The organism is Flavobacterium araucananum (assembly GCF_002222055.1).
GTDB lineage: Bacteria > Bacteroidota > Bacteroidia > Flavobacteriales > Flavobacteriaceae > Flavobacterium > Flavobacterium araucananum.
This window is the reverse complement of sequence record NZ_MUGS01000022.1, coordinates 1-56,532: the sequence shown is the minus strand read 5'-3', so window position 1 is coordinate 56,532 and position 56,532 is coordinate 1. Positions and strand designations below refer to the sequence as shown.

Here is a 56,532-nt window from a genome sequence, read left to right as displayed (position 1 = left end):
CGTGTCTTCTTATTTTGTATATCGCTTGTGTTGCAAAGCGGGTGCAAAAGTACACTCTTTATTTACATTCGCAAGCTTTTTTAGCGAGTTTTTTAAATATTTTTTCAAACTTTTTCTTAACAGCTTGATAACTATAATTTTAAAATTTATCCTTTTTTACTTTTAAAAGAATTTTCTTATAACAAATATTCTTTCTGCGATATTAAGATTTCAATGATTACTATATTTATTCGTGTCATCGTTGCAATTAGTCCTTAATACCCACTTTATATAAAAACTGTCTTTATTATAAGATCAGGACATTTAGAATTTATAACGAAATCATGTAATCATATATATAGTACAGCTATCAAAGATTACAGAAAGGGAGTTGAAAATCGCTCGAAATGACACGTATATCCATTTGGATGTTTGATCAGATAGTCCTGATGCTCTACTTCTGCTGGCCAGAATGTCGTAAACGGCTCAAATGAAGTTACAACCTTACCATGCCATTTGCCAGATTCATCAACAACTCTTACAACCTCCTCTGCGGCTTTTCTTTCTTCTTCGGTCTGAATAAATAGTGCAGATCTGTAACTTGATCCTTTATCGTTACCCTGCCTGTCTATAGTTGTTGGATCGTGCATTCTAAAAAAGTAATCTAAGAGTTCTTTATAAGAGGTTTCATTACTATCGTAAGTAATCTCGATTCCTTCGGCATGTCCGGGATGGTTTTGGTAAGTAGGGTTGTCATTATCACCTCCTATGTATCCAACTTCAGTATCTTTTACGCCTGGACGTGTACGAAAAAGATCTTCCATGCCCCAAAAACAACCTCCAGCTATATACGCTTTTTTTATATTTTCCATTTTATTTTATTATTACAATCAAAGGTAGGGTTCAATCACTATATAATCAATTGACCTAATCTGATTTTTAATTAAGCAGTTAATTTAATAATTAATTTCAATAATACCACTTGTATTTCTTCAGAAAATAAAAACTTAATAGAAAAAAGCATCGTTCAATTGAGAATTTATATTTCTTTGTTTGTTGTTATGTTGTGTTATTTTACTCAAATTTGCAATTCAAAAATTGCAAACCCTGCAAACACTATAATATTAATTTTTGTATCGAAAATAAATGATTGTACAAGATTTAGTTGGTAACTACTCCATTTCCGGAAGTAATCAAGAGGAGAGTTCTGAAATAACGTATCAGGGAATTTTGAGTTTATCGTTGGATAAAAACTATAGAATTATTGCCCATTGGCTTATTAATGATACTCAGGAACAAAAGGGCTACGGCTTTTTTAAAGATAATATTTTGGTTATTAACTTTAGCTACAAAGGAGAAGGTAATAAAAATTTTAAAGGAGTTGCGGTTTATCGCTGCATTACCAAAGATGTTCTGGAAGGTTTCTGGTCAGAAAAACACGGAAATCCTCTCTATTTGGGAATCGAACATTGCCTGAAGATCCAAAGTACGGAAAGGCTTAATTAGATAGATTCGCGAAAGATTACCACCATTTTTAGCCTAAAAGACAAATACGGCACCTTTTCAGAATACCGTATTTTGTCAGACTAATTCAAATTCAATTTTTATAAACTTGCTTTTACAGCACCGCAAGTCAACATATTTTTTGGATAGTATGGGTTTTTGATTTCCTTACTATCACTTACCCATTCTGCACTGGTCATTGGGCAAACCTGTAGATATAATATGGTATCATCGACCTTGAATTTTGGTGCCAGATCCCAAAATTTTACGGATAGCGATTGAAATAGGTTACGCTGTTTGTTGATGTTTTTAGTCATTGCAACCTGAGCTGCAAGCTCTATAACTTCTTTTCTCGTTGTTGTAGCGTGGTTCATTTGTTCAAGGCTTAATTTTTTAAACCTAAGGTTTTTTAATGAGCGCTGTAATGAAACTGCATTTGTAACAACTGTAAGGCTATCAGAAATTAGTAAATTATTTTTTAAAGCCAGGTAATCTTTCGTGATTTCTCTTTTTTGTGCTTCCCGTTTTTCTACTAATTCAGGTGCTACTTCTTGTTTTGATGTTAGCTGGGCTTGTGCAAAACTGCTTAGGCAAATGAATGCTATGACTAATAAATTTTTCATATTGTGGTTTTATTTATTTTTGAAATTATCTTATCTATTTCGATCAAAATGCTTTCGAAATGTTCTTTGTTAAGGCCTGTTGACGAACTCATAAGCTTTTCTACATCTGTTCTTAATTTTAAAATATGTTGTTTAGCATACAACGCAACATCGCTGCGTTGTGCCGAAGTTAAGGCTTTACTCGGGTCTGTTTCTTTAGGCAATAAAAGCAGGTTTAGTTTATCGACATAACTACGTTGCAAAACGCGTCTGTAATAATCTAGTTTTTCGTTACCGCTAAAGTTTACCCATACGGTTTGCTGTAAATCATTTAAAAAATCCGGAACGGTATAAGCTCCTTCAAATTGCATTGCCTTAAGGCTGATATTGTAAAGCATACCGGAACTTAGCAACATATTTAATACCTGATTTTGCTGATCTGATATTTCATCGGCAGTTTTTAATGCAATTAGCTGACTAATATCCTGAGGGTACATCCAGAGTGGCGCTACAAACAATTGCCTGCCTATATAATCTACGGCTGCTTTTACTTTTGTTTTAGGAACAGGCTGGTATACTAAGCCTTTTTCATCGACGGTTCTTTTGGTTACGTAGTTGTTCCCAATATTTTTCAGGACATGATACAGGTACAAACTATATTGTTTTACGACTGCTTTATGCATATCTGATAAATTATCGTAAGCATCATTTGGCTCGTAAGTCCATTCGATAAGGTGTGGCACGACACGTTTTAAATTTTTAATTCCGTAATCACTTGCAAGTACGGCGTCATCGCCAAGGTCTTCTGTCTGGCTGCGGGGATCTTCTTCTTTTCCTTCGCCACCAAACCATAATTTAGGATTTGCGGTCAGGCTATCTGTGGTTAGTTTGCTGAGTATTGTTTCTTCTTCAAACTCATCTTTGGCTTTTGGCAAGTAGCTATATCCCCATTTTATCGCCCATTTGTCATACATCCCTATACGCGGATAAATACCTTCTGGACTTATATTGTCTTCTGGCTGTGCTACATAATTAAAACGGGCATAATCCATTATAGAAACGGTATGACCATTTGCTTCTACCCATTTTTTATCTCTTAGTTTTTCTACCGGAGTAGCACTACTGGCTCCCATATTGTGGCGCAACCCAATGGTATGACCTATTTCATGTGAGGATACAAAACGAATTAATTGCCCCATAAGTTCGTCATCCAAATTCATTTTTCTGGCTCTGGGATCCAAAGGCCCTGCCTGAATCATGTACCACCTTTGCACTAATTTCATCACATTATGATACCACCCTACATGGCTCTCTATAATTTCTCCGCTTCTGGGATCGCTCACACGTGGTCCGTAAGCATTAGGGGTTTCAGAAGCATAATATCGTACTACAGAGTATCTGGCATCTTCCAGACTCATGGTTTTATCGTCTTCGGGCCATTCTTTACCAATAATTGCATTTTTAAAACCTGCTGCTTCAAAAGCTTTTTGCCAATCGTTGATACCGGCTATTAAATAAGGTCTCCATTTTTTGGGCGTTGCCGGATCGATGTAATATACAATCTGTTTTTTGGGCTCTACCAATTCGCCATTAAGATATTTCTTAAGGTCTTTGTCTTTTGGTTCCAGGCGATAACGCTGTACAATGTATTTTGCCTGAGCACGTTGCTCATCATCATCAAACAATACATATTTATTGGCAAAGTAACCAACTCTTTCATCTGCAAAACGTTTTCGCATTGGCGTTTTTGGCAGTAATACAATTGAGGTATTTAACCGCAATGTTATGCTCCCACTGCTTGCCGAAGTACTTGTGTACGTTTTTGTTGTTTTTACTTCTATATTTATAGGATAAACATCTATGGTCTCGATAAATGATTTATCATCAGCGAGAGAGGTTAGTTTTTTATCTGTTTTTTCCTGATTTGCCAGGGAGAACATTGGATTTTCTTTTTTGAAAGCATCTGTTACTTCAATAACGACATTTCCTGTTGCAGGATTGATTGTTTTTATGGGAAACGCGGCAACAATTGGATTTTCGTTACTGCCTGCTAGTGCTTTTGCCAGCATTGCATCTGCGTTACGAACATCTTGTTTGTACTGCAATGATCTTAAAAAAACGGTATTGTTTGCTCCTTTTTCAAAGTAAATAGTTTGCTCATTGGCTTTTTCTCCGCCAAAACGCCCCATACCTTCGGGGGTAGCAAGATATCTGGTTACTACGATCATGTACCTGTTAAACAAACTATCGGGAATTTGAAAGTAAAATTTAGTATCGACCTGACTAATCATAAAGAGTCCTGCTTTGCTTTTTGCGTTTTCTTTGATGATCTTATCATAGGGTTGCAAACCTTTTGGCTGGGTACTGGTACTGTCTGCTTTTTTTTCGACCGGAGTTTGTGCAAAACCATGCTGTTGTCCGGCAACAAGCATGGTTAATAGTATTAATAATTTTTTCATTAGGCTTAAAATGGTACTGTTTCGTTGGTATTTAATGTAAGTTTTGGATTTTTTGTTAAAGCCGATAAAGGAAACGGTACAATATACAATCTCGAGTTAGGCTGTAACGTATATGTTTTTTGTGGCACGGTCTTATTAACTATAGGAAATACTCTTGTAATAGTCTTGGCATAATCTGTTTCGTTGTTTAATCTTTTAAGGTCAAAAAAACGATTAAAACCCAGAAGCAATTCTTTTCTGCGCTCGTTTATAACAAGATTCATCGTTTCTTTTCTGGTTGTTGGAACGGCCAAGTTTACGGTACCGGACAAAATACGTTTTGCTCTTAATTTATTCAAAACTGCAACAGCATCATTAAACTTGTCTTCTCTGGCATAACATTCAGCAAGCATCAAATAGACTTCAGTTGTTTTCATGCCAACTGTGGTGTAAAAAAATCTTGTATAAACTGTTGACCAATATGCTGTATTTGAGCCTATATCCAGGTTTGTTGCGCTGGTAGTATTAAAAAACAGATTAAATCGTGCATCGTTTGTACCAAATAGAGTTCTTAATTCCGGGCTTATGATATACTGATAGGCAAAATTCATCTCATTGTAACCTGTCATGTACATATAACTCAAAACTTCGACATTGTTTGCTGCCGGTACTGCAACCGCGGTTGGTCCGCCTTGTGCATTATAGGCCACCATATCAAATATTTGATCGTTATAACTTAGTGACTTTTCTGCGGCAGCCTGAGCACTTGCAATTTCACGCTTAAACAAATGAACTTTGGCTTTAAACGCATACGCAAATGCCAGTGAAGGATGGTAAACATCTAGCGGTTTTTCTTGCAGGTAGGGCAATGCATCATCTATATCTTTCTGGATAAATTCGTAAACTTGTGCTACGGTATATTTTGATGGCTGTGCTTCTAAATCAAATTTATCCATGATACAAATGCCTCCATCTGTTGCGGCAGTTTGCGGATCGTATCCTTTTGCATAGGTATTGACTAACAAAAAGTGATCATAAGCTCTGTAAATTTTAGCTTCGGCTTTTGCTAATTGTTTGGTACTTTCGTCTCCTTTACTATTATCAACTAACGAAATAATGGTGTTCCATCTGTTAATATAGGTATAAGCCTGGTTATAAAAGCTCGAGCCTGTCATTAGAGAAACCCGATCGGTAGTTTCGTCAAAAGTAAAATTAATAATATCGATGTTTGGTGTTTTTCCTATTACGTTTCCTTCTTTCATCCATTGATCGTCGACCAAATACTGAAAGTTATTGATTGGATATCCTCTGTTTGGCAACGAAACCATTTCATGAAATTGTGCGGCTGTTTCGATTACCAAAGCTCCTTTGGGTGTAACATCTGTGTAATCTTCGCAAGATGCTACAGTAAACATTATTAGCGATAGCAGTATAATAGGTATATGTTTCATTTTTTTTAAATTGTAAGATTAAAGCCGAATAAGAAAGTTTTGGGCATTGGCAAATTACGTGTACCGGAATTGGCCGAATAAACTTCGGGATCGATATGGTTTCCTGCCGCACTCCAATACCAAAGATTGTTTACCTGAAAAGTAAATTTAGCCGATGCCATTTTTACTTTATTCGCAATAGATTTTGGTAAATTATAGCCTAGCGAAATGTTTCTAAGTTTGATATAATCGCCATCTACAACATTAACATCTGAGTTGCGCCATTGTGTACTTATGGTTCCTGCATAATTTCTAACACTTTCGTCAAGATCTACAAATAAACGAGTATTGCCGTTTGGGTTTGCATCTGTGTAACGTTCAGAAATACCGGAAAGATTTACTGCATCTGAACTCATATCGATAGTCTCTTTGCGCATTACGTTGCCTCCTGAGAAAACAAATAAAAAGTTCAAATCGAATTGTTTGTATGAAAATCGTTGTGATATTGAACCTGTATACGTTGGCATTAAACTTCCTTTATTTACCAAGGCATCAGGACTCGTGACTGTTTTTATGCTAGTCGCTATTGGGTTACCATTTGCATCAAAAGTAATCGACGGATTTCCTTTTTCATCTAAAATATAAGGATATCCATTTGTTGTTCCTCCATACTTGTAAGCATAAACGCTATTGTATGCTTCATTTTCTAAAAAGTAATCTCCCGGTGAACTTATATAGACTGCAGCATTCGATTGTGCCCTGGTCACTTTTTTAACAGTGGTTTTGTTATAACCAAAAACTACGTTTGAACTTATACGAAAATTACCATTGTTGTACCAATCTGAACCAATCGTAAATTCTACTCCTTTGTTTAACAAAGCTCCGGCATTAATTCTTCTGGTCAATGCCCCAACAGTAGGGTCTAAATCTGTCGTTGCCAATAAATCTGTGCTATATTTATTATAGACATCAATACTACCTCTTAGCAAAGTTCTAAACAAGCTGTAATCTAAACCAAAATTGGTACTTTGTGTTTTTTCCCATCTTAACATTGGGTTTGGTTGTGCCGTAATATTGATGTATTGCAACGCCTGGTATAAGTTATCGTTTTTTCTTGTAGCGGTTACGTATGGCGTTGTAGTTTGATCTATATTTCCGTTAATCCCGTAAGTTGCTCTAAATTTAAGGGCACTTACCCATTTTACCTCTTTCATGAAATCTTCGTTACTAACATTCCATCCTAAACCGGCAGACCATAATGGGCGATTTTTATATTTGGGATCTACTCCAAACAAATCTGCTCTGTCGACCCTGTAACTTCCCGTTACGTTATATTTGGATAAAAAGGTGTATCCTAAAGTGCTGAAAACCGAAAAATAACGGTGCAAAATTTCTGTCTGTGTTCTGGATCCGGCAGCCAGAGTTCTGTTATTTCCATAGATATAACTTGCTACTCCGGTTTGGCTAAGTGCCAGGCTATTGATTACGGCAGATGTAAGTGTTACAGGGTCATAACCGTATCTTATTTGTTCGATAGTTCTGGGAACATAAGTTTCTCGCATTTCTGTTCCCGCTATAGCAGTAACAGCATGTCTGCCCCCATCAAAATCCTGACTAAAATCTAATTGGTTTCTAAAAGAATAGTTGTTTACCTGACTGCTTAATTGTTTGTAACGACCTCCTGTCGAGAAACCATCTACATAGGTATAGGCATTTGTAGTTGGGTTATAACCTGTTAGAGAATTAATGGCATAACGCATTTTATAAGAGTTAATGTCGTTATATTGTTCGTTATCGTTTCTTTTTGTTTCGTATTGAAATTGTGTGCTAAAACTTAACCCTCTCCAGATCTTGGCACGTATGTTTGCAAAAGTTCTTAAACTAAGGGAGTTTTGTTTTGTAATACCTTCCTGAAGTTCGTCTAAGACATTAAACGTAACCGGTTTAAAACCGCTAAGGCTATTTATCTTTGCAGCTACTGCCGGATTGATAATGCCACCAGAGGTAAAACCATCGCTAATGCCTACAAATGATGATAAAACACGATTTCCGTTGTCATCTGTTATGCGTTCGTATCTTTTTTGGATATCATACGTATCATAACTAGAATCCGTAACATCTTCATTACTATACGTTCCGTTTAACCCAATCGTGGCATTTAACCAGCTATTTACCTGAAAACTGGTTTTTGCATACAGATTAAATGCACGGCTATCGTTGTTTATAATACGGCCTTTTGCCTCATCATAATTAAATGATACATAGGTATTTTGCTTGCTCGTACTACCGGAAAAAGCAACATTGTAACGTTGTCTTAGTTCATTTTGCCAGACATTATCTCTATAATCTTTGTTGTAATCGTTCTTTCTCCATTGGGCAATCCTAGTATTATAATCGGCATTGTTTATTTTTCCATCTTCCAGATCTCTGTTCAGTTGGTATAGCGGGCTATAATATTTCATGCTGCTGTTTCCTATATCTCCATAACCACTAAACATGGTAGATGTGTTGGCAAATCTTGCTCGTTCTCTATTGTATACAGCCTGTTCAAAATCAATTAATTCGCTTGTCGAGGCATAATTCATATCTCTTAAATTGGGTTTTGTAGAAATAAAGAAATCAGAGTTGATGCTTACTTTTAAACTTCCGCTTCCTTTTTTGGTAGTCAGGACAATAATACCGTTTGCGGCTCTTGAACCATAAATAGAGGCTGCGGCAGCATCTTTAAGAACGTTTACACTTTCGATATCATAGGGATTAACGTCTTCCAGGGCCATTTCGGTTGGCAAACCATCAATTACCAAAAGCGGAGTGTATCCAACTGAAGAAGAAAATGTACCTATACCTCTTAATATGGGTTTGTCTGCAGCGGTGCCACTTACATTTTTTTGAAACATCAAACCTGCTACACGACCTTCTAGTGCCGTTAGTAAATTTGTATTGATATTTTCGTTTAAGGTTTTTTCGTCAATTTTGGCAATTGCACCTGTTGAGTGACTTCTCGCAATTGTCTGGTAACCTGTTACTACAACTTCTTCCATAGCCGAAACTTTTTCTTCGACTACAAGTGTCAATCGGTTACGTCCGCTTATCGAAAAAGATTTTTTTTGAATGGTTAGTCCGGAGCATTCAATTATACCATCTGCGGGTACATCATTAAAAGTAAAACTACCATCAAAATCGGTTACAGCATGCGTATTTATTCCGGACACGTAAACATTTATTCCCGGAAAAGGTTCATTTTTACTGTTTACTACTTTTCCGCTTATGTCCGTTAATCCGTTTCCCGGATTTTCTGTTTTTTCGGCAGTTACCACTATGGTTTGATTGGTAATGGTATACTTTAAATTTTGAGAATTAAAGATCTGATTCAGCGTTTCTTTCAAGGCCGAATTTTTTAAGCTAATGGTTACCGGCTTGGAATCTTTAAGCAATTTCTGGGTGTAAAAAACTTCGTAATTGGCTTGTTTTGCTACTTCTTTCAAGACGGTTTCAAGTGGTGCATCTTTAAAATTAATGGTAACATTTTGGGCTTGACCTGTATAACTGCAAAGCAACAGGAGCAATACACTAAATACCCATAAATAAGGAGAAAAATGAAGCACGGGAATCTTTTTCCCCACTTTTTTGTAAGGTTTTTTTGGTTGTAAATTAAATTTCATACATTTACATTTGGTTATAGTTAAACAATGGTGAACAACATATATTGGCTATAAACTTTTTAACAACCAGAGGCATTGCAACTGCTTCTGGTTTTTTAGTTTAGAGTCTCAATATAATCGGCTAAATTTAAAATCAGGGATAGACAATAACTGTTTTACCTTCGACTTTAAATTTTATATTATTAAGCTCAAGTACTTTTAATACTTCAGACAAATTTTTATTCATAAACGTACCTCCGTTAAACGTGACGTCAGAAACATCGCCACGATACTCTGCTTTTATGCCGTACCAACGCTCCAATTGTTTCATTACGGATTTCAGATCGGCATTATCAAATTTAAAACGACCATTTTTCCAGGCAATAGCAGCTTCTGTATCGACTTCGCGAACTATAATTTTATTCAAATTATCAGATACATTAGATTGCTGTCCCGGTTTTAAAATTGTTTTTTGATTTTTATAACGCACCGCTACGCTTCCTTCTAATAAAGTTGTTTTTACAATTGGTTCATTATCATAAGCATGTACATTAAAATGAGTTCCCAAAACTTCAATTTCCTGATTGCCTGATTTTACTATAAATGGTTTGTTTTTGTTTTTGGCTACTTCAAAATAAGCTTCTCCTTCTAACTCTACCATTCTTTGGTCTCCGTTAAACCGGGTTGGATATTTAAGAGACGAAACGGTATTTAGATATACTTTGGTTCCATCTGCCAGAACAATATTATATTGCCCGCCTGTTGGTGTCGAAAGTGTGTTGAATGAATTTGCCTCTTCTTTTGAAGTATTTGCATTTGGATTAACAACATAGGTAATAACTCCGTTTGCATTCATCCTGATGGTAACTTCTTCTCCTTCTTTGGCAATGGTATCTTTTGCCGAAATATTGGCCAGAATAATTTGTTTGCCGTTCGAGAGTGTCAGGATTCCTCTATTTCCTCCGGGAGCAATTTCCTGTGGTTTTTCGACTACCTGAACAACGGGAGCTTTTGGTTTTGTAAAATAAAATATTCCTGTACCCAATACCAAAGCTATTGATGCGGCAACAGCCACGCGTGCCCAGATACTAATAATTTTTGGTTCTTGCTGCAATGGCAATCTCGATTTTAGATCGTGATAACTATCTTCAAGTTCATATTCGCTAAGCTGCAAGTTGCTATTGGATGCTTTGTGCCAATACCACGCATCCAGTTTATCCTGATCTTCAGGAGATAAAACTCCTTCCTGATATTTTTGTAGCAATGCTAAGATTTCAGTTTGATTCATAATTACAACACGAAATTTTGTCCTGTTTTAAGTAAGACAGTTAGAAATAACTTTTGTCATAGGCAAATGACAAAAAAAATTAAAAAAATATTATTATATCATTAACAAATCCCAAACAACGTTGTTTTTTGTTTACCTATAATGGGGTTATGAGTAGATTTTGGCACAGAAATTAACACAAAGCACAACTATACTTTACCAAACGAAAATACCTAATAAAGACTGGAGTTTTTTGCGTAGTATTTTGAGCGAATTATAGACTTGCTGCTTGGCTGTTTTATCTGTAATATTGAGTTGTAGTGCAATCTGGTCGTATGAAAGTTCGTCGACTTTTCTTAACAGAAAAACTTCACGCATTTTTTCCGGCAATTGGGCAATTTCCTTTGCAATAATAGCTTCCAATTCTTCTTGGCGAAGGCTGGAATCTGCCAGAACGTAATCATTTTCGATAAAGTCTGCAATAGAGTCTGCATATCGCGAAACCACTTTTTCGTGTGCGATATGATTGAGTATTCTGTTTTTTGTTGCTTTGTATAAATAAGAAGAAAGTGATCCGGTAAGGGTTAAGTCATAACGTTTGTTCCAGATTGCTAATAATACTTCCTGAACCACATCGTTTGCTTCATCGCGATTGGCAAGCATTTTATAAGCATGGTTAACGAGGATTTTAGAATACCTTTCGAAAATTTCTGTATACGCCAGCTGATCATCTTCCTGTAGAAGATTTAATAAAGTATAATCATCATATTTGCTGTAAACAGACATTTAATAAAGGCTTGAAAATCGAAAAAGACAATATTAAACATTTTTTATGTTAAAAACTAAAAGATGATTCCGTTAGAAAAAATAGTCCTTTAATTCTGTTTTATTTTCCTACATCGTTGAATTTATTGTGTATTAAGCAGTATTTATAAATAAAAAAAATCTTCAGAATCAAATGATCCTGAAGATTTTTTTTTAGTATTTTATGATATAATTTAATGCCATCCATTTTGGGCGATTTTGCCCTGAAGAATTTCCGCTTTTAAAAGGAGTGAGAGCAATATCTACAGTAGCCGAAAAATCAATAATTTGATTCTCTATTTCTTTATTTTTTTGATCGTTTACAACGATTCCTGTCGAAACAGATTCAGATAATTTATCTGATTTACCAATTGTACTCCGGGGAAAACGACTTTGGACTAAAAATCTCTGTCTGGGAACATTTATATCATGGTTATGTTGTTCCGGTTCTCCTGTTGTAGCTAATTTATCATTAGCCGAATTTTCATTTGCGCCCATAACAAATGTTTGTCTTAAATCAGGAACTCTAAATTGCCCGTTTTCTTGTCCGTAAAGATAATCTATTATCTTAAAAAGTTCGTTCTTGTCACCCTCTTTAGGATAAGCTGATCCGTCGCATAATAGCCAGCCATCCGGTGCTTTGTTTCCTGCAAATGCCACAATTGACCCAACAGGCATAAGACTTCCCCACTTGTCTTCGATTTTTCCTGTAGCTTTAATATTACCCTCTACCTGAAGTTTTTCTTTTGGCTCAGAAACCCCTATACCCACATTGCCGTTAGGAAGGATTTTTAAAGCTTCATCTTGTGCCCATAAAGATTGAAAACTAACCAATAAGCAATAGAAAAGAATGATAGTTTTTAGTGCTTTTTTCATTTTGAAATTCATTTAATAAATCCATACAAATATCCTGTTGCGTTTTTAATTTTTAGCACGTATAAGTACCTGTTTTAAGCAATATGTGTTATAAAAAGTGAATTGGAATGATGCGAAATAATTATCTGATTTTATTTTACCCCACTACAAGCAGCTGGTTTGACAAGAGAAATACAAGAATTTTTTTTGCTTTTTCTATCGCCATAAATTTGTTGAGATGCTCGACAATACCTGAAACTGTATTGCCATTCATGTTTTTTAGAAACGAAAATAATTCTACCTGATCCAGATAAACGAGAGGTCGCTCCAGATTAGGGTGAATCAGGGCTTGTTTTAGTACGATACAATCTGTATCGATTGCATAAACCGTTTGAAAGCTAACGGTCGAAGAAACCACAATTTGCTCGTTCCAAAATTTGTATAATATATAATCAACAGGCATTGGTGCCGCTTGTTTATTCTCGAAGATGGATCGTTGTGCTGTAAATTCTTTTTCTAACTTAAGTGTAAAATTGGTTTTATTATTAGAAATATCAATTTGAAAATCAGTTCTCTTTTTCCAGAATTCGGTTTTTTCAGAACAAGCCCAAGAATTGCGATAATAATCAGCTGTCCAGTGAGCGTGATTAACAACTGATTCGATCATTTTTTCTTCGTAGAAATCTTGAGGATGCGGCGAATCCGGATCTTTCAAATAGGTGTTTATTGCAATAGCTACCTGCAAGGAAAAACGCATTGCCTTTTCGACACCGGTAGACGAAAGCGGGTCTAAGGTAAAAGCAGCTTCGCCAATTTTTATAAACTGATTGTTCCAGGGTTCCTGATTTACAAATGAAGTAACAGAACAGGTTTCTATAAAACTGCTGCTAATCTTATTTCTAAACGGAGCAAATAATTTTGTTTTGCTTACCAGATCTGCAAGGAGTAATTCGCTATTGTTTTTTATTGTAATTGGGTCCGTAAATGTCATAATGCGATAGCGGTTTCCAGAAACCGGAGATCCCCATAACCAACCCTTATCAACGGCTTCGATAAAGGCTTCGTTATAAACTGCGTTATTATCGATATGTGTCCATACAGCAATAGCCGAAGGAGCAATAGGAACTCTTTCCTTCAAAAGTGTTCCTTTGCGACCTCTTGCATCTACTATTATTTTTGATTTAATTTTTATTTCGACAGAATGATTTGTTATTTCTAATATCCATCCTTCCTCGAAACGTATCGAATGCTTTAATTTTGCGGGCTGTATCAGATATAACCCTTGTGATATGGCAAACTCAAGCAAATCCTGATCGAGTTTACCCCTATCGACAATTATTCCGCCTTTGTTTTGGCCCGGACGATTGTAGATATGGTCTTTATTTTCCCAAATTACTCTGGCCGGAATATTTTTGAGATACGTTGCATCTTCCAATAAATGATCTGCTTTTAGATATTCGAATATATTGTAAATCCCGGGAGAAAGAGATTCTCCTATTTGAGATCTCGGAAATTGTTCCTGTTCCAGCATTCCAACTGAATATCCCATATTCAATAAACGTATGGCAGCACATAATCCGGCAGGACCTGCGCCAAGAACAAATACATCAAAAATATCAGGCAAAGTTTTCATCTGTAATTAATTATTCCAATTGGGTTTTAAGCGCGATAGTCTTTCATTGGCTTGTATGGTATAGAACAACCATGACCGTATATAATCGCAGGCAGGCCTTCCTTTTTCGATTACTTCATGATGACAACCTCCTCCGCAAAGGTATCGTGCCCAACATTTTGAGCAGGGATCTTGTATGTTTACATGTCGGGAGGCAAGCCAATTGTTCTGAAGGTCTGCTTGTATGCCTTGGTTTAAATCGCCCATTTTGCCTACATCTTCGTTTACAAAACGATGACAGGCAAAGAGTTCTTCATCTGCAGATACGCCCATATAACCTGCACCGGCACCACAGGGATAGGGTCTGTGAGTTCCTTTCGAAATTTCTTTTAAGGCATTTACCATATTCAAAAATGGATATCGCTTTCCTGCCAACACATTTTTTTCAAAATTAAGTCCGCAAGCAATCATGTTTTCTAACATGACAGATAACTGCTCTTTGTTCATTTCGTTTTGTCCGTTGCTGGATCTTAACAAAGGCGAAAAACCTACACCATGAAAACCCATACTAATAAATTCGTCCAAAACAGCCGGAAGATTAGTATTTTCGGGTGTTACAGTTACCCTTGCCGATACCTGCATTTTTTTTTGCAAAGACAATAAGGGTTGAATATTTTTTATGATGGTCTCATAACTTCCTTTACCTCCTTTCATAGGGCGATTAAGATCATGATCCTTGCCTATTCCGTCTAAACTTATGGTTACCGAAAAACCGTATTCTTCAAAAAAAACAGCATCACTTTCTGTAACCAGAGTTCCGTTTGTGGTAATCGAATAACTGACTTGTATGTGTTTTCTTTTTGCAATTGTTTCGGCATAAAGAGTCGCTTCTCTAATCGCTTGCCTGTTAATGAGGGGTTCACCTCCTAAAAAAGTAAGTTGTGCTTTTCCTCCTTCGGGACAATCTTTTAATAATAAATCGATGGCTTTAAAAGCAGTTTCTAAGGACATGTTTTTTGTGGGACCTCCAAAATCACCCTGATCTGCATAACAATAGGTGCAACCCATATTACACTTTTGGGCTATTGCCAGTGACAAAGCATGTAATGGCGGACTTTGCAATGGCTCATCTGTAATATATTCCGGAGCGTCCAGTCCTAAAAAATTCAGCTCATTTTGCAGTCCTTTTTCATCTTTTTTATCCATTAAAAAAGCTATTTTTTGTTCTACTTCCTTAGAAATAGTATAAAGCCTGCTTCCGTTTGGAATAAAAATCTGAGTTGATATTCCCCCACTTACCAGATGTGCTTTTGGAGAGCGTGGTCTGGATTGGGGAACAATCATTTGTGCCAGCTTGGTTGCAAGCGATGCATTTTTATCCTCTTGGGCAAACTTTTCTATAGCGCCTGTCATTTCTTTTTTGTCGTTTTAGGTTTTACCTTACTACTTTCTATGGCATCTCTTCCTTTTACAATAAAATTGAGTTCTCCTTGCCAGTTCTCAAAGAGATCCTGATAAGAAATCAATCTTGAGTTTTGCCAATCGTCCGGAATATAAGATCCTGTTCGTTTTTTTGACATCCATAAATCTCCTGTACTCAAACCATTTTCGTCCGGCACAATATTTACAAAATCAGGTCTGCTCGCTGCCCAATAGTAACAAGAGCATTCGCGATAATCGTTTTGCCACGGAGCACAAAGTCCCTGAGTCAATTCTCCGGGTTGCAAAATCGTATCTGAAAATGCAGCACTATTGCCATCGAATATTTTATTGACTACTAATGTTACGGCGGTATATTTTTTTGGATTATCCAACTCTTTTAAATCAACAACTACTTCTTCGACCGATTGTTCTGCTGTAAAGTGGCAAATTACTTTCTGTCCTTGTTTTTGCAAAACATGAACCATCGAATTGGACCATTCCATAAACGAAACTCCGTTTGGATTCGCATCTGTTTTTAAGGGCACGCTGTCTCCATCGGGAAACACAGGGCCAAAAGTCTTAACCATTGTAGGTTTGCCTTCTATAGCAACCAATCTGTGCCCTACCAAATTTTTAAACTTTTCGTCAGGAGCTTCCAGTACATAGTTATTATTTTCGATCAGGATAATTCCGTTAAAGGCTCTTCTCCAAAGGTTTCTAAAATCAAATTCCAGTCCCGGAAAGCAGTTTGAGATCGCCGTTCTTGGCAAAACTGCAATAGGATTTCCTGTTCCTCTGTAATGCAATTGTGCTGTAAGATTTGCTGCTTTGAGTGGTGAACCATAGGTTACCGGCAAGGTATCCGGATTATTATCTTTGAATATAGAAGTACTTGCGGCTTTTATAATCATATTTATTTGTCGATACGTAAAAGTAAGCGACCTGCCATCTGCACCACGCATTAATGCCGGCATTTTGCGAAGTGCTTTGCTTGATAAATCCCCTATTTCTGTAGGTTTTCGCAATACATCTGCAAACCATGGCGTCGCTCCGGAACTAAGTCCGGTAAACACTCTTTCGTGCAGGATTTGCAAGGCAAGATTGTCTACAAGAGAAGTTGCCATAATGGGTTCGAAAAAACGTCCAAAGTCATTTGTATTTTGTCGTACCATTGTACTGGCAACATTTTGTTTGCCTTCGTAACTATTACCATTCATAATCGTTGTATTCATTAAACGAATGGTTTCAAAAGCCCTGCGAATAATTTCTTCGGCTTCTTCTATACTTACTTCACCTTCTATTTCTGTACTTAATATAATTTGCTCTAACTCGTCTGATACTACACGAATTGGCAAAGTATCCGGGGCAAAAGAAGGAGGTCCTGCACTAATGTGCGCTTTGGCTGTTAAGGTTTTTTCGTTGGAGAGTTTTAGCTTAACGGTTACAAAACCATCACACTCATCATCAATATATCCCCAGCTTACCTGCCAGCTTTCCTGTTTTTCATCTGTATACGAATAACCGGCAAAAATTTGTGCAGGAGCAGTATAGAATATGTTAGGATTACTGCCTTCTTTGTAACCAAGCCATGTTCCTTTTCCCGGGCTTGTGTCGTATAATATCTGATCTTCACTGCTAAAAGTAGGATCTACTTGAAAATCTTTTTCGCCCGGACCTGTCTTTCTGGTTAAACTGGCACCATAAACTTTACCTCCGGCAGGGGTATAACGCAATCTTAATCCGGGAAAATCTTTTGTTGGCTTTATGTACTGAATGTAACCGAGTGGTAATTTTTTGTTTGCCAAAAAGTTTTTACAATCGGCTAACAATGGTTTTTGTTCATGTGAGTTTATGTTGGTGATTGTTGCTAACATTTTGTCTTTTGCATCTCCGGTCCTTCTGAATATTTTAATGTTGGCAACATTTACATCCCAGCTAATATCTTTCAGACTTAATCCGGATTCAATAAGTAACTCTTCTGTAAGAGGCACCAATTCGTCTGTTTTTTGATCTGTTATGGCAAATACTTCAAGGAAAGGAGAAACAGGATGTATTTTTCCGTTTCTATCTGCCAGACTCGAAACTTCTTTAAATTTTATATTTACAGGATCATGTGCTTTAATTTCGCCTGTAACAGGATCTACAGATAAAGTAGTTTGTGGGGTAATTTCTCTATAGTCAAGCGGTTTTTCTTTTGATAATTCAAGATCATACGCTGCCATTGGTATATTCGATTCGCCTAATCTGCCTATTGCAATAGGAGGAAGAATTCGTAATTCTATAATTTTCATATCGTAGTATTTTAAATAATTTAACTGAATTAATTCGAAACTATACCAGATTATCTTCTGTAAGATGTACAATTGCTTTGAGCAGTTTTTGATCTGCCTCCTGCAATCCATTCAAATATTGGATATGTGGTTGGTTTTTAAAGTGTTTTAACTCTATTATGATATTATTTGATGCTTCGAGAAGATCTCTGTGTAATCTCCATCGATTGTGTTCTCCAAAAGGCAAATCGAATGTATAGGGAAGTGTAAATGGAGGTCCCGCCATTTTCTTGCTGTTTTTAGCAATTGGAGTCTGAACAAGGATTGTAGCCAGACTACGCAAATTATACATTTCTCCAAATGAAGAATTGATGATCATACCACGAGGAGAAAAACTGCCTGAATTATTATAACCTTCATCCAACAGGAAGCTATGATTTAGAAAATTAAGTAATAATCGATAACGGATATCACACAAATTTGCCCAAAGTTTTGCTTGCGGGTCTGTAATTTCATCCGTTTCTGACTCTGTTTCTGTTGCTGAATCTGTAGACTCGAATTCATCTGCCAGATCAGTTTCTGAACCTACATAAGGATTCGTAGCTACGTTACGGGAAGGTTCAAAACTACCTTTGGTTTCTTCTACTATTTCCTTGTATTCTCTGTAAATATGCAAAAAGCGTTCAAAATGAGACGGTGTTGTATCTTTTGTATCCAGACCTTCTCCCTGCTCTGCTATTTCAGACAATGCATTGTAAGCATCATCACGAGATAGTAATGGTGCTACTAATACATCCGGACTATGGGTATAAATATTTTTGCCATCAGTTCCTCTGTTTCCATCTGTATAACCGCGACCCCATTCGTCAAACTTAGCCTGATAACTATAGGTTGCAGCCTGAAAAGTTTCATCTGATATTACTTTAGGGTCATTAATTAATTGCAACAATACGATAAACAATGCGCCAACGGTATGCGGATCTGAGACGGTTGAATTTACAGAAGCCGAAATTTCGACTGCCAGAGGATCTTCGCTTTCCAACCAATCGGCAGGAGCTTCGGCATATACATATTTAGCAAGGGAACTAAGAGAAAATTTTTCTAATGTAAATGGAAAAGGATAAAAAGGACTATCCCAGGGATAACTTTCCCTACCAAAATTTAAAGGTGCTCCAATTACCTTCAAGACATTCTGAACTGAGATAAAATGTCCCATTTCTTCTTTTGCAATACCCAAAATTATATTTTGCCAGGTATGTACTTTTTCCCTATACTTTTCTGAAATTTGAGTTCCACCAATACTGTAGGCAGCATAAAGATACTGCAACATAAGTCCCTGTTCGATTTCGGCATCGATCTGAAGCAGCATCGTAATGTAGTCTTTCCCGTTAAACTGAGAAGGGACTTCAAAAGGTTTTGCAGTTTCTAAATTCTCATAAGTATTTACAGCATCATCAGCTGCCATAAACCTATTATTTGCTGTATTCTCTTTTGGATTATTCGCTTTTGCCCATTCTAATATTGGTGAAATAAAATGGTCTCGTTTCTGATTGTAATTCATGAGATATCTTGTTTAGTTTAATTTCTATTTGATCCTATACTGCACTTGCTGTCCAATTAATTGTAAGGACTCATAAGTACTGCTTTTTATCCTTTTAGTTCCAATTACTCTTTGTGATACGGACATCCTGCGGCTTGTGCAGCAGATTCTGTTTTTTTAGAATCGGGAAATTGTTCTTCTATTAAACGTCTCTGATCAGCTGGAACATCTTCGATTTTGCGAAGTGTATTGACTTGTATGTGCGGCCAGCTTGTTGTGCCTCCGTCATCTCCAAAATCAAATTCAAAAAATATTATTTGCTCGTATTGGAGCTGAAGTATTTCTTTTTTGTCCTCGACAACTGTTTCAAGCCACATGCGCATATTCATTTCGACTGTAGGAACAAAACGATTTACAAACGGAACATTTAAAATCCCTCCCTGTGCTCCTGTCTTGTTTTTGGATGACATTTGAATAAGGACATTATTGATTATATTATCTGCTTTGTTGGTATCACGAAGACGTAAATCAGGTCTAACGGAATAAGGATATAAGGGATCTGCAAGAATTCGTTGTGTATAGATTAGATTTTCATTGGGATCACTTATGTAATCGAGCTTTTGAGATACCCAGGCAGGTGCAGGTTCATCCAGATTGATAGGATTGCTCTCGCTTGCTCCGGCTCCTCCCATAGTTCTCGATAGCGAAAGATGATCGTATTTCCAGGCGGCATCTCCTTCCGGAAATGCTGGCGGACCTTGGAATATAAATACTTCGTTATTTCGAACCAGATCTCCTAATAAAGTTATCGTACTGCCGTGCGGTATTACACCACTGCGGGAAATAGAGTAATCCGGTATAAAGTATTGCCCCGTTTGTCCTGCTCCTGCTTTAAGTTCTTTGGCTGCAATAATTTCATAATATTTACGCCCCTTTAAATTTTCCAGCGTTACATACTCTTTTTTACCCTCATCATTTATAATTAGAAAAAGGGTTTCGTCCTGATATCCGCTTTTATATAAATCTTTGTTGGGATTTAGAGGTGATACGGGGTTTATGCCACGATCTTCTTTAATCGTTTTCTCGGTTGCTGCATAATTAAACACATCGCTAAGCCATAAATACATACCATTCTCCTCATGAATTGGAGTGTATTGCAAAGCTTCCTGACCTTCGACACGCGTTACGCTTTTAATGCTTTGGTCGTATTTTACAGCTCCGCAAAATTGTTCATTTGCCCCACCACGATTACGAACTCCTCCCGGAACCAGATCAAAGGTTAGTTTCTCGATATACTCCTGGCATTCAAAACTATATTTTCCGGGAATATTTCCCGCATTTGTTCCTGGCGAAGGCATAATGGTCGTGTGAATACCGGTACCGTTTAATTTTCTTTGGATCTGATCACTATTATTATAACTTACCCAAGTACCTTGCAATACTTGTAATATACCATAATCTACATTGTTTACTATTTTTTGCAGGTCATTCTCATAAAAGGGTCTGATAGGATCTTCTATTTGAACTTTTGAATATTTTTTCATCAAACTTGCCAGTATACCTTCGCTGCCATCCTGAAGGGCTCCTAAGAAGGTTTCATTTCTGTTTTCATCTAAATTTGAAGTTATTTGAGATAAATTTATCTCGTCTTCGGGGCTTGTGCGTTTTAACATGATATCGTTTTTTTAAAATTAATAATCTGTACATTCAAAAGTCAGCGCTGCATTGTAAGGAGAATTCAATGCTTTTTTTGTTACACCTACAGCTTGTTCTTTCAGGCTTTATATGTTTATAATAGTTTTGTCTTATTCGTTTTAATTTTCTTCTGCATCACTTTTAACGAAGCATAATAATCAAATTCACCTTATAACAATTTCAAAAGATTACATATTTAATCCACTCTTAACCAGATAACTGTCCTGTTTAAGATTGCTGTAGGCTATACTATTGTTTTTCTAGTTTTGAATTTTATTCCTACAATAGTAAGGCAAAATTTAAAGAAATTACTAGGTATTTTTACCTGTTTTTTCTTACACGATTGTAGGATTTTGGTACTGATTATAAAAAAACAGAATCATTAATTTTAAGACTTACCTGTTTCTGCTTTACGCTCAAGGGATGCGCTATTCATTTTTGTAGTGTTACTTGTTTTTTAGTTATCAAGAGCCAAAATAACTTTGACCAAAACAAAACAGGCTGCCTAAGATTTTAGACAGCCTGTTTGTATTAACATTTTTATTCGATCAATTATGACTAAAGAGAGGGAATTATCGATGCAAAATTATTTTCTCGCCCCGGATAACAACAAAAATCATTGATAATACATAAGAATTGATACATGAATTTAATTGAGCCATTTTTTTCGTTTAAACCATATCAAAGGCGCAGTAAAACAAATAATGATCAAAACTATGGCATAAAAATATCCATATTCCCATTCTAACTCCGGCATATTCTTAAAATTCATTCCATATATTCCCGCCACAAGCATTGGCAGTGAAATACACATTGTGATTATGGTTAATGTTTTAAATATTCTGTTTTGTTCCAGGTCTATTTTTGTAGAGATATAGTCTTTAAGATCATCCAAACGTTCAAAATTGTTTTGGACATATTCGTTTATTACCGTTAAATCACTTAATTCGAGTAAAATAGTTTCTTTCGTTTCTAAACTTAATTTTGTGCTTTTTCTAAGCAAATGCAAAATTCGTCTGAATTCATTCAGTGATTCCTTGACCAGAAGATTATTAAATTTTAGCGCTGTAATTTCGTTTAAACCATGCTCAGAAAAATCATTCTCTTTTTGTAAGCTTGAATAAATTGTTTTTATATTCTTAGAAATGATTTCTGTGAGGTCTGCAAAATAATCCGGAACTACGCCTATCATCATTAACAGAAAGATATCTAAGGTAAAAGGCAGGTTTTTTATTTTATCAAAGTGTTCCTGCTTTTTATTCTCTGGAATAAATTTCTCAAAATTAATATCCATAAACGAGAACATGATCGTTTCTGTAAGTATAAACGAAACAATTACTTCTTCGATTTTGCTGTGAGACGTTAAGTACGGAAACGAAAAATTAAATGCCAACTGACTTTCTTTTTCAAGATAATGCGAACTTATCTCTATATCGCCACTATTGTGCAATATGGCTGTATCAATACCAAAAAGCTTTTCGAAAGCAGCAATGTCTTCTATATTGTAATTAATAATCTGAACACTATTGATTGTACTCAAGTCTTCCGGTATTTCGGATATACTTTTTAACTTAATAATGTTTTTATTTTTATCTAACAATTCAATTGTCATTGCTTATGTTTTTTATGATTATTGCTATCCAGTTGAGTTCTTTTCTTTTGAACGCGCAGCTCAAATATCTTAATTAAAATAAATTTTAATACAAATTATATCCAGCAAACGAATTCGAATCTAAAACATCTGCCACCGGATTATCTGCTTTTTAATTGTTAACGATCCGTAACCATTTATGCAATTACTTGCATTAGAATACATATAAGCTGAGGCTTTTGCAACAAGTCCGGATCTAACAGGATTTAAATGTATGTAATCTAATTTTGACCACATAAATTTATTAGTATAAATTTCTTTAGTATGATTTCTGTATTGCCAAAACTGTAACAGTTTTATGAAATAAAAATTCTATTTTTGAAAACAAAAAGCATTAACGCTCGTCAAATATACCGACCTAATTTAGGGTAAATATACCGGCTGTCGTTAGACATATATCCTGGTTAACAATAATTTTATGAAAAAAACATTCTATTTTGCATTGATAGTAATTATAACTCTTTCCTGTTCAGAAAAGAAAACAAAAAAAGAAAATATTATAATTAAAAATATTAAATCTGATACGGTTCTTAAAATAGATAATGAAAAGTTAGATAACAATTCAGATTGTGTATTTGATGACAATTATAAAAAAATAACAGAAGAATGGCTTAATGAACTTGAAATCAAAAAATATGTTTGGGATTCAAAAAGTAACACAGCTACATTAATATACAATGGTGATACTCTAACTGTATACAAAGGCGGCTGTGATCATTTTATAAGTTCAGTAGAAATTAAAACAGATATTTACCCAAATAAGGAATTAGACAGTACTTTAATAAGAAAGATTAATGATATAGCCTGTAAATTTAAATTTGACAACTATTGTAAAAAGCTTATTGAAGGTCGGTTTAAAAAAAATATCAATAGCAATTCATCCCTTTTTTTGGAGTTTGAAGATGATGATCCAGAAGATAATTTAATCTCTGAAGGAATACAAATTTTAGAAAAAGAAAAAAGAACAATTATTACAATATCCGAGTATTATAATTAAATTACACTGACAGTGGTCTAACACAATAGCCAAAACAAACAACATGCTCAACTGTAAACCTTAAAAAAGCTACATACACATCATCATTAAAATTGATATTCCCTGTTTTTGGCAGAATCGTGGTGCTTGAGTTTTTTAAAGCCAAAAGGCGAGTTAAAAAAGTAGATGTAGCTTTTTATAAGAAGACTTCGGGGAGCTGAGTTTTTCAAGACCGATAGTAGTAAAACCACACCAAAGTTATGTTACATAACAAGACATTATAGTAATGGCCTTACTATGCAGGAAAAACAAGCCGATAATTATAAACCATAAAAAACCACGCCGATTGGCGTGGTTTCTTGTTTATCTTTTTTTTTAAAATCTATTATTTACATCTTGACAAAGCTAATTCTAATGCTTTTTCTAATTCTTTTTTAGGTGAATCAAACGGTAAACTGACCTTTAAATCCTCTTTGAAACCAACAAAACCTTCTTTTGAACCTTTATTCTGAGATGGAGAAAAAGTAATAATACCATCCTTTATATATATCCCCAAATTAATTGTTCCATCATGTAAAGCTTTCATTGTTTTTACTCCCATCCCTTTTAAAAACTCCTTTTGAAACTCTTTCCAATTCTCAGGTTTTTCCAAAATTTCTTTACTAAATTCAAGAGTATATAAAATTTTCTCTAACAGTTCAGTATTTGATAAATTATATTCTGTAAGATAAGGCGCAGAAGCTATAGATATAAAACCTTTAATCTGTAAAAGAGGGTGCAAAATAAACTTGTTGCCATTTGTGAATTTGTAAATGTTTATTGATTTAATCATTTTTTACTTTATAAATCTTATTGTTACATTAATATTTTTGTCTTGAGCATATTTAATAGCATCAGCAATTTGACCCCATTGTGACTCTGAACCCTTACCTGTCTGAACAGCTAAGTGCAAAGTCACAGACGTTTGCACAGCAGCTACACTTTGCGCAGCTGGGTTAATATAAAACTAAAGCCGTTTTGAACTATTATTTTCACGATGATAATTTGGAAATAATTTTGCGACCGTAAATCGAGCAAAAAAAGTTTCATCTTTTAAAAGTCTGCTAGTAATTTCTTTAATCTTTATTGGCTTATTACTAATTGAATCACAAAGTATGTAATTATCAGTATTAAAATTATAGTAACAAATAAAACCTACATTTTCTAAAAAATAACTATCAAAACCTTTATGATTACTTTGTTCCTCTGAAAAATGGTAAATTTTGAAACTCTCTAATCCTATCTTATATGTTTTATGGTTTATTAGTGTCGTTTCTTTATTAATGAAAGGAGCGAAAGATTTATTATTGTAATTAGTAGCTAGAGTTATTGAATCATTAAAATTATGTGTCAATGTTTTTTTATTCAAAATATATCTATAAATACCGTTCTCATTATCATAAGCCTGTCTAAAACTCAAAACTTTTTCATGATTTTTAAATACATTAATTGAATCAAATAAATTTAACTCTTTGGATTCTACAGCAAAAACATTCTTTTCAATCAAGATGTTTTTATTATTGTAAAGGTTGAAATAAAATATACTTCTTTTTTCTAATTTCGGCTCATTGCAACTTATTAGCAAAATAACTGATAACGTAAATATTATTTTCTTTTTCATTTTTTTGTTTTAATATTTTCCTCCATTGTATTTCCAAACCATTTTATCAAGTTGTCCAGATGTATAGAATCTTCCAAAAGTTGAATTGACCTCTTTAATTCCGCTTACTCCATCAGTAGGCCAACTTGTATTGTTACCATTGTTATACAAAACTTGTGAATGTTGCCAATGACTTTCATAACCTTTAGGTTTATATAAAATGTTACTACTATCAAACTTTTTATTATCCATATAATCTTTTGCAAATAAATCTGCATGAATAAAAGACTCATGAAAAGCAGTGATGGTTCTACTCATAATCCAACGGGACATATTTTTTGCTGATGTGACCGCATTGGGGTTATCATAATTATATGATTTATCGTCCTGTGATGCTACTCCTTCAAAAGAATTAATTCCAACTGTAATTGTGTTTTCTGCATCATTACCTGTTTCTCCTCTATCATTCTCATCCTCCTCTCTGTAAGATGTAAATTCAAGATTCAAACCTGCTTTATCATATTTTCCATCTTTATCAAAGGTTTGTCCAAAAACAGTCTGTCCTTTACTTGCAAATTGAGATAAAAATTTTCTACCTGCTTTTGTTCCTGCAAAAAGAGTCATTACCTTATTGAGAGCCCAATTTTGCGTAATCGATTTATCAACACTAATTGAATCTCCTCTTACATCTACAAAACGAACTGGATTATTAACGCAATATTGATATGGATTAACATCATAGTATTTCTCACTAAATCTATCCATATTAAAAAATTTACCTAACGTCGCATCGTAATTTCTCATTCCGTAGTCATAAACGTTAAGTCCTAGTTCGTCTTGAAGCTCTTTATTGTTGTACTTATACTTATAGGGTTCTGTAAACCTTTTTTATATAAAAAAGCCCCTTGCAAAAAATCTCTATATAAAGAACGTCCTATTACATTTTTCTATGACACGAAAGTAGATTTACTTTAATTATTTTCCTAATAATTTTTCACTTATAGCAATAAAAAAAGCTCTCATTTCTGAGAGCTTTGAGCTTATCTTGAATTAATAAATTCTTAAATTTTACATTCTATTGCTTACAGTTATTTTAAATATAACAGATTAACAGTATTAAATTTCTATAGTTCTGTCAGTTTTTAACACCAATCCCGTTTCATCATAAAACTGTTGGATATTAGTTGCATGCCCAAAATGAGATTGTGGTCTAAGACTGTTACAAACATTCCCATAAACATCGTCATATTGGTTTATATTATATTCTAATTTAAACTTTTCAATAGTAATAGTTAATTGTTCTCTACCGCTTTTCAGCCATTGTCCACCCTCTCTCGATTTTAATTCAACAAATATTAAACTCTTATCAAATGAAAGAACACCATCACATCTTCTCGAATCTTTACCATCAGCTCTTTTGATTTCGATACAAGCATCAATTGCTATAAAATCAACTTCTTTATTGTCTTTATTCTTTACAACACCTATCCATTTTGAATCGTCAGTTTCATCAATATATGCAGGTCTTGTTGGTGGAGGTGGATCATCACATAAACCAAATTCAGTTTTATTTGAACTAGATTTACACTTATTATCAAAAAAATCTATTGGCATTTCTTTTCAATTTCAAGTAGTTTAACAAAATCATCATTAAATGCTCCTAAAAATTCATTAAGGAAATTCTCATCTGATGGCAAACCTTTATAATTATCCAATTTTCCTATAGTACCTACTTCATTGAGTTGATAAATATTTACTGTTGATGGATCTATTGTAGAATCTAAAGGTACTATTTTACTTAAATCATTTAATAATGAATCATCAATTTTTGATCTTACCATAAAACCTTTTATAGCAAGTGTCAAATAATTTATTATATAAGGACTATGAGTCGTAATAATTAACTTATTTAAATCATTTTTATTTTTATTACTAAATAGTGAGAACAATATTCCTTTTTGTGAAGTCGGATATAAATTTTGTTCAGGCTCTTCAACGACATTTATAAAACTTGAATATTTAAATTGTAGAGATAGTTTTTCTAGAAGTAAAGTTTTTATATCTTCTGATAATTTATCATTAGAGATTATTTTATCAATTTGATTTCGAATTTTATTTTCATCAACTATATTTCTTTCTTTAAAAGAAGAATTACTCTCATTCGAAATAATCTTAGATAAACTATTAGTTACAAGAAACAAAGGAACTAATGATTGATATCCACTAGAAGCCTCTAATAAATCAACTCTATAATCCTTTCCAATTAACCAAGATTTTTTATTTTGTTTTCTATATTCAAACTTGAGATCCCCAACCGGTAAAGTCACAGTTTCTGATAAGTTTTGTTTTGCATATTCATATTCTTCCAAAAAAGTATATAATGGTAGCGGTAATCTCTTAACCAAGTCAGGTCTCTCAACTGTACTGACAAAATTTCTTTCCGCTGGAACATACATAATTTTCGGAAAAAGGTATTCATCATTTCCTAGAAAAATTTGAGTTATTTCAACTTTTCCTTTTTGATAAATTATTTGATATGCTTTACCAATATAATCAATATAAGACTCATCAGTTAAATAGTTACCTATATTCTGATAAGCCAAATGCTTTTTAAATCTATTGTACTGTGAAAGGTAGCTCACATTAAAATCGCCTCTAACTAACGCTTTTTCAATCCAAGTCAAAGTTGAAAAAATTTTTGATATTGTACTTTTTCCTGTACCTTGATTACCAATAAATACAGTCAATCCATCAAACTCAATGTATCCATCTGGTAGATCATTTGTGTTCTTTATTGGTCCAATATTTTTAATCTTAAGTCTAGCCATTTAATTTTTTAAAATTTGGGTCTAAATTACAAAAAATAAAAGTAATTTATAGTTTGTAATTTGTGAATTAATCATTCTACTAAATCCTCTATTAATAATAATGATTTTTGATATATTCTAAAATTTTTATTATTACACTTTTATTTCAGTCATTTAAAAAGGGAAGTACCGATTAATGATTTCTCTTTGATGGGAACTATTCACTTTAATATATTTTTCCGTAGTTCCTGGCCATTTATGTCCCGCCAGTTCCTGAGCCTTTTCCAAAGAAATATTTTTCTCATTGAGCCAGTTACATATCACACTCATTCTGATGGTCTGCGGATTGAGTTTCCTATCTGGAAATAATGCCCTGAGCGGATCAATCATCCCATGAATACCGCCTACCGTAATAGGCTTCCCAAGTTTGGTAATAATTAGTTTCTCTGTTTTAGATCGAAGCATTTGGGGTCGGGTTTCCTGCAGGTAATTGAAAAATAAGATCATCTGTCTGGGAACTAAATTCATTGTCCGCTTATTGAGATTGATGGAAGCTTTGATATAGACTGTTCCATTATCCAGATCAATATCTTTTACATTAAGTCTTATAAGCTCATCGCTTGTAAGTCCCTGATATATTAGCAATGATAATAATACATTATTTCTAACATCCAAATGCTTGTATCTATTTTCCCGTTCCAAGAGCAGTTGCAGTTCTGAACTGCTGAATAAATCCTGCACCTGTATTGCCTGATTACTGTTTACTTTAATATTAAGGCGCTTGCAGGGATGGTCATTCCTGTAACCGCTCATGACCAGATAGTCATAATATTTTTTGATCGCAGATAAGATGACAACACGATATTTGCCATTGGATTGTTTTAGGCTGATTTCATCCATATACTTAACGATATCTACGTATTTGTACCGCTTGGCTTTAGTATTTAATTTCAAAAAGTGATTGATCGCAAACAAATAGCTTGATACGGTCTGCGGGCTGTAGTTTTGGAGCAGGAACTGCTCTAAGGTTTGTTTTGTCATAGCAGATTACTTAAAAGGTTACGACTGGTTTTCGTTTCTTGTTTTTGATCGCATAGATATAGGTTGTATTGATATCGGAATGCCCTAGAAAACCTCTTATAAAATCAATTCCCGCATTATTCTCAGCCAGATGATTGGCTATGCTGTGTCTGAGGCAGTGGAGCGTGATATCCTTTTGGATAAGCTGGAAATCCTTGGTCTGCTCGATCATTTCCTTTAGGATGTCATTCAGATTTTCCCCTGTGCTACGCCTGCCTTTGGAATTGATAAAAAAGGCTTGTTCGATCTGGTTTTTCCCTGCAAACCTTTGACTGCGCTCTTCCTGAATGTACTTTTTCAGGTAGCCCATAACCGTATCACTCATGGGAACTTCACGCCTTTTGCTGTTTTTTCCGCTTCTGACAACAACCATTCCAGTAGCCAGTTTGACATCCTTTAAATCCAGTGCACTGATTTCAGAACGCCTGAGCCCGCATCCATAAGCAACAGAGAGTAAAGCCCGTTCCAATTCATTCTCGGCATGTTTGTATACCGTTTTTATTTCTTCAACACTGAGCGTGTTTCTTGAATTTTGAGTACCTCCCTCAAAACTCGGAATGTAATAACCATTTTCAATTTCCTTATTTTCCATGAGATTTATTAGAAATAGTCCCTGAACAAACAAATGAAATTTGATACTTTTCTGTGACAGCGTGCCTTCGCCTCTGAGCTTTGGTCTTGCAATTAAATACTCAAAATATTTAATAGATTCTTTAGTAGAAAGCTCCCGAATGTTATTGATTCCGGATTCTTCCAGCCACAGCAGGAATTCTATTAAGGTATTTTGGTACATTCTGCTGTTCCCTGTTTTATAATTCCTGACTTTTATAAAACTGTCAAAGGCATCCAAGAGCCTTCGAAATTCTTTATTTTCTATCCTGTTTTTCATTGTTTTTTGAGATTAATTTGCTGATTCTGCAGAGTTGTCGCTTGCGCACTCCGTGGAACACGGAACGCCAGTACCGTATGGTCAGTAAACATTGGTGCTCACGCGTTCCACTGGCGTTCCTTAGCGTTCCATTTTTTGGTTATTTGTTTTGCTTTTTTGCTTTTTGTATTTTAAAGCTGTTCCAATTGGCTGTTTAGTTCTTTCTTGATCTTGCTTTTTAGTTTTTCCATATTGTCCCAGTAACTTATTACATATTTAAAGCCTTTGTTTATTGAGCCTTCAATTGCCTGTATGTATTCGAGTTCCTGTAATAACTGCATGTACCTGAAAGCTGAAGTTTTACTGATGTTTAATTTCTGGCGCATTTCTCTATTGGTAAATCGGTGTGTTGTGCCATTGTTTTGGCTCTTTACATAGCCTTTTAGGTTTTCAAAAAACTGTCTTGTACTTTTATCAAGTTCATCCACTTTGATGATGATGGAGGTAAAGAAAATATCAACGGCAGATTTCACGTCTTCCTTGGTGGCGATCAGCCTGCCTTTATTGTCCGTTTTTCTCTGGTACTGGTGCAGGATGGTAATCTGCGAAACAAAATTTTGAAACTGGCTGTTTAATCTTCTGAGCATCTTGGCTTCAAGTGGAAGGGTAAGTTTGTCTGCAAATGGATTGATCACCTCATAGGATTTCAGCACCCGCATGGCATTTCTGAGAAGCTGTGTAGCCTGAACCTCATTTTCGTAATTGCCTTTTCCTGCAATCTTCTTGTTTTGGATGGCTATGATCCGCATGGTCTGTGCCTGGCTTTCATCCACGCCCAAGATTACCGAACGGCTCATATTGTCATAATATACCTCCGCTTTGGTTGTAGTTGTCATACTGGCAAAGTGTGCCTGTACCTGTTTGATCCTTCCCCTGTTGTTTCCAAAAATGTCTTTGACTACTGTGGAGCTTGTCAGGAATTTGGCTGACTGCATTTCACGAAAAGCATACTGCGCTTCTTCGTCCAGACCATCAAAATCCTGAATTACAATCAGTTTATTGATCAGTTCCTTATCCCTGTAATGATAAAGTGATTTGCTGGTAATACGGGTCATGTTCATCACATCCTCCTGAGGCATGCACTGCGCAATCCCGTTAATCAAATGACTTTTTCCTTCTCCGCTTGATCCCTGAACAATGGCATGCATCAGATAAGGCATTTTGTAGCTTGAAGCGAGCACAAAAAGAACCATCCTGTTTTGTTCCTCGCCAACAATTCCGTTCTGTTCCAAGAGCTTGTTTATGTTTTCCAGTAATTGGGGTTTTGAGAGAAATTCGACCGCTTTTTCATGAGCCTGCGGTGTAAGTTCTTTTTCGGAATAACGATCCGTTACTGGATTAATTTCCGCGTCAAAGAGTGCTTCACGATGCTCTTCAAGTAAGTCTGTTAGCTGTAAGAAGTCTGTTTCGAGTTCCTGAAAGTCAAACCCTTGTTTTTCGGAGAGTTCCCCGCAGTGGCTCTGCACACTTCCAAAATCAAAAAAATCAACTTTCAGCCTGTGCTTTTTCTGTGTAGTATGAGCCACAATTTGTAATGAGACCCTGAGGTTACCTAAATCCATAGGCAGATTGCCCACTACATAAAATACTCCTGTGATTCCTGTATAGCTTATTTTGTAGCCGTTTAGGATCTGCAGTCCTTCGCCTGCTTTTTCTGTTTTTGCACTTTTTAAAAGATTAGATATTCCATCCTCTCCATAATTGACCCACATGTCATTTAGACTATGCCCCTCTGGAAGTTCCACTATCGAGAGTGGCACATCGGGTCTGATCTCCTGCATTTGTAATCTGATCTTTTCCATTTTCTCACTGCTTAAAGATTATTATAACTTCTAATTCATATAATGATTTAATAACTTCTAAATGCTGTTCCAGCAGTTCTCCGTCATGAAGCGCCATGACCGCTTCCCTTTGATCCAGTACTTTACTCTGCATCAAACTGGCGCAGTCAATGACCGTAGGTGCTAAATATAATTTTTTGGTAAGGGGATGCGGATAGGCGGGATATATTCCTTCGCTGTTCAGGTACTGCTCTTTCTGCTCGTCCAGATCAAAACGCAGGGCATAATAATTTACAATGACATTATCTTTGTCCAGCAGAGGAAAAATAAGCCCATACCGTCCAAAGACGGTATAGGCTGTAAAGGAATCGTCCCTGACTCCGGCATCGCTTTTTGTAATCACACCCAGTTTTTCAAACTGGTCTTTTGATTTCAATGTTTTGCGGTGATGGAACTGACCTGAATTAAAACCGATTCGAAGATCTGAATATTCCAGTCCGATGGTTTTAAGGTATTCTTTCGGCTTTAAAGCCTTGGCACTTCGAATACCTGTTTCAAAAGACCGGAATAGTGTTTCTAAACTTTCCATAATTATTTTCTCAATTACTATTTTTTAAACTTTTATATAATTTTAAGAATGACTACAGCCCCTTGGAGTTTAGCCAATAAAGAAATAAAAACAAAAGCAGAATGCTGTTACAGTGACCCTTTTAGGCATTCAAAGGCATTGTTTGGCAATATCCTTTAACGTTTTTGAAAAACTGTTTTGCGGAATATTGTTTCTTGCTGGTATAAATAAACAAGCTGTAGATATCTCTGGTTTTATACTTATGTACCTGCATACATATTTTCCTGCTTGCTTACGTACATGTGTATCTCCGTTCCTGAGATCCTGCATGATTACATGCATACTTTCCTTTATTCTCACATACGTGCGTGCGTCCTTTTATTCCTGCATGTCCGCCCTCAGATAACCTTTATAATCCTGAAATAAAAAGAACTTAATATTGTAGTGGTTCGTTTTTAACGATAGTTTCAACATTACATGGAGCATCAATGCTCCTGTAATTCAGCTTTTACACTGTAAATGCATTTTTTTCAATGGTTTTACTGTAAACAGACTTTTGCAAAATCCAGTAAAAAATGAAACAGCCTAAAGCTGTTTTTTCCTGCCAAATTTAATCCGCCTGAAAGAGCGGATTCTAGTGTTCACCAGAACACGGCAAGTTGTGTTTTGAGATGCTTGAAATGAATTCAGCATCTCAAAACCACTTGCTCTGCCGGGGGCTGAAAATACCTTCCGAAGTCAGGTCTTTTTGCAGTAGTTAAAAATTGATTTTCTAACAAATTGCAAGATCTATTCATGCCTGTTTTACAAAGACAGAACCTAAAATACTGAATATCATAAGCAAAATTCACTACTGATAGAGGGTTTTGTTTCCAACTTTTACAAAGATAATATGCTTTTTTATCATTTTGATAGTCATAATATGTCCATGAAAACAGGAGCTAAAAGTGATTTATATACTATGTTTTTCAGAAGTATCTTTTCTTTTTTCATCCAAAAATAATTCCCTTGCTTTGTCCAGAAACTCTGCTTCATCAATAGGCAGTAACACAATTGCAATTTTAAGTATATCTGCGATATCTATTTTTGAGTTGTCATCAAAAGTAGCTTCGTTCTCAACAGCAATTGCGCAAAGTTTCATTAGACTGGATATAATACCCATTAAATGATAGTAATCATAAACAGGAAAAGATACCGTAAAATCCTTTTTTTGTTTATCCTGTTTTAACAGTGTAAAGCTCATATTGCCTAATTCTTGTAATTCTTGCAGGTGTTTTTCAGGCGTTTCCATAATCATCCTTTATCTTTAGCTGATTTTTCCTCTTGTAATTTCAAGAATAACTTATGGCATTCATGTAATGCTTCGGCTTCATTGCACGGTAGGAGTTGAACCGCAATTTCCAATACACTTACGACATGAAAACTAGGATCTTCTACAGAACCGGAATTTTCAAGATCATTATTGTAAAGGCTATGAAGTGAAATTTTCAGCAAATCCCTTACAGTAAAAAGCAACTCTACATAATTAGTAAAGCTTATCTGTGCATTATATCTATCTTTGCTATTCTTATTAGGAGTTAGCGTTGTAAAGAATCGGGCTTTTGCTATTTCTTCAATAAAGTTTTCTATTGGCGTGCTTTCATTAGTTTCCATAATTTCTAGTTATTAATTACTATCTTTTTCATTTTCTATTTGACCTTGTCGACTAAGTTCCTTTTCTATTACTATTTCTGCTTGATTTTTAAACTTACCGCATCTTTCTTCCAATAACTCATAATATAAATAACTAACATCATTAGCCTTACTAAAACGCAAAGTACTCGGCTGTTGTTTAAGAAGTTTAAACATAGATTTATCTTCCTGAGTTTTACGGGGAAAAAAATCCGCAGTTATAGTAGTAAAATATTCACATAGATTAAATAGATGCTCTAATCCAAAGTGATTGGGTGTGTAGCCCATAAAAACACGAATCAAAGACAAACAGATCTGTTCCACTATTTGATGAAGAGAAGACGTTTTGACTTCGTCAGAAGAGTAGCTGTCATCATTGTAAACCCAGTTCCAAATTGTAGAAATATTAGTCTTCCTACTTGCTATATAATTTGATGCAGATTTTAAATTTCGTTTTGGAATTTCGGAAATGGTTAAATAGGCAGGTTTTTCTACATCCTGAAATAAAAGCTCTGAATTCTGCATGATCTGCCAAAAGAAAAACTGCTGGTCGTCGCAAGATTTTCTAAGATTACGCACGTGGTGCATAAGAATTGTAGCGGTTATAGAACCATGCGTTTTTGTTTTTATTTTATCACATATATCACTTGTCGCATTTTCTTTGGTTTCTTTTACAAGAACTAAGAGATATAAATGAACGTATTCTTTTTGTTCTTCCTTATCCAGAGAAAGTGTTTTGTTTGAACTGTAAGTAGTTTTATTCCTGCCAAGACAATAAATAGCAGATGTCTTAATATGTGCTGTAATTACTTCCTTTAGTCCTTCTTGCTGTGTAAATTCAATTGCATTCATAATTTTAATTTTTTAATTGATACTTGTGTAAAAAATTGTATTTTTGTTTAATACACAAGCAAGTAAGTAATTACTTGTAGCGTACCGTATCAAATTAACCCGTACCGTACATTGTTTTTCATGTATGGTACATGAAGCATACTTTTTTATTCATAATTATTATCTTTGAGCTATGAGTACATTAACAAAACCAAATCACATAGGGCGAAAAATTAGCCGTATTCGTGAACTAAAAGACATGAAGCAAGAAGCTTTGGCGCAGGCTATGGGAACAAACCAGCAGGCTGTTTCTATTATAGAAAATAGTGAGACTTTAGATGAAGAAAAACTAGCAGAAGTAGCAAAAGCTTTAGGTGTAAGCGTAGAAGCTATTAAAAACTTTTCTGATGAAGGTGTGATTAATTATTTTAATAATATATACGATAACGATTTTAGTCATAGTAATGGAGCGATACATTCAAATAATTGCTCATTTAATCCGTTAGATAAAATGATGGAAGTCGTTGACGAAAACAGAAAACTTTACGAACGTTTAGTTCAAGCTGAAAAAGATAAAGTCGAATATTTGGAAAAATTACTAAAAGCTAAATAAGCTTCTATAAAAGATACATTAATTCCACAAAGAGACTTAACAGTCTCTTTTTTGTTTTTAGAACATTTTTTGATCTACTAAATTACCAAAAACTAATACTATGAATAAAACTATAAAGCTTAGAGTGAAAAAAGAAATCGACAGAGATAATGAGCTTAAAGTATTAAAATTAAAAGGTTCTTTAATTACTAAAGGCTACACTGAAATCATTCACATTGCAGATGAAAATGAAGACTTTTATCTCAACTCTTTTTCAACTTCAATTGACCACAAAAAAGAAGCTGAGAATTTTGTTTTAGATTATATCTCAGTAAATAATTTAACCGATACAATTACTTTACTTTAAGGAGATAATTTCAGATTATATTCATATCTTCAAAATATCAGCAAAAAGTCTATCTGAAAAACACTCCGGATTTTTCGTATTCTAAAAGAGTCCTTAAAAAAAACACTTATTTCCTTTTCATTTTTTTTTTTGATTTTAAGAAATGAATACTCTCAAAAGACGATTAAAAAACTATTCCAAAAGAATAAAAAGCAAGCCAAGTTATTGGAGAATAAAAAAACGAAGTGCGCATAATGGCACCCCTCGTTCCTCGTCCTGCCCCTTCGGGACTTATAGCACTTCCTTTCCTGATTCTCCATTTTTTAACTGCTTTCTTTTTTTCCTTTTTCTTTTCGAAAGCAATTTATTGAAACAAAAATAGCCCCTCTGCCGATTAATCAAATTGAGTTTCATGGTCAAAATATGTCCATGTTACTCTAATCTCAAATAATCTTTTTAATTTAGTGTTTGCCTTTTAAATGTCTCAAAGATTGCCACGTTCCTGCAATCTGCAAGATGAACGGTTGTTGGACAACCGACTATCTTGCCACCTATTACCTCGGAACTCGGTGGTGGGAGAGACTTAAAAGTTATGAGTTTGAAAACCTGCAAATGAAGCGTAGCAAATTCAACAATACATGTAAAAACAATTTGAATTAATGAGTAAAATGAAAGATGATGGAAAGAGAAAATTCAAACAGAACACGCAGAATTGCACTGCGACTGACACCAGAAGAGTACAAAAAAATTGAGCAGAAATACAAAGCCAGCACTTGCAGAAAGTTAAGTGACTATCTGCGCAAACATCTATTGGACAAGTCTATTACAACCACTTACAGAAATCAGTCACTGGATGATTTTATAGAAGAAACCGTGATACTGCGTAAGGAATTAAATGCCGTAGGAAACAATTTAAATCAGGCAGTAAAAAGACTTCATACCCTGCAACAAATTCCAGAATTCAAAGTCTGGATTATCAGTTTTGAAATAGATAGAAGAATCATAAATAATAAAATAGACCAGATTGAAAGCCACACCTCAAAAATTACCGACAAATGGTTGCAATCATAAAAACAAGCCATTCCATTCGCAGTGTTTTTTACTACAATGAAAACAAAGTCAAAGCTGGGGTTGCCGAGTGTATCACAGCAGGAAACTATCCTTCCGATGTTGAAAAATTGAGCGATACCATGAAACTCAATCGGTTTATAAAACGAGCGGAATTAAACGAAAATGTAAAGTGCAATACGGTGCATATTTCGCTCAATTTTGACCCATCGGAAAAACATTCCAAAGAAAAACTAATAGCCATTGCCGATATGTATATGGAGAAAATAGGTTTCGCAGAACAGCCTTATTTAGTATACCAGCATCATGATGCAGGACATGCACATTTGCACGTGGTTTCCATAAATATTCAAAAAGATGGCAAACGTATTGATCTGCATCACTTAGGAATCAGAAAATCAGAACCTGCAAGAAAGGAGATTGAACAGCGCTTTGGACTCGTAAAAGCAGAAGGACAAAAAAAGAAAGAAGCATTTACTTTAGAACCAATTTCTATGGGAAGGATTCAATATGGAAGGATTGAATCAAAGAAAGCTATATTTAATGTTCTAAACACTGTTCTGAACCATTATAAGTATTCAAGCATTGCAGAACTAAATGCAGTACTAAAACAATACAATGTTTTGGCTGACCGTGGTAATGAGAATTCCAGAATATTTTCAGCAAAAGGATTGGTATATCGTATATTAGATGGACAAGGCAAACCAATTGGTGTTCCCATAAAAGCGAGTAGTTTTTATAATAAACCGACTTTGAAATTTTTAGAAGAAAAATTTAAGGTTAATGAAACCAGAAACTTATCCGACAAATTGCGTGTAAAAAATGCTATTAATATGGTATTATTCCTAGAACAGGCAATGCCTGTAAGCAAACTTGCAAAACTATTGGAAAGAGAAGGAATCCATACAGTTTTTAGACGAAGTACGGAAGGTCAGCTTTATGGTATTACCTATATTGACCATACTACAAAAAACGTTTTTAATGGCAATAGCCTGGGAAAAGAGTACAGCGCCAAAGCTATAGAAGAGCGATGCGGAATGAAGATTGCTGGTGAACAAAAAGGAAATCAGATTTATGAAAAACTCCCAGCTAAAGAATTGTTGATTGATGACCTTCAATATCAAAAAAATACAATTACTATCCCAAATTTGGTCAAGCTGTTGGATCTAATTACACGTGCTGAATATTCTTCTGATTATGTAACAAAACAGTTTAAACAAAAGAAGAAAAGAAGAATCCAAAGAAGGATTTAAAAAAGTTAAGGGTATGAAAATAAACCCTTAACTTTTTTTCCATTTTTTGTTAGTACATCCAATTCACTTGTTAATCTAGACGAACACCACTAATATTGTTTGCTTCATTTAGAAGAGAATTCCCTAATACAGTGTTTTTCTTAAAATACTTTCCTTCTAAATAATACTTTCCTAATGTATACTTTGCATTTGGATCATTTTCATCAGATGCTTTTTGCAGAAATTTTAAAGCTAGCTTTTTTGTTTCATCATCCAAAAAATCTAGATCAGGAATACTTGTTGAAGCATTTTTATCATCTAATTGCGCTAAAGTCATAAATACATTGTATGAAGCCTCTGAAAAATTCCATTTATTTGAAACTACAATTGAATAAATAAAAGTATTTTCTGATTTTCCCGATTTCATTATACTATCATAAAACTTTTTATCAAGATTATTTATTAATTTTTTATTAATAATTGCATTGGAATTATCCTCTTTTTTAGACTCTTCTAAATGTTTGTCATTATATTCAATAATATATTTTTTTTCATAATCCTTGATTGCTGAATTATAAACATAATCCGTGTAGAATTTCATTAATGTTGCGAGAACTATTAAACTTAAAATAATACTCATGAACAATTTTTTTTTCATAATTTTCTATTTAAATATTTATCTTGGTTTAGTAATATCATTTAGTGTAGCAGGATCTATTTCTGTAGGTTGCCAATTCCATGGTCGAGTTGCAACTAATTCACCACCTCGATAAATATTCCATTGTCCTCCTTGACTCTTTGTACCGGCATAAAACCTACCAGTACTAGTATCACTATCGGGTGAAACATATCTCGTTGCACCTACAAAAATAACTTTAGACAAAGCATCATTTCCTGAAGCAGTCTCAAGAATTCCATTTCGCACACCATTATTACAAGCATAAGATATAAATGTTCCTCCATTCTTTTTCATATCAGCCCACTTTTTATTAATGGTTGTACAATCTAGGAAACCATCAAGATCACTTGCCATTATCCAACGACCATCTTTCTTACTTCCTCTATAAGTGAAATGATCAGTATTTCCATGCCCAAAAAACCTTATAGCATCATCCGTTAATTCACTAATTAATGAATTTGCAGTAGATGTTAGCTTCTGTTCTTCAGCCGTTCTTTTATCCCATCTTCTATGAAATCCATTTACAGTTGCAGGGGGATCATCACTACCTCCAGATGGCTCACTCGAATATATTTGTATTGTAGAATCACTGTATCCAGCAATAGCTGTATTAAAATCAACAACTTTCCCATTATCAGTGTATTGCCCTTTATTTTTACCTTCCCAATTATAAACTGCTTGCATTCCATCAGGATCAATAAAAAAGACTGGATTATTAAGTGCGTATGCATAAGGGCTAAATCGTCTGGATGTTTCAGACAAAGGATCAATATTCATCCAACGACCAAGTGCAGGATCATAATTCCTTGCGCCGTAGTCATATAAATTTAACGCAAAGCCCCCAATACTCTCGTCTTGAAGCTCTTTTCCATTATACTTATACTTATAGGATTCTGTAAACCTTTTTTATATAAAACAGCCCCTTGCAAAAAATCTCCATATAAAGAACGTCCGGTTACATTTTTCTACAATACGAAAGTAGATTTAGTTCAACTATTTTCCTAATAAATTTTCACTTATAGCTATAAAAAAAGCCCCCATTTAAAATGGGGGCTAACGTGTTTATGAAGCATAATTTAAACTGCATTTCCAAATTCAAGATGATTTTTCACGAATTTCTTCTGTTCCTGTTTAAATTTAATATCTTGTTCAAGCTCATATTCTCTTTGTTTTTCAACTACCCTGTACCAGCTTAACGCCGGAATTACATTATCTGAATGTATCTCTAAACGTACAATAGTTTTTTCATTGGGCAAGCGATGCTCATTTAAAATTAAACTTAATTCCGTTTGTTTTAAATTGATATCCTCAGCAAATTTTTTCTGTACCTTATAGCTAAATTTAATATAAGTTTTAAGAAAAGATGCAAATGATCTATTCTTATCATATTCTCCTGACTTAGCATAATCCTCCATCAAGAAGCGCAATTGCAGAACTTTAGCATATAATTTTTGATTTTCAGTCAGGCTCTCTCTATTTTTTCTTCTAACTTCCGCTAGTTCTGCAGAGGATTCTTTTTCTTCCTTTTCAGATAGAGGATTCTTAAATACAATCGAATCCGCTACTTCTTCAAGGCTGTACTTTTCGTATATGTTTTTAGTTTTCATATCTGATATTTATTCATTAAATTAAACATTGGGGTACTTTCAAGATAGATTTGTATTCCGGCATTTTGAAACCCATATTGTGCCATATAGTAACTTTTTAACTCCGTTTTCGGATGCAGAGAAACAAAAGCATTATCAGCGTACAACCTAACTGATTCACGACATGCAAAGGCTATTAAATTTCCTGCTATCCCATCATAAATCTTATTCTTTCCTGTATTTATAACAGACGATGCCAACAATATTATCTCAACCCTGCTTTCACTTGGAATATCCTTAAGGGACATTAATCCTAAAATTTCATCATCATCCGGAATCTTCAATTTGTAAACGACATTCTTTTTTTCTAATTCCCAATCAAAATGGTAATCATCCTCTGTTATAAAAAGATAGTCTTCTTCTGAGACTAACTCTATAACAACATCTTTCTTTTGCGAACTCTTCACATGGGTTATTTCCATAATGTAAAAATACAAACAAATAATTTACAAATTTGTAAATTATTTGTTTTTTATAAATTATTTAATACTTCTTTTTAGCTTAGTAAATCCTACGATATTAAAACTTTTTCATCCCAAAAATAACTATCATAAACTTGGAAAATAGCGGTTAATCAATTCCCTCTGATGGGAGCAATTCACTTTGATGTATTTTTCCGTTGTCCCCGGCCATTTATGCCCCGCCAGCTCCTGCGCCTTTTCCAGTGAAATATTTTTTTCATTGAGCCAGTTGCAGATCACGCTCATTCTAATGGTCTGCGGATTGAGTTTCCGATCCGGAAATAATCCTTTTAAAGGGGTAATCATCGCATGAATGCTGTCCACTCCTATAGGCTTGCCAAGCTTTGTAATAATTAGTTTTTCGGTTTTACAGCGAAGCATTTCCAATCGGGTTTCCTGCAGGTAATTGAAAAACAAAATCATCTGCCTTGGTACTAGGTTCATTGTCCGTTTATTGAGATTTTTCGAAGCTTTGATATAAACCGTCCCATTATCCAGATCAATATCTTTTACAGTAAGCCTTATAATTTCATCGCTTGTCAATCCCTGATAGATCAGAAGGGATAGCAATACCTTGTTTCTGATATCCAAATGCCTGTAACGGTTCTCACGTTCCAAGAGCAGTTGCAGTTCTGGACTGCTGAACAAATCCTGCACCTGTATCGCCTGATTGCTGTTTACTTTAATATTCAGGCGTTTGCATGGATGGTCATTTCTGTAACCGCTCATGACCAGATAATCATAATATTTTTTGATTGCCGATAAAATGACAACACGATATTTGCTGTTGGACTGCCTTGTGCTTATTTCGTCCATATACTTGACGATATTCCCGTATTTGTACCTCTTGGCTTTCGGATTCAATTTTAAAAAGTGATTGATCGCAAACAGATAGCTTGATACCGTCTGCGGGCTGTAATTTTGGAGCAGGAACTGCTCCAGTGTCTGTTTTGTCATCGCTGATTACTTAAAAGGTTACAATCGGTTTTCGTTTCTTGTTTTTAAGAGCGTAGATATAGGTTGTATTGATATCGGAATGCCCCAGAAACCTTCTTATAAAATCAATCCCTGCATTATTCTCCGCCAGATGATTGGCAATGCTGTGCCTGAGGCAGTGGAGCGTAATATCTTTTTTTATCAGTTCAAAATTTTTAGTCTGCTCGATCATTTTCTTTAGGATATCATTCAGATTTTCCCCTGTGCTTCGCCTGCCTTTGGAATTAATGAAAAAGGCTTCTTCTATCTGGCTTTTCCCCGCCAGCCTCTGACTGCGCTCTTCCTGTATGTATTTTTTCAAGTACCCCATAACCGTGTCGCTCATGGGAACTTCACGCCTTTTGCTGTTTTTCCCGCTCCTGACCACAACCATTCCGGTAGCCAGCTTTACATCCTTTAAATCCAGCGCACTGATTTCAGAACGCCTGAGTCCGCATCCATAAGCTACGGAGAGCAGGGCACGTTCGAGTTCATTCTCGGCATGCTTGTACACCGTTTTTATTTCTTCAACACTGAGCGTATTTCTTGACTCTTGTGTTCCTCCCTCATAAGAGGGAATGTAATAGCCGTTTTCAATTTCCTTGTTTTCCATGAGGTTCAAAAGGAACAGTCCCTGCACAAAAAGATGAAATTTGATGCTTTTCTGCGACAGCGTTCCTTCTCCCCTGAGCTTTGGCCGTGCAATTAAATACTCAAAGTATTTGATTGATTCTTTGGAAGTCAGCTCCTGAATCCTGCTGATTCCCGATTCTTCCAGCCAGACCAGAAATTCTATCAGGGTATTCTGGTACATCCTGCTTTTGCCGGTCTTATAATTCCTGACCTTTATAAAACTGTCAAAGGCATCCAAGAGCCTTCGAAATTCTTTATTTTCTATCCTGTTTTTCATCTTTTTAATGTTCTTAAATTAATCTATTTTAAACCCGTCGCTTGCGCACTCCGTGGAACACGGAACACCAGTATCGTATGCTCAGTAAACACTGGGGCTTGCGTGTTCCGCTGGCGTTCCGGGGTGTTCCATTTTTGCGTTTTTTTTGCGTTTTTTATGGTTTTTGCGTTTTAAAACTGCTCCAATTGGGCATTCAGTTCTTTCCTGATTTTGCTTTTTAGTTTTTCCATATTGTCCCAGTAGCTTATCACATATTTAAAACCCCTGTTTACAGAGCCTTCAATTGCCTGAATGTATTCCAGTTCCTGCAACAACTGCATGTACCGGAATGAAGAGGTCTTGCTGATGTTGAGTTTTTGGCGTATTTCCCTATTGGTAAAACGGTGCGTTGTGCCGTTCTGCTGGCTCTTTACATAGCCTTTGAGGTTCTCAAAGAACTGTCTTGTGCTTTTGTCAAGTTCATCCACCTTGATAATGATGGAAGTAAAGAAAATATCAACGGCAGATTTAACGTCTTCCTTGGTGGCGATCAGCCTGCCTTTATTGTCCGTTTTTCTCTGGTACTGGTGCAGGATCGTAATCTGTGAAACAAAATTTTGAAACTGGCTGTTTAATCTTCTGAGCATCTTGGCTTCAAGTGGAAGCGTAAGTTTGTCCGCAAAGGGATTAATTACTTCATAGGATTTCAGTACCCGCATGGCGTTTCTGAGAAGCTGTGTCGCCTGAACCTCGTTTTCATTGTTTGCTTTTCCTGCGATTTTTTTGTTTTGAATCGCTATGATTCGCATCGTCTGCGCCTGGCTTTCATCTACGCCCAAGATTACAGAACGGCTCATGTTATCATAATATACCTCGGCTTTGGTTGTGGTCGTCATACTGGCAAAGTGTGCCTGTACCTGTTTGATTCTTCCCCTGTTGTTTCCGAAAATATCTTTGACCACCGTGGAGCTGGTCAGGAACTTGGCTGACTGCATTTCACGAAAGGCATACTGCGCCTCTTCGTCGAGTCCGTCAAAATCCTGAATCACAATTAGTTTATTGATCAGTTCCTTATCTCTGTAATGGTATAAGGATTTACTGGTAATACGGGTCATGTTCATCACATCTTCCTGAGGCATGCACTGCGCAATCCCGTTGATCAGATGGCTTTTTCCTTCCCCGCTTGATCCCTGCACGATGGCATGCATCAGATACGGCATTTTGTAGCTTGAAGCGAGCACGAAAAGTACCATCCTGTTTTGTTCTTCCCCGACAATCCCGTTCTGTTCCAAGAGCTTGTTTATGTTTTCCAGCAGGTTTGGTTTTGAAAGAAACTCGACCGCTTTCTCATGTGCCTGTGGTGTAAGTTCTTTTTCAGAGTAGCGATCCGTAACGGGATTTATTTCCGCATCAAAAAGTGCTTCACGGTGCTGTTCCAATAAATCGGTGAGCTGTAAAAAATCTGTTTCGAGCTCCTGAAAGTCAAAGCCCTGTTTTTCTGAGAGTTCCCCGCACTGGCTCTGCACGCTTCCAAAATCGAAGAGGTCAACTTTGAGCCTGTGTTTCTTCTGGGTAGTATGTGCCACAATCTGTAATGATACCCTGAGGTTTCCCAAATCCATTGGCAGGTTGCCCACGACATAAAATACTCCTGCGATGCCTGTATAGCTGATCTTGTAGCCGTTTACGATCTGCAGGGCACTTCCTGTCTTTTCTGTTTTTGCACTTTTTAAAAGATTCGATATTCCTTCACTTCCATAATTGACCCACATGTCATTCAGACTGTGCCCCTCGGGAAGTTCCACTATCGATAGTGGAACGTCGGGTCTGATCTCCTGCATTTGTAATCTGATCTTTTCCATTTTCTCACCGCTTAAAGATTATTATTTCTTCCAATTCATATAATGACCTGATAACTTCCAAATGCTGTTCCAGCAGTTCCCCGTCATGCAGGGCAATGACCGCTTCCCTTTGATCCAGTATCCTGCTTTGTATTAGACTGGCGCAGTCAATGACAGTCGGCGCGAGATACAGTTTTTTAGTAAGCGGATGAGGATATGCAGGATAAATTCCTTTCTGATTTAAATATTCTTCCTTTGGGCTGTCCAGATCAAAACGCAGTGCAAAATAATTTACAATGGCATTCTCTCTGTCCAGTAAGGGGAATATAAGCCCGTAGCGTCCAAAGACGGTATAGGCGGTCAGCGAATCATCCCGCACTCCTGCATCACTCTTGGTAATTACGCCCAGCTCTTCAAACCCTTCTTTTGTTTTCAAGGTTTTTCGGTGGTGGAACTGTCCTGAATTAAAGCCGATCCGAAGATCTGAATATTCCAGTCCGATGCTTTTAAGGTACTCCTTGGGCTTTAAAGCCTTCGCACTTCTGATGCCTGTTTCAAAAGACCGGAACAGTGTTTCTAAACTTTCCATAAATAGTAAAGGTTTTCCATTATTTTAGGCGGTAAGGCACGCCCAAGCCTTTGGCGGTACTGCTTTATATCTTAGAAGGTATAGAAGTCTGCCGGCAAATATAAAATGCAGTTTTGAAGTTATTGCAGTATTGGTAAGGGCTGGCACTATTTGTCTTTCGATGGCGTTACGTGCTCAGTACAATTTGCTTTTTCGGGGCTGGGGTGACCCAGCGATCTTGCAGATAGGTATCGGCTAAATGAGTTAAACTTAATCCAGCTTTCATAATTGCGGAAAATCGCAGGGCGGACACCTGATGCGATAAATTAAGGAGATGGTTTGGTACATAACCGGGGAATTGTATTTTTAATAGCAGGCAATTAAAAAAATCCCAATAATGTATCCTATCAATTTTTTATATACGGTACATTGAAAATCGTGTTTCATACATTTGATGTAAATAACACATGCTTAGAAAGAGACTTAAAGCTTTGGTTTCCTGCGCTTATCCTTGCGTTTCATCTGATTGGCAAATGCTGTTTCCTGAAAATCTTCCCCTTGATTTTCAGGCAGTAAGCTTCCAAACGCTTCAATAATATTGTTTTCCTGCCCGTTTTCGGGCATATTTTCTTTCCCTGAAAAGTCGGACTGGCTGTACGGCTCGCTGATCTGGTTTCCTGCAGGGGCAATTTCCTGTGAAACAGTGTTTTCTTTTTTGGACAGGTCTGCTTTATTGCCGTTATTCCACCATTCATTGAATGCATTGGCCGAAAGGTTTTTGCCAAGCTCTGATCCGTTGTAAACACAGCGGGATTCGTGGTCAATAAAAGTAATGCCGTAAATACGTCCAGTGTCATTTCTGCGTACCACGACATTGATGCCCTGTTCTAAAAGCTTTTTCTTAAATTTAGATTCGTTTGAAGTACCCTGCATCGCAGATTCGATCGTGGCTTTAACTGATCCCTTAGCCGGACTGTCTTTTAGTTTTATCCTGCTTTGCCCATAATGGGACTCAAGTTGTACTAATCCGGCATTTTTTCCAAACAGCGAAGCCTTGAAGGGATTGCTGGCTTTTTCTCCCTTGTCATTGAGCGCAAAATATACCAGTCCCTGTTTTGGGATTCCGTTGTATTCGCCCTTGATTTCTTCTGCCGTAATTTTGAAAAGGGAAAGAAGCGCATTATACGCCCCGAAAGTTTGGAACTGGTAGTATTTGGGCAGGTGGCGGATAACCGAAGCCATCTGGCTTTTTATATCGCCTTCTTTGTAATTTATGGGTTTGAATACAGGGCTCTGTGAGTTTTCTTTTTTTTCAACCGCAGAGATCAGTCCGTATTCTTTTTCGAGTGTCCGGCAGACAGCCATCGAACGCCTTTTTTCAAATTTGTCTGATATCTTCCTGCCGTCCCCGTCCACGCAGACCGATACGATATGGATATGCGTGCGGTCAATATCAGTGTGTTTGAATACTGCAAAAGGCTGATCTGCGTAACCCATTTCCTTCATGTACTCCTGTGCCATATTCTCAAAATCAGCATCGCTTACGGTATCTTTCGGGTCAGGGTTTAGTGAGATATGTAGTATCGGTTTTTCCGTCTTTCGGTTGGCCAGCAGATGCAGGTCAAAAGAACGGGATAACTGCTCCATGGAATAGCTTCCGTCAGCAGCTTCGATAATCTTCTGTGTAAACAGAATATGGGCATTCTGTTTTTCAACCTTTTGGTAATTGTAGGCCAGTGCACCATACAAGCTTGCGCCTCTTGCTATTTTCGCTATCATCTCATGGGTTTTCTTTCAGGTGCTTTGCTTCAAATTCCCCCGTAAGCTGTATTATCTTTTGTGACAGCAAAACAAGTTCTGCTGTCTGTTTTTCCAGCTTGTACAGATATGCCAGGGCTTTCTTTTCGGAAAAATTACTATTGAGCATTTTTACAACCTGATTGTAATTTACCCCCACAGCCCTGAACTGCCCGAATAAAGAAGTCAGGCGCACATAATATTCCATTGCAGTCTTGTCAACCTTTATCGTTTTGATGCCCTTTTGGAAAATGCACGCCGTGATAAAGTGCGCCATAACATTCATGCCGGACTGCTCATAAAGGGTTAGAAAACGGGCGTTTTCCTCGGCGGTAAGACTGATCGAATAGCGGTGCACGGCGGGATCTGCTTTGGGATGCCTGCCTCCTTTATACGCTCTGGGTGTATTGCTTTTCACTGGATTTAGTTTATTATTGGTCTGGGGATTTTATTCCATGCCTTTTCTTGGTCTGCTCTGGGTATTACCCCTACATGCCTAAGCCTTTTTTCTTGGGCATATTTTCTTGTTGCTGTTCATTCTGCCCTGTCTTAAAATCAATTTTCAAGGGCTGGTTGGTACGCTGTCTGAGTGACTCTTTTTCAGCCGGGCTTAGATTATTGTCCCCGCTATAGTTTAGGTTACGTAAAACCGTTTTCACCGGTCCCATAATATCCGCAGGCTTTGCAGGCTGTTGTGCAGGGTTCTTTTCCTTTGGGTCAATTTTGATTACCAGAAATTTTCCTAACAGCCCGCTGATACCTGTTTTTGTCGGGTTTCTAAGCTGTCTGAAAAAATTGGAAAAGAAATTGGTTAAAAAATTTCCGCCCCTGTCTATCCTGATAAACGGATTGCTCTGTCTGATGACCTTTTTTTTGTTTTTCTTCTTCTTTTCTTCTTCCGGTTTTGGCGGTGTGAACGGCTTTTTTTTCTTTTTCTCCACCTTATCCTTTTGCTTGTCTTTTTTCATGGTCTTTGATTTTAAGCCAAAAGGTAATTCTTATAGGTTCAGGCTCTGCTTTTTGGCACTCTGTGGCTTTGTTTGGCGGGACATGTCCGGTTTTGGACGGGATGGATTTTTATTTTATCCCAAAGAAATAATAAAAAGAAAACTAAGATAGGACGGGCTGGATCAGCCTGTCCAAAAGCTTACGGCATAATGTCTTGCTCGCGTACTCCCAAGCCACCCTTCGGGACTTATTCCGTTTCCTTTTGGCCTGTCTGCATCCCGTCCTGTAAAACTGCTTTCTTTTTCTTTTTTCCCTTTTTCTGTTTTCTTTGGAAAAATATTTTTTTTCTTGGTTTCTGTACAGGCTCAGTTGAGTGAGGTTTATAAATCTGCAAAGATTAAAGGTTTATAAAAAAGTATTTTTTACCTAAAAACTTAAAAAATGGGTTTGTTCTTTTCATTGAAGCTTGCCGTTATCTGCTGTTCGAACTCATGGAAATGATGTTCCAGCAGATTGCTGAGATAGGCATAGATGGTAATGTTGTCCTCTCCGATAACCTGAACGATACGGGTGAGCTTTTTGTGGTGGTCGGGATCGATATAAACTGATTTGCCGTGGCGTGCAGTAGTTTTTACTTCCCTGAAAAATATACTTTCATAGTCAGCCTGATTATTCCTTTTTGCCCGGCTCTGCTCTTTTGCTGTCGGCTTTTCCTTTTCTGGCTGTTCAGCAGGTGTTTCCGTATCGACATTAAACCCTTCTTTTCTCACTCCATCCACCATCAGATCCATCATTTTTCCTTCATCGATATTAGGTATCACTTTTTTTTCATTGTCGCTGTTCATCGTTTTTATTGTTTTATTTATTGTCAATTTTCGTTTTGCTTTTAAATCGTAGCGTATAACTGCACCTGTTTTTATCCGTAGCTCCTGTACGGTTAAAGGAGGTTCGACTGCATAAAAATGAACACAGCTGTCCGTCTGTCTTATCTGCTGTACAACTAATTGTGTCCGGTGCTGTACGGTTGTAAATGATGCCTTTGTTGTTGTACGTACCGTCATTTGTCTTTTCAGGCATTGGGAGCCACGTATCACCGTTTGTACGTTTCTCTGTTTACCTGATTTATTATCTGCTGGGACAAATAACAGGAAATATGGCCAGACTCTAAGAATGTGGCGCTCGAAGGCATTATTTGGCCTTCATTGGCCTGCTTGTAAAAAGCTATTACTCCAATACTCGTATCGAAATTCGAAATGGGAACTTCAGCTTTTTTTCTAAAAGAAATTACTTAATACCATTACAATAAAAAAAAGGGCAACAAGCCCTTTTAATTAAAATCCATCTGTAAAAATATTTTCGAGAGAAAATAGCAAGTTGTGTTTTGAGATGCTTGAAATGAATTCAGCATCTCAAAACAACTTGCCCTGCGGGGCTGGAAAACGTCTCCGAAGTCGCCGTTTTTATTATAGTTACAATTGGAAAAAAGTTACTGGGAGCCACTTTTATTTTTCTCATTTAGATGTTTTATATAAAGCAAATCCAGTAAATCTCCTTCTTCCAGTGGGATCAGCATTTCTATCACCCTGAGCAGACTTCCAACATATCTTTCAGGATCTTTAACATTTTCACCGCTTCCTTCAATTCCTTCTAAAGCAAGCATTCCAGCTTTTAGCAGATCCATTATCAGGCAGAACAGGTCGGAATATCCCTGCACATTTATTTCGAGATTGTGTATATCGTTCCGCATTTTTGATGCAGGTTTGAGCATTATAAAATAACGCTCAGGATTTTCAACCAGATTATTTAATTTGATTTTATTTTTTTTCATATCTATATATTTTATGAGTTAAATCGAGCATATCTGCATTTATGCAGTAATTTCAGCATTCGGAATTCTCTTTAGATTCATTAACTTTTTTTATTTTTTCAAGGCCTCTTTCACGCATAAGCTCTCCCGCATCAAGCATTTTTATTAAATGGATGTACGGAGTCGTAAGGTCAATATCCCCCTCTTCTTTGTATGGAGACAATGAAAGACTCACTATTTCAGAAAGGAAAAATTCAAACTCCTTAAGGCTTTTCTCTGCAAATGCCTTTCGAAATACTGTGAAAGGATTGTCATATTCCTGCTTTGTCAGTGAAGTGAGATGAAATACATCTTCGGAGCGGACTGACTCTTTCACTCTCCATTTACTGCTTTTTTTATGCAGGCAGTAGTATGTTTTCAAAAATGAGCATATTGCTTTATAGAATATAAAAATCCCGCTTGATTTATCATTACTGCAGATTTCTTCCTTAAAGCTGTACAGTACTGCCTGTGTTAAATTTCGCTTATAGTAGTCAAGATGCGCAAAATCAAAAAGGGCATCAGATGCTTCAAATGGATTTCCCGCCTCAAAACCAGCCCAGAACTTGGTTTCAAAGTTTTTTTTCTTCTTTTTCATGATTTAAAAAATTAGTTATCCATTTGTTCATTTTTATTTTCGCTATTAATCTCTAAATAGAGCTTATGCAGTTTATCAAGCCCTTCGGCTTCACTACACGGCAGTAGCTGTATTGCAATTTCCAAAATACTCGTAAGATGAAAAGCGGGATCTTCGATCTGGCTGGAATTCTCAAGATCTGAATTCTCCAGTGTGTGAAGTGCTATTTTGAGCAGATCCTGTATTGTATAAATGAGTTTTATGTAGCTCGTAAATTTTATATCTGCATGATAAATACCTTCTTTCTCTCTCTGCGGGGTCAATGTTTTAAAATAAAAACTGCTTTTCAGTTCTTTGATAAAATCATCCCCCTTTTTATTTTCATTGGTTTCCATATTCTTTAAATATTTGTTTGGTTTGCTCAGCATACTGCTGATACATTGTTTTTACTTCATTCATCAGCCACTTCACTTTTGTATATGCTGACTCAACAATTTCTGCAGTTAGCGGTTCGATTTCTTCTCCCCATTGGACTGCTTTTCGGGCAAGATCAAGCTTTCTTAAAACTTCTTTCTCTTCTTTGTTATCTAAATCAAAAGTGTTTCCTAATACATTATTAAACTTCGCAATGCGCTCCTGCTGGTCTGCAATGTTTCCATCCGCCACCCATTCACCTGTCAGAATCCACGAGGCATTAATAAAAAAATATCGGAACTGCTCATTTATAACATACAATGCCATTAAATGATTCTCGTTTCCACGGTGGTACTTTAAATCTCTGCCAATAGTATTGGCCTCTGCTATCCACATTTGATAATTTGCAAAAGTCTTTTTCAAAAGCCGTTTCATATTTATTTTTTTTATATCCAGAACAGGTTTGCCTCCGGTATTTCTATACACAAGATCTGTTTCTTTACAATTGAAAAGAAAAAATAAATTTCCTTTTCCGACTTCTCTCTTTATACACTCCTTGTCAAAAAAACAGAATGAAAAAGTATTGTAGTTTTCAATTACTTTCCATAAATGGAAGACAACATCGTCATAGTAATGGGGGCTTTTTTTGCTCACAACAACTGTCAGAATCCCTATTTTTGATTCTACAGCAGAATCCGAAAAGTAAATACAATCAGCTTCTACAAACTCTACTAGGAGTTTCAATGTTTTCTTGACTGTGCGATATTTGGGATGGTCTTTCTGTGTTAAAATATTATAGTACATGATCTGTATGTTTAAAGTTCAGCCGAAATCAGGTTCTCAGTACGTCTTAATTCATCTTTTACAACAGATGTGCAGAAACCAGCAAAATCATTGTATCGATCCTGCAAAAGATTCATATCCACTTCAGAAAAAGTATCTGCACCGCTGTATCTTAGCGAAGCATATGATCTGCTTAATATCGTAAACAAGTTTCTGTCCTGCTCTGTAACCCTCGGAAAGTAACTGCTTATTTCAGGGTTAAAATGATCGCAGATTTCTAATAGATAAGAAAGGGAAAAATGATTTGGAGAATACCCCATAAACAAACGGATCATCCCAAGACAGATCTGTTCTGTCATAGTATGGAGCATCAAACCTTTAAGGGGTGCATAACATGCCCATTCATAATCTTCCTGCCATTTTTCCATATTGTTCACCACAATATTTCTATAGCACAGGTATTCTTTTGCAGATGTTATACTGCGGACTGGAAGATCTCCAAATTCCGGAACAGCAGATTCTTTTTTAAACAAAGCCTTTCCATTTTTTATAACATTTAAAAAGAAATATTTCTGATCGCCTGTTGCGCTCTTAAGCTCTGAAATATGATGAATCAAAAGTGTTGCCGTGCACTGCTCTTTTTTTCTGCTTTTAATAATATCAGCCAGATCATGCACTGCATTTACTTTACTTTCTTTGACAAACACTAATAGATAAAAGTGTTTGACCCTTTTTTCCGCTGTTCCAAAACAATAAACTGCCTCAGTCTTAAGATAAGAAGTAACTGTATCACTGACAATCTTCTCATAGTCTATTACTGCATCATTTAAATTGTCTGTAATCTGTTTTGGCTCAATAAAAAAACTGGATTTTTCCTCGCAGTAAGAAAGCTGGTCTTGAAAGATTTTCTTAGTTTCTTTTAAAATGCGGTAAAGTTTCTTTTGTGCTTCTTTAACCCTGTCTTTCTTAATTTTTGTTTTGCCTCCATAAGGAAATTCAATCCTTGCTCTATCAAGCAAATCAGTAATTTCTTTATCCTTACCATGATCAGTATTGAACACCTGCTTCAAAATAGGTGCATAGTCCTTTATCGTATTTAAGTGCTCTAGTGTATAATGATTCGAATGAGATTTTCCCATGACCAGTTCTCCGATTATACCAAAAAGAAGGTTGACCGCCTGATGGATTGTATAGAGTGCCATATAATGGTTATTTGTTCCTTCATAATGCTGGGAACCTCTTCTTAATGATTCTGCTTTGGCTAAAAGCCCGCTGTTTTTCTTTATTGCTTTTTTAAGCAGAACAGATACAGTGGGAATATCTTTTTTAATCTTAAAATCAAACTCCTCGTTTTTAAACAGGCTTACGTTTGATAAATACCACTTTAAATAATATAAGCTCCCATGTTTTAAACGATGCAGTACATCCCATAGATTTATAATCACATAAGGAACAGATGGATATTTTTTTAAAACCTTTTCTGCCCATTCATACATTTCCGATGCAATCTGCTGTGAATCTTCCTTTAAGATTATAGTAAGTATATAACCTCTTTTACCTGCGGTCTCTGCCTCATGCAGGGTGACCGCTGTAATGTCCATAAATGATTGGAGCTCTCTAACGGCATTCTCCAATTCTTTCTGCTGTTGAAATTGAATTTCACTCATAATTTTACTTTTTTTAATTAATACTTGTGTGAAAAATTGTATTTTTGTTTAACACACAGGCAAGTAAGTGATTAGTCGTACTGTACCGTATCAATTTGTATCATACCGTACAGTAAAAATTCTATATCATACATAGAACTTACTTTTTTATTCTTAATTATTATCTTTGAGCTATGAGTACAGTAACAAAACCAAATCACATAGGACGAAAAATCAGTCGTATTCGTGAATTAAAAGACATGAAGCAGGAAGCACTGGCGCAGGCCTTGGGAACAAACCAGCAGGCGATTTCAATTATGGAAAACAGCGAGACAATTGAAGAAGAAAAACTAATCGAAGTAGCAAAGGCTTTGGGAGTAAGCCTCGAAGCAATTAAGAATTTTTCAGAAGAAGGTGTCTTTAATTATTTTAACACTTTTAACGATTCAGGCAATAATACTTTTGCAAATAATGTATGCCATTTTAATCCATTAGATAAATTAATCGAATCCCACGAACAGCAGATCAAACTTTACGAGCGTTTGGTTCAGGCTGAAAAAGATAAAGTCGAATATTTGGAAAAATTACTAAAAGCTAAATAGGCTTTTATAAAAGACATATTAATTCCAAAAAGAGACTTTCGAGTCTCTTTTTTGTTTTCAAACATTTATATATTTTAATAAAAAGCTTTGTCCTAAAATAGTGTACAAAAAAATATTTTGATTTCTTAAAAATATTATTACCTTCAATATTATTCAACTTAAAACTAGTGATATATGACAGCAGAAGAAGATTTTATTAGAGTTGTAACAAATGTATTTAGTGGTATTGAGTAGTAGATTTTTTATATGATAAAAGTGTAGTAAAAAAAGTTGAAGAAGCCGAAGATCCTTTAAATGAATTCGAGAAACAAACAAGTAATGTTATACAGATATTAGATAATCGTATTATGTTTGGACTAATTCATAAAGATGAAAGAGATCGACTTGTTAATGAGGCAGTGAGAATAAAAAACGAGTGTATGAACAGTTAAAAAATTAATATTTAAGTCCGTATATGACTTTTTTTAATGATATTAGATATATTAAGTTTCTTCTTTTGGCACTTATGCTGGCTTCAGATATTGCTTTAATTATTTACAAATTGAATTAAATATCAATAAATTCATCAATCATTTTAAAATCATTCGAACTTGAAAAAATAAATCTTTCTGACTGAAAAAATTGTAGTGAATTTAAATTTAAAATATTTTCGTAAGGTAACTTTTCAAGATTTAGTATTCCGTGTTTATTCTGCAAATACTTTTCACAGCAACAACACAGCAATAAAGAATCCGATATTGGTAGATAAATTTCAATACCATAGCTATCTAGTCCAAGAGTACCACGAAATTCATTACTATTAACGCTATTTTGCAAAACAACAGGATTATCTGAAGAATAAAACAACTTTTCACTTTCACCTAAAAACCAAACCTTATTTTTAATTGCCTTCGAAAATAATGATGCCGATTCAAATAGCGAAAACCAAAGAGATTTATGATCTAGTTTCTCTTGGGCAACCCCAAAAGCTTCTGCTACTTTTTCAGTGAAGTCTAAGGATTGGCTTTTAATTAAATTAAGTCTCCATTTCGTTCTTATAAATTGGATCGCAATAAAATATGACAACCTTTCTCTTTCTATATCCGTTATTATGAGAATATTTTTGTGTTGAACTATTTTTTCAAGTATAGGAGCAACTTCTCTTTCAACCTTTCCAATTTCATATTCAAAACTAAATTCTTTATTATTTTCAATTTGGTCATAAAAAAAATCCTCACTAGCAACTTTAGAAATTGGTCGTTCTTTTATTGAATTCCAATTATTCTCTTTTGCTACCTTGTCGTATGTCCAAATAAATGATTTTTTAGAACTGGCAAAATTTTTTAATAAAAACTGAGGCACATAGTGCTGATTTCTGGTATGTTCCATATATTTATTATTTTGACATTTTTAAAAAGACAAGCTCAAATAAAATTTTTATTGTCTCTTATATTTCCAATAATTATTTCTTCAATAACTTCTTTTTTCCATACTATACCTAACTGTGCATCTAGTTCTGTTTCACCTGTAATTCTTCCAGAATAAATCCCTATGAATCCCTGAATCTCTCCAATGATAGTATTAGAATTTAACTTTCCACTCTCATCTGTATGTATTCCTGTTCTTCTAAAAACAACGGGAGAACCTGACATTCCTGATTTACTGGCTGTATCAATAAAGAATTTTGGTAATTTATCCTGATCTATATCCGGCTCTGTTGCCACACTTCCTCTTTTCCAAATTGGAAAAATACCACTTCCTTTCAATGAATATGGATAACCTAAGACGAATACATCATCTGCAACTTTAAGACTAAAATTATCATATTTTATTTTATTAATTGAATGGATAATACCTTTAAAATTTTCAGGTATTTCTATTTCAATTGCCACTACATCTACATTTTCCCTATGAATTGGATGAATAAGCCAATTAGAAACATTATTTTCATATAGCTCTATTTGGAAATTATCCCAGGCTGTTTGATTTTCAACAAGCAATGAAAAAGATAATACGTCTGGAATCCCTCCATGAGCCGCAAGTGCTTTTTTAGTAATTGGATTCAATCCAGTAACATTATGCCAATTTGTGATTAGATAAAATTTATTTAAATATTCATACATAAAAGCGGTACCAGTAGCAAGTTTTTTTTGTGTTTCATGTAGATACATTGAAATGGGAATAGTAGTAAAAGACAATGGATTTGGGAAAATTTCTTTCATTTTTATAAATTAAATTCCAATTAAAAACTAAGATTACAATTCTGGTTGTGCTAAGGTATCAATATTTTCTTCGAATAATTTCTTCTTTTTACATTAAGTAAATAATCTTATTGTTTTTTTATTAAATTCGTTTTATGAACATCTTCGAAAAAATAGGAGTAATATCTTCCTTCTTAGGAATACTTTCATTTTTTAAAACGAGTGTAGATGTATGTGCATTTTTTAAAAAATTTCCGTTTGTTCTCTTCAGTAGAACAAGAGGTTGTTTTAAAAAAAAATATTAATAATATTTGTTTTTCTAAAGAGGTCTAAATATTTTTAATAATTTCTTCAAAAAAAATATTTTTCATAAGTTAAATACTACATAAATAAAGTTGATTTTCATTTTTAATAATGTAAAATAATGCACTAAACAATAGTTTTTCTAATTG

50 protein-coding genes and 2 pseudogenes are annotated in these 56,532 nt (G+C 35.4%); 7 read left to right on the top strand and 45 right to left on the bottom strand.

The annotated features are described in order from the left end of the window. Window positions 1-356 precede the first annotated feature (356 nt). Complete coding sequence (gene msrA / locus B0A64_RS13385; protein ID WP_089480028.1) at window positions 357-851, bottom strand: peptide-methionine (S)-S-oxide reductase MsrA; 495 nt, start codon at window positions 849-851, stop codon at window positions 357-359. A gap of 274 nt (window positions 852-1,125) precedes the next feature. Here msrA and B0A64_RS13380 point away from each other — a divergent pair, with 274 nt between their 5' ends. Beyond that, window positions 1,126-1,485: a hypothetical protein gene (locus B0A64_RS13380; RefSeq protein ID WP_089480027.1), complete on the top strand. Its 360-nt coding sequence runs from the start codon at window positions 1,126-1,128 to the stop codon at window positions 1,483-1,485. 98 nt (window positions 1,486-1,583) lie between these two features. Here the strand turns inward: B0A64_RS13380 and B0A64_RS13375 are convergent, their stop codons facing one another. From B0A64_RS13375 to B0A64_RS13315, 13 genes are all read right to left on the bottom strand, one after another. Further along, window positions 1,584-2,105 (bottom strand): DUF3347 domain-containing protein, encoded by a 522-nt coding sequence (locus B0A64_RS13375; RefSeq protein WP_089480026.1) that lies wholly within the window; start codon window positions 2,103-2,105, stop codon window positions 1,584-1,586. Further along, the gene (locus tag B0A64_RS13370) at window positions 2,102-4,543 is read right to left on the bottom strand and encodes a zinc-dependent metalloprotease (RefSeq protein ID WP_089480025.1); all 2,442 of its coding nucleotides are present in this window, start codon (window positions 4,541-4,543) and stop codon (window positions 2,102-2,104) included. The genes B0A64_RS13375 and B0A64_RS13370 overlap by 4 nt, the downstream gene beginning before the upstream one ends. A gap of 5 nt (window positions 4,544-4,548) precedes the next feature. Next, window positions 4,549-5,973: a RagB/SusD family nutrient uptake outer membrane protein gene (locus B0A64_RS13365; RefSeq protein ID WP_089480024.1), complete on the bottom strand. Its 1,425-nt coding sequence runs from the start codon at window positions 5,971-5,973 to the stop codon at window positions 4,549-4,551. Between the two features lie 5 nt (window positions 5,974-5,978). Further along, window positions 5,979-9,614, bottom strand: coding sequence for a SusC/RagA family TonB-linked outer membrane protein (locus B0A64_RS13360; RefSeq protein WP_089480023.1), 3,636 nt, complete (start codon window positions 9,612-9,614; stop codon window positions 5,979-5,981). A gap of 133 nt (window positions 9,615-9,747) precedes the next feature. Next, on the bottom strand, window positions 9,748-10,881 hold the full coding sequence (locus B0A64_RS13355) for a FecR family protein (RefSeq protein ID WP_089480022.1): 1,134 nt from the start codon (window positions 10,879-10,881) through the stop codon (window positions 9,748-9,750). Between the two features lie 195 nt (window positions 10,882-11,076). Then, a complete protein-coding gene (locus B0A64_RS13350) occupies window positions 11,077-11,646 on the bottom strand; it encodes an RNA polymerase sigma factor (RefSeq protein ID WP_089480021.1) in 570 nt (189 codons plus the stop codon). 192 nt (window positions 11,647-11,838) lie between these two features. After that, a complete protein-coding gene (locus B0A64_RS13345) occupies window positions 11,839-12,540 on the bottom strand; it encodes a phage tail protein (RefSeq protein WP_165769811.1) in 702 nt (233 codons plus the stop codon). Between the two features lie 136 nt (window positions 12,541-12,676). Beyond that, window positions 12,677-14,152, bottom strand: coding sequence for a flavin-dependent monooxygenase QhpG (gene qhpG, locus B0A64_RS13340; RefSeq protein WP_089480019.1), 1,476 nt, complete (start codon window positions 14,150-14,152; stop codon window positions 12,677-12,679). 6 nt (window positions 14,153-14,158) lie between these two features. After that, the gene (locus tag B0A64_RS13335; RefSeq protein ID WP_089480018.1) at window positions 14,159-15,544 is read right to left on the bottom strand and encodes a radical SAM/SPASM domain-containing protein; all 1,386 of its coding nucleotides are present in this window, start codon (window positions 15,542-15,544) and stop codon (window positions 14,159-14,161) included. Then, complete coding sequence (locus B0A64_RS13330; RefSeq protein WP_089480030.1) at window positions 15,541-17,844, bottom strand: hypothetical protein; 2,304 nt, start codon at window positions 17,842-17,844, stop codon at window positions 15,541-15,543. The genes B0A64_RS13335 and B0A64_RS13330 overlap by 4 nt, the downstream gene beginning before the upstream one ends. A 40-nt stretch (window positions 17,845-17,884) precedes the next feature. Further along, window positions 17,885-19,384 carry a ferritin-like domain-containing protein gene (locus B0A64_RS13325; RefSeq protein ID WP_089480017.1) on the bottom strand — a complete coding sequence of 500 codons (1,500 nt, stop codon included), beginning with the start codon at window positions 19,382-19,384 and terminating at the stop codon, window positions 17,885-17,887. 104 nt (window positions 19,385-19,488) lie between these two features. Beyond that, complete coding sequence (locus tag B0A64_RS13320; RefSeq protein ID WP_089480016.1) at window positions 19,489-21,036, bottom strand: peroxidase, FMP-type; 1,548 nt, start codon at window positions 21,034-21,036, stop codon at window positions 19,489-19,491. Window positions 21,037-21,707: 671 nt separating this feature from the next. After that, the gene (locus B0A64_RS13315; RefSeq protein ID WP_089480015.1) at window positions 21,708-22,670 is read right to left on the bottom strand and encodes a CorA family divalent cation transporter; all 963 of its coding nucleotides are present in this window, start codon (window positions 22,668-22,670) and stop codon (window positions 21,708-21,710) included. 457 nt (window positions 22,671-23,127) lie between these two features. Between B0A64_RS13315 and B0A64_RS13305 the strand changes: the two genes are divergently transcribed. Further along, entirely contained in the window at window positions 23,128-23,706 is a 579-nt protein-coding gene (locus tag B0A64_RS13305) for a hypothetical protein (protein WP_089480014.1), read from the top strand. A gap of 364 nt (window positions 23,707-24,070) precedes the next feature. On the opposite strand, the gene B0A64_RS13300 is transcribed toward B0A64_RS13305, so the two are convergent. From B0A64_RS13300 to B0A64_RS13245, 12 genes and pseudogenes are all read right to left on the bottom strand, one after another. Further along, the gene (locus B0A64_RS13300) at window positions 24,071-24,517 is read right to left on the bottom strand and encodes a contact-dependent growth inhibition system immunity protein (RefSeq protein ID WP_089480013.1); all 447 of its coding nucleotides are present in this window, start codon (window positions 24,515-24,517) and stop codon (window positions 24,071-24,073) included. A gap of 174 nt (window positions 24,518-24,691) precedes the next feature. Continuing rightward, window positions 24,692-25,345: a hypothetical protein gene (locus B0A64_RS13295; protein ID WP_089480012.1), complete on the bottom strand. Its 654-nt coding sequence runs from the start codon at window positions 25,343-25,345 to the stop codon at window positions 24,692-24,694. A gap of 9 nt (window positions 25,346-25,354) precedes the next feature. Then, a pseudogene (locus B0A64_RS13290) lies at window positions 25,355-26,182 on the bottom strand (RHS repeat-associated core domain-containing protein); the annotation flags it as partial. A 258-nt stretch (window positions 26,183-26,440) separates the two neighbouring features. Further along, window positions 26,441-26,938 (bottom strand): hypothetical protein, encoded by a 498-nt coding sequence (locus B0A64_RS13285; RefSeq protein WP_089480011.1) that lies wholly within the window; start codon window positions 26,936-26,938, stop codon window positions 26,441-26,443. After that, window positions 26,929-28,152, bottom strand: coding sequence for an AAA family ATPase (locus B0A64_RS13280; protein WP_089480010.1), 1,224 nt, complete (start codon window positions 28,150-28,152; stop codon window positions 26,929-26,931). Before B0A64_RS13280 ends, B0A64_RS13285 begins: the two co-directional genes overlap by 10 nt. A gap of 153 nt (window positions 28,153-28,305) precedes the next feature. Further along, window positions 28,306-29,172: a tyrosine-type recombinase/integrase gene (locus B0A64_RS13275; RefSeq protein WP_089480009.1), complete on the bottom strand. Its 867-nt coding sequence runs from the start codon at window positions 29,170-29,172 to the stop codon at window positions 28,306-28,308. 10 nt (window positions 29,173-29,182) lie between these two features. Beyond that, on the bottom strand, window positions 29,183-30,100 hold the full coding sequence (locus tag B0A64_RS13270) for a tyrosine-type recombinase/integrase (protein ID WP_089480008.1): 918 nt from the start codon (window positions 30,098-30,100) through the stop codon (window positions 29,183-29,185). A gap of 170 nt (window positions 30,101-30,270) precedes the next feature. Then, window positions 30,271-31,941, bottom strand: coding sequence for a hypothetical protein (locus B0A64_RS13265; RefSeq protein ID WP_089480007.1), 1,671 nt, complete (start codon window positions 31,939-31,941; stop codon window positions 30,271-30,273). A 4-nt stretch (window positions 31,942-31,945) separates the two neighbouring features. After that, window positions 31,946-32,509 (bottom strand): hypothetical protein, encoded by a 564-nt coding sequence (locus B0A64_RS13260; protein ID WP_089480006.1) that lies wholly within the window; start codon window positions 32,507-32,509, stop codon window positions 31,946-31,948. Between the two features lie 931 nt (window positions 32,510-33,440). Next, on the bottom strand, window positions 33,441-33,779 hold the full coding sequence (locus B0A64_RS13255) for a hypothetical protein (RefSeq protein WP_123875918.1): 339 nt from the start codon (window positions 33,777-33,779) through the stop codon (window positions 33,441-33,443). Window positions 33,780-33,781: 2 nt separating this feature from the next. Further along, entirely contained in the window at window positions 33,782-34,141 is a 360-nt protein-coding gene (locus B0A64_RS13250; protein ID WP_089480004.1) for a hypothetical protein, read from the bottom strand. A 12-nt stretch (window positions 34,142-34,153) separates the two neighbouring features. Further along, window positions 34,154-35,011 (bottom strand): hypothetical protein, encoded by an 858-nt coding sequence (locus B0A64_RS13245; RefSeq protein ID WP_089480003.1) that lies wholly within the window; start codon window positions 35,009-35,011, stop codon window positions 34,154-34,156. 172 nt (window positions 35,012-35,183) lie between these two features. On the opposite strand from B0A64_RS13245, the gene B0A64_RS13240 reads away from it, so the two are divergent. The 4 genes from B0A64_RS13240 to B0A64_RS13225 all read left to right on the top strand — a co-directional run bounded on the left by B0A64_RS13240 (window position 35,184) and on the right by B0A64_RS13225 (window position 38,249). Beyond that, window positions 35,184-35,603 (top strand): helix-turn-helix domain-containing protein, encoded by a 420-nt coding sequence (locus tag B0A64_RS13240; RefSeq protein ID WP_089480002.1) that lies wholly within the window; start codon window positions 35,184-35,186, stop codon window positions 35,601-35,603. A 100-nt stretch (window positions 35,604-35,703) separates the two neighbouring features. Continuing rightward, window positions 35,704-35,949, top strand: a complete 246-nt coding sequence (locus B0A64_RS13235; protein ID WP_089480001.1) for a hypothetical protein — start codon at window positions 35,704-35,706, stop codon at window positions 35,947-35,949. A gap of 657 nt (window positions 35,950-36,606) precedes the next feature. Continuing rightward, on the top strand, window positions 36,607-36,999 hold the full coding sequence (locus tag B0A64_RS13230; protein ID WP_165769810.1) for a plasmid mobilization protein: 393 nt from the start codon (window positions 36,607-36,609) through the stop codon (window positions 36,997-36,999). Further along, window positions 36,984-38,249 (top strand): relaxase/mobilization nuclease domain-containing protein, encoded by a 1,266-nt coding sequence (locus tag B0A64_RS13225; protein ID WP_089479999.1) that lies wholly within the window; start codon window positions 36,984-36,986, stop codon window positions 38,247-38,249. Before B0A64_RS13230 ends, B0A64_RS13225 begins: the two co-directional genes overlap by 16 nt. A 70-nt stretch (window positions 38,250-38,319) precedes the next feature. Here B0A64_RS13225 and B0A64_RS13220 read toward each other — a convergent pair whose 3' ends face one another. From B0A64_RS13220 to B0A64_RS13140, 17 genes and pseudogenes are all read right to left on the bottom strand, one after another. Continuing rightward, window positions 38,320-38,868, bottom strand: a complete 549-nt coding sequence (locus tag B0A64_RS13220; protein ID WP_165769809.1) for a hypothetical protein — start codon at window positions 38,866-38,868, stop codon at window positions 38,320-38,322. 36 nt (window positions 38,869-38,904) lie between these two features. Further along, window positions 38,905-39,783: pseudogene (locus tag B0A64_RS25755) on the bottom strand (RHS repeat-associated core domain-containing protein); the annotation flags it as partial. A 200-nt stretch (window positions 39,784-39,983) separates the two neighbouring features. After that, window positions 39,984-40,514, bottom strand: a complete 531-nt coding sequence (locus B0A64_RS13210) for a hypothetical protein (RefSeq protein WP_089479996.1) — start codon at window positions 40,512-40,514, stop codon at window positions 39,984-39,986. Further along, the gene (locus tag B0A64_RS13205; RefSeq protein ID WP_089479995.1) at window positions 40,511-40,975 is read right to left on the bottom strand and encodes a hypothetical protein; all 465 of its coding nucleotides are present in this window, start codon (window positions 40,973-40,975) and stop codon (window positions 40,511-40,513) included. Before B0A64_RS13205 ends, B0A64_RS13210 begins: the two co-directional genes overlap by 4 nt. Before the next feature lie 126 nt (window positions 40,976-41,101). Continuing rightward, window positions 41,102-41,971 carry a tyrosine-type recombinase/integrase gene (locus B0A64_RS13200; protein WP_089479994.1) on the bottom strand — a complete coding sequence of 290 codons (870 nt, stop codon included), beginning with the start codon at window positions 41,969-41,971 and terminating at the stop codon, window positions 41,102-41,104. Window positions 41,972-41,981: 10 nt separating this feature from the next. Further along, window positions 41,982-42,899 (bottom strand): tyrosine-type recombinase/integrase, encoded by a 918-nt coding sequence (locus B0A64_RS13195; RefSeq protein WP_089479993.1) that lies wholly within the window; start codon window positions 42,897-42,899, stop codon window positions 41,982-41,984. A gap of 170 nt (window positions 42,900-43,069) precedes the next feature. Further along, the gene (locus B0A64_RS13190) at window positions 43,070-44,740 is read right to left on the bottom strand and encodes a hypothetical protein (protein WP_089479992.1); all 1,671 of its coding nucleotides are present in this window, start codon (window positions 44,738-44,740) and stop codon (window positions 43,070-43,072) included. A 4-nt stretch (window positions 44,741-44,744) separates the two neighbouring features. Beyond that, window positions 44,745-45,308: a hypothetical protein gene (locus B0A64_RS13185; protein ID WP_089479991.1), complete on the bottom strand. Its 564-nt coding sequence runs from the start codon at window positions 45,306-45,308 to the stop codon at window positions 44,745-44,747. A gap of 462 nt (window positions 45,309-45,770) precedes the next feature. Further along, a complete protein-coding gene (gene mobB / locus B0A64_RS13180; RefSeq protein ID WP_089479990.1) occupies window positions 45,771-47,066 on the bottom strand; it encodes a conjugal transfer protein MobB in 1,296 nt (431 codons plus the stop codon). Between the two features lies 1 nt (window position 47,067). Next, window positions 47,068-47,502 (bottom strand): conjugal transfer protein MobA, encoded by a 435-nt coding sequence (gene mobA / locus B0A64_RS13175; RefSeq protein ID WP_089479989.1) that lies wholly within the window; start codon window positions 47,500-47,502, stop codon window positions 47,068-47,070. 70 nt (window positions 47,503-47,572) lie between these two features. Further along, entirely contained in the window at window positions 47,573-48,052 is a 480-nt protein-coding gene (locus tag B0A64_RS13170) for a hypothetical protein (RefSeq protein ID WP_089479988.1), read from the bottom strand. Between the two features lie 414 nt (window positions 48,053-48,466). Then, the gene (locus B0A64_RS13165) at window positions 48,467-48,877 is read right to left on the bottom strand and encodes a DUF3408 domain-containing protein (RefSeq protein WP_089480029.1); all 411 of its coding nucleotides are present in this window, start codon (window positions 48,875-48,877) and stop codon (window positions 48,467-48,469) included. A gap of 641 nt (window positions 48,878-49,518) precedes the next feature. After that, complete coding sequence (locus tag B0A64_RS13160) at window positions 49,519-49,860, bottom strand: hypothetical protein (protein WP_089479987.1); 342 nt, start codon at window positions 49,858-49,860, stop codon at window positions 49,519-49,521. A gap of 52 nt (window positions 49,861-49,912) precedes the next feature. Further along, complete coding sequence (locus B0A64_RS13155) at window positions 49,913-50,476, bottom strand: hypothetical protein (protein ID WP_089479986.1); 564 nt, start codon at window positions 50,474-50,476, stop codon at window positions 49,913-49,915. An 11-nt stretch (window positions 50,477-50,487) separates the two neighbouring features. Continuing rightward, a complete protein-coding gene (locus tag B0A64_RS13150) occupies window positions 50,488-50,850 on the bottom strand; it encodes a hypothetical protein (protein WP_089479985.1) in 363 nt (120 codons plus the stop codon). Next, complete coding sequence (locus B0A64_RS13145; protein ID WP_089479984.1) at window positions 50,837-51,673, bottom strand: hypothetical protein; 837 nt, start codon at window positions 51,671-51,673, stop codon at window positions 50,837-50,839. The genes B0A64_RS13150 and B0A64_RS13145 overlap by 14 nt, the downstream gene beginning before the upstream one ends. Window positions 51,674-51,684: 11 nt before the next feature. Continuing rightward, window positions 51,685-53,319: a hypothetical protein gene (locus B0A64_RS13140; RefSeq protein ID WP_089479983.1), complete on the bottom strand. Its 1,635-nt coding sequence runs from the start codon at window positions 53,317-53,319 to the stop codon at window positions 51,685-51,687. A gap of 173 nt (window positions 53,320-53,492) precedes the next feature. Between B0A64_RS13140 and B0A64_RS13135 the strand changes: the two genes are divergently transcribed. Beyond that, window positions 53,493-53,900, top strand: coding sequence for a helix-turn-helix domain-containing protein (locus B0A64_RS13135; protein ID WP_089479982.1), 408 nt, complete (start codon window positions 53,493-53,495; stop codon window positions 53,898-53,900). A gap of 546 nt (window positions 53,901-54,446) precedes the next feature. Here the strand turns inward: B0A64_RS13135 and B0A64_RS13130 are convergent. Further along, entirely contained in the window at window positions 54,447-55,268 is an 822-nt protein-coding gene (locus B0A64_RS13130) for a DUF4238 domain-containing protein (RefSeq protein WP_089479981.1), read from the bottom strand. Window positions 55,269-55,303: 35 nt separating this feature from the next. Then, window positions 55,304-56,101 carry a serine protease family protein gene (locus tag B0A64_RS13125; protein ID WP_089479980.1) on the bottom strand — a complete coding sequence of 266 codons (798 nt, stop codon included), beginning with the start codon at window positions 56,099-56,101 and terminating at the stop codon, window positions 55,304-55,306. Window positions 56,102-56,532: the final 431 nt, after the last annotated feature.

What these genes read in the sequence shown, in the direction of transcription:
- msrA (WP_089480028.1), bottom strand. Translation starts at nt 851, where the DNA reads ATGGAAAATATAAAAAAAGCGTATATAGCTGGAGGTTGTTTTTGGGGC.
- B0A64_RS13380 (WP_089480027.1), top strand. Translation starts at nt 1,126, where the DNA reads ATGATTGTACAAGATTTAGTTGGTAACTACTCCATTTCCGGAAGTAAT.
- B0A64_RS13375 (WP_089480026.1), bottom strand. Translation starts at nt 2,105, where the DNA reads ATGAAAAATTTATTAGTCATAGCATTCATTTGCCTAAGCAGTTTTGCA.
- B0A64_RS13370 (WP_089480025.1), bottom strand. Translation starts at nt 4,543, where the DNA reads ATGAAAAAATTATTAATACTATTAACCATGCTTGTTGCCGGACAACAG.
- B0A64_RS13365 (WP_089480024.1), bottom strand. Translation starts at nt 5,973, where the DNA reads ATGAAACATATACCTATTATACTGCTATCGCTAATAATGTTTACTGTA.
- B0A64_RS13360 (WP_089480023.1), bottom strand. Translation starts at nt 9,614, where the DNA reads ATGAAATTTAATTTACAACCAAAAAAACCTTACAAAAAAGTGGGGAAA.
- B0A64_RS13355 (WP_089480022.1), bottom strand. Translation starts at nt 10,881, where the DNA reads ATGAATCAAACTGAAATCTTAGCATTGCTACAAAAATATCAGGAAGGA.
- B0A64_RS13350 (WP_089480021.1), bottom strand. Translation starts at nt 11,646, where the DNA reads ATGTCTGTTTACAGCAAATATGATGATTATACTTTATTAAATCTTCTA.
- B0A64_RS13345 (WP_165769811.1), bottom strand. Translation starts at nt 12,540, where the DNA reads ATGAAAAAAGCACTAAAAACTATCATTCTTTTCTATTGCTTATTGGTT.
- qhpG (WP_089480019.1), bottom strand. Translation starts at nt 14,152, where the DNA reads ATGAAAACTTTGCCTGATATTTTTGATGTATTTGTTCTTGGCGCAGGT.
- B0A64_RS13335 (WP_089480018.1), bottom strand. Translation starts at nt 15,544, where the DNA reads ATGACAGGCGCTATAGAAAAGTTTGCCCAAGAGGATAAAAATGCATCG.
- B0A64_RS13330 (WP_089480030.1), bottom strand. Translation starts at nt 17,844, where the DNA reads ATGAAAATTATAGAATTACGAATTCTTCCTCCTATTGCAATAGGCAGA.
- B0A64_RS13325 (WP_089480017.1), bottom strand. Translation starts at nt 19,384, where the DNA reads ATGAATTACAATCAGAAACGAGACCATTTTATTTCACCAATATTAGAA.
- B0A64_RS13320 (WP_089480016.1), bottom strand. Translation starts at nt 21,036, where the DNA reads ATGTTAAAACGCACAAGCCCCGAAGACGAGATAAATTTATCTCAAATA.
- B0A64_RS13315 (WP_089480015.1), bottom strand. Translation starts at nt 22,670, where the DNA reads ATGACAATTGAATTGTTAGATAAAAATAAAAACATTATTAAGTTAAAA.
- B0A64_RS13305 (WP_089480014.1), top strand. Translation starts at nt 23,128, where the DNA reads ATGAAAAAAACATTCTATTTTGCATTGATAGTAATTATAACTCTTTCC.
- B0A64_RS13300 (WP_089480013.1), bottom strand. Translation starts at nt 24,517, where the DNA reads ATGATTAAATCAATAAACATTTACAAATTCACAAATGGCAACAAGTTT.
- B0A64_RS13295 (WP_089480012.1), bottom strand. Translation starts at nt 25,345, where the DNA reads ATGAAAAAGAAAATAATATTTACGTTATCAGTTATTTTGCTAATAAGT.
- B0A64_RS13285 (WP_089480011.1), bottom strand. Translation starts at nt 26,938, where the DNA reads ATGCCAATAGATTTTTTTGATAATAAGTGTAAATCTAGTTCAAATAAA.
- B0A64_RS13280 (WP_089480010.1), bottom strand. Translation starts at nt 28,152, where the DNA reads ATGGCTAGACTTAAGATTAAAAATATTGGACCAATAAAGAACACAAAT.
- B0A64_RS13275 (WP_089480009.1), bottom strand. Translation starts at nt 29,172, where the DNA reads ATGACAAAACAAACCTTAGAGCAGTTCCTGCTCCAAAACTACAGCCCG.
- B0A64_RS13270 (WP_089480008.1), bottom strand. Translation starts at nt 30,100, where the DNA reads ATGAAAAACAGGATAGAAAATAAAGAATTTCGAAGGCTCTTGGATGCC.
- B0A64_RS13265 (WP_089480007.1), bottom strand. Translation starts at nt 31,941, where the DNA reads ATGGAAAAGATCAGATTACAAATGCAGGAGATCAGACCCGATGTGCCA.
- B0A64_RS13260 (WP_089480006.1), bottom strand. Translation starts at nt 32,509, where the DNA reads ATGGAAAGTTTAGAAACACTATTCCGGTCTTTTGAAACAGGTATTCGA.
- B0A64_RS13255 (WP_123875918.1), bottom strand. Translation starts at nt 33,779, where the DNA reads ATGGAAACGCCTGAAAAACACCTGCAAGAATTACAAGAATTAGGCAAT.
- B0A64_RS13250 (WP_089480004.1), bottom strand. Translation starts at nt 34,141, where the DNA reads ATGGAAACTAATGAAAGCACGCCAATAGAAAACTTTATTGAAGAAATA.
- B0A64_RS13245 (WP_089480003.1), bottom strand. Translation starts at nt 35,011, where the DNA reads ATGAATGCAATTGAATTTACACAGCAAGAAGGACTAAAGGAAGTAATT.
- B0A64_RS13240 (WP_089480002.1), top strand. Translation starts at nt 35,184, where the DNA reads ATGAGTACATTAACAAAACCAAATCACATAGGGCGAAAAATTAGCCGT.
- B0A64_RS13235 (WP_089480001.1), top strand. Translation starts at nt 35,704, where the DNA reads ATGAATAAAACTATAAAGCTTAGAGTGAAAAAAGAAATCGACAGAGAT.
- B0A64_RS13230 (WP_165769810.1), top strand. Translation starts at nt 36,607, where the DNA reads ATGGAAAGAGAAAATTCAAACAGAACACGCAGAATTGCACTGCGACTG.
- B0A64_RS13225 (WP_089479999.1), top strand. Translation starts at nt 36,984, where the DNA reads ATGGTTGCAATCATAAAAACAAGCCATTCCATTCGCAGTGTTTTTTAC.
- B0A64_RS13220 (WP_165769809.1), bottom strand. Translation starts at nt 38,868, where the DNA reads ATGAGTATTATTTTAAGTTTAATAGTTCTCGCAACATTAATGAAATTC.
- B0A64_RS13210 (WP_089479996.1), bottom strand. Translation starts at nt 40,514, where the DNA reads ATGAAAACTAAAAACATATACGAAAAGTACAGCCTTGAAGAAGTAGCG.
- B0A64_RS13205 (WP_089479995.1), bottom strand. Translation starts at nt 40,975, where the DNA reads ATGGAAATAACCCATGTGAAGAGTTCGCAAAAGAAAGATGTTGTTATA.
- B0A64_RS13200 (WP_089479994.1), bottom strand. Translation starts at nt 41,971, where the DNA reads ATGACAAAACAGACACTGGAGCAGTTCCTGCTCCAAAATTACAGCCCG.
- B0A64_RS13195 (WP_089479993.1), bottom strand. Translation starts at nt 42,899, where the DNA reads ATGAAAAACAGGATAGAAAATAAAGAATTTCGAAGGCTCTTGGATGCC.
- B0A64_RS13190 (WP_089479992.1), bottom strand. Translation starts at nt 44,740, where the DNA reads ATGGAAAAGATCAGATTACAAATGCAGGAGATCAGACCCGACGTTCCA.
- B0A64_RS13185 (WP_089479991.1), bottom strand. Translation starts at nt 45,308, where the DNA reads ATGGAAAGTTTAGAAACACTGTTCCGGTCTTTTGAAACAGGCATCAGA.
- mobB (WP_089479990.1), bottom strand. Translation starts at nt 47,066, where the DNA reads ATGATAGCGAAAATAGCAAGAGGCGCAAGCTTGTATGGTGCACTGGCC.
- B0A64_RS13170 (WP_089479988.1), bottom strand. Translation starts at nt 48,052, where the DNA reads ATGAAAAAAGACAAGCAAAAGGATAAGGTGGAGAAAAAGAAAAAAAAG.
- B0A64_RS13165 (WP_089480029.1), bottom strand. Translation starts at nt 48,877, where the DNA reads ATGAACAGCGACAATGAAAAAAAAGTGATACCTAATATCGATGAAGGA.
- B0A64_RS13160 (WP_089479987.1), bottom strand. Translation starts at nt 49,860, where the DNA reads ATGAAAAAAAATAAAATCAAATTAAATAATCTGGTTGAAAATCCTGAG.
- B0A64_RS13155 (WP_089479986.1), bottom strand. Translation starts at nt 50,476, where the DNA reads ATGAAAAAGAAGAAAAAAAACTTTGAAACCAAGTTCTGGGCTGGTTTT.
- B0A64_RS13150 (WP_089479985.1), bottom strand. Translation starts at nt 50,850, where the DNA reads ATGGAAACCAATGAAAATAAAAAGGGGGATGATTTTATCAAAGAACTG.
- B0A64_RS13145 (WP_089479984.1), bottom strand. Translation starts at nt 51,673, where the DNA reads ATGTACTATAATATTTTAACACAGAAAGACCATCCCAAATATCGCACA.
- B0A64_RS13140 (WP_089479983.1), bottom strand. Translation starts at nt 53,319, where the DNA reads ATGAGTGAAATTCAATTTCAACAGCAGAAAGAATTGGAGAATGCCGTT.
- B0A64_RS13135 (WP_089479982.1), top strand. Translation starts at nt 53,493, where the DNA reads ATGAGTACAGTAACAAAACCAAATCACATAGGACGAAAAATCAGTCGT.
- B0A64_RS13130 (WP_089479981.1), bottom strand. Translation starts at nt 55,268, where the DNA reads ATGGAACATACCAGAAATCAGCACTATGTGCCTCAGTTTTTATTAAAA.
- B0A64_RS13125 (WP_089479980.1), bottom strand. Translation starts at nt 56,101, where the DNA reads ATGAAAGAAATTTTCCCAAATCCATTGTCTTTTACTACTATTCCCATT.